This is a genomic window from Neobacillus sp. NRS-1170, from assembly GCF_050468025.1.
Genome location: NZ_JBITPF010000038.1, coordinates 1 through 57350 on the forward strand (window position 1 = coordinate 1; position 57350 = coordinate 57350).

General features: G+C 38.3%; 64 protein-coding genes and 1 other annotated feature (1 of these 65 running past the window's edge). Of the genes, 8 read left to right on the forward strand and 56 right to left on the reverse strand.

The annotated features are described in order from the left end of the window. Nucleotides 1-86: 86 nt before the first annotated feature. The 18 genes from ACIFOT_RS16865 to ACIFOT_RS16950 all read right to left on the reverse strand — a co-directional run bounded on the left by ACIFOT_RS16865 (nucleotide 87) and on the right by ACIFOT_RS16950 (nucleotide 15813). On the reverse strand, nucleotides 87-1634 hold the full coding sequence (locus ACIFOT_RS16865) for a rhomboid family intramembrane serine protease (RefSeq protein ID WP_430066497.1): 1548 nt from the start codon (nucleotides 1632-1634) through the stop codon (nucleotides 87-89). 88 nt (nucleotides 1635-1722) lie between these two features. Then, a complete protein-coding gene (locus tag ACIFOT_RS16870) occupies nucleotides 1723-1920 on the reverse strand; it encodes a hypothetical protein (RefSeq protein ID WP_430066499.1) in 198 nt (65 codons plus the stop codon). A gap of 60 nt (nucleotides 1921-1980) precedes the next feature. Beyond that, nucleotides 1981-2934, reverse strand: coding sequence for an L-lactate dehydrogenase (locus tag ACIFOT_RS16875; RefSeq protein WP_430066500.1), 954 nt, complete (start codon nucleotides 2932-2934; stop codon nucleotides 1981-1983). 126 nt (nucleotides 2935-3060) lie between these two features. Next, nucleotides 3061-3822 carry a DUF92 domain-containing protein gene (locus tag ACIFOT_RS16880; RefSeq protein WP_430066501.1) on the reverse strand — a complete coding sequence of 254 codons (762 nt, stop codon included), beginning with the start codon at nucleotides 3820-3822 and terminating at the stop codon, nucleotides 3061-3063. Nucleotides 3823-3845: 23 nt separating this feature from the next. After that, on the reverse strand, nucleotides 3846-4412 hold the full coding sequence (locus tag ACIFOT_RS16885) for a 5-formyltetrahydrofolate cyclo-ligase (RefSeq protein ID WP_430066502.1): 567 nt from the start codon (nucleotides 4410-4412) through the stop codon (nucleotides 3846-3848). 54 nt (nucleotides 4413-4466) lie between these two features. Next, nucleotides 4467-4616, reverse strand: coding sequence for a 50S ribosomal protein L33 (gene rpmG / locus ACIFOT_RS16890; protein WP_015594975.1), 150 nt, complete (start codon nucleotides 4614-4616; stop codon nucleotides 4467-4469). Nucleotides 4617-4670: 54 nt separating this feature from the next. Beyond that, nucleotides 4671-5303, reverse strand: coding sequence for a hypothetical protein (locus ACIFOT_RS16895; RefSeq protein WP_430066503.1), 633 nt, complete (start codon nucleotides 5301-5303; stop codon nucleotides 4671-4673). Nucleotides 5304-5432: 129 nt separating this feature from the next. Continuing rightward, complete coding sequence (locus tag ACIFOT_RS16900) at nucleotides 5433-5609, reverse strand: hypothetical protein (RefSeq protein WP_430066504.1); 177 nt, start codon at nucleotides 5607-5609, stop codon at nucleotides 5433-5435. Then, nucleotides 5602-6162, reverse strand: a complete 561-nt coding sequence (locus ACIFOT_RS16905) for a DUF4912 domain-containing protein (RefSeq protein WP_430066506.1) — start codon at nucleotides 6160-6162, stop codon at nucleotides 5602-5604. Before ACIFOT_RS16905 ends, ACIFOT_RS16900 begins: the two co-directional genes overlap by 8 nt. A gap of 161 nt (nucleotides 6163-6323) precedes the next feature. Further along, nucleotides 6324-6983, reverse strand: a complete 660-nt coding sequence (gene phoU, locus ACIFOT_RS16910) for a phosphate signaling complex protein PhoU (protein ID WP_430066507.1) — start codon at nucleotides 6981-6983, stop codon at nucleotides 6324-6326. Between the two features lie 13 nt (nucleotides 6984-6996). Next, complete coding sequence (pstB, locus tag ACIFOT_RS16915) at nucleotides 6997-7770, reverse strand: phosphate ABC transporter ATP-binding protein PstB (RefSeq protein ID WP_430066508.1); 774 nt, start codon at nucleotides 7768-7770, stop codon at nucleotides 6997-6999. A 12-nt stretch (nucleotides 7771-7782) separates the two neighbouring features. Further along, nucleotides 7783-8598: a phosphate ABC transporter ATP-binding protein PstB gene (gene pstB, locus ACIFOT_RS16920; RefSeq protein WP_430066653.1), complete on the reverse strand. Its 816-nt coding sequence runs from the start codon at nucleotides 8596-8598 to the stop codon at nucleotides 7783-7785. Nucleotides 8599-8613: 15 nt separating this feature from the next. Next, a complete protein-coding gene (gene pstA / locus ACIFOT_RS16925; protein WP_430066509.1) occupies nucleotides 8614-9501 on the reverse strand; it encodes a phosphate ABC transporter permease PstA in 888 nt (295 codons plus the stop codon). Continuing rightward, nucleotides 9501-10355, reverse strand: coding sequence for a phosphate ABC transporter permease subunit PstC (gene pstC / locus ACIFOT_RS16930; protein ID WP_430066654.1), 855 nt, complete (start codon nucleotides 10353-10355; stop codon nucleotides 9501-9503). Before pstC ends, pstA begins: the two co-directional genes overlap by 1 nt. A gap of 149 nt (nucleotides 10356-10504) precedes the next feature. Next, complete coding sequence (locus ACIFOT_RS16935; protein ID WP_430066510.1) at nucleotides 10505-11428, reverse strand: phosphate ABC transporter substrate-binding protein; 924 nt, start codon at nucleotides 11426-11428, stop codon at nucleotides 10505-10507. A 199-nt stretch (nucleotides 11429-11627) separates the two neighbouring features. After that, the gene (locus tag ACIFOT_RS16940; RefSeq protein ID WP_430066511.1) at nucleotides 11628-13730 is read right to left on the reverse strand and encodes a peptidoglycan D,D-transpeptidase FtsI family protein; all 2103 of its coding nucleotides are present in this window, start codon (nucleotides 13728-13730) and stop codon (nucleotides 11628-11630) included. Between the two features lie 142 nt (nucleotides 13731-13872). Further along, complete coding sequence (locus ACIFOT_RS16945; protein WP_430066513.1) at nucleotides 13873-15090, reverse strand: MFS transporter; 1218 nt, start codon at nucleotides 15088-15090, stop codon at nucleotides 13873-13875. Between the two features lie 114 nt (nucleotides 15091-15204). Continuing rightward, nucleotides 15205-15813, reverse strand: a complete 609-nt coding sequence (locus ACIFOT_RS16950; protein WP_430066515.1) for a superoxide dismutase — start codon at nucleotides 15811-15813, stop codon at nucleotides 15205-15207. A 346-nt stretch (nucleotides 15814-16159) separates the two neighbouring features. On the opposite strand from ACIFOT_RS16950, the gene ACIFOT_RS16955 reads away from it, so the two are divergent. The 4 genes from ACIFOT_RS16955 to ispG all read left to right on the forward strand — a co-directional run bounded on the left by ACIFOT_RS16955 (nucleotide 16160) and on the right by ispG (nucleotide 20012). After that, complete coding sequence (locus tag ACIFOT_RS16955) at nucleotides 16160-16855, forward strand: Crp/Fnr family transcriptional regulator (protein WP_430066517.1); 696 nt, start codon at nucleotides 16160-16162, stop codon at nucleotides 16853-16855. A gap of 104 nt (nucleotides 16856-16959) precedes the next feature. Further along, nucleotides 16960-17727 (forward strand): DUF1189 domain-containing protein, encoded by a 768-nt coding sequence (locus ACIFOT_RS16960; RefSeq protein ID WP_430066518.1) that lies wholly within the window; start codon nucleotides 16960-16962, stop codon nucleotides 17725-17727. Nucleotides 17728-18463: 736 nt separating this feature from the next. Next, on the forward strand, nucleotides 18464-18793 hold the full coding sequence (locus ACIFOT_RS16965; RefSeq protein WP_430066519.1) for a hypothetical protein: 330 nt from the start codon (nucleotides 18464-18466) through the stop codon (nucleotides 18791-18793). A 118-nt stretch (nucleotides 18794-18911) separates the two neighbouring features. Then, a complete protein-coding gene (ispG, locus tag ACIFOT_RS16970) occupies nucleotides 18912-20012 on the forward strand; it encodes a flavodoxin-dependent (E)-4-hydroxy-3-methylbut-2-enyl-diphosphate synthase (RefSeq protein WP_223591652.1) in 1101 nt (366 codons plus the stop codon). Nucleotides 20013-20072: 60 nt separating this feature from the next. Here the strand turns inward: ispG and ACIFOT_RS16975 are convergent, their stop codons facing one another. Next, nucleotides 20073-20510 (reverse strand): hypothetical protein, encoded by a 438-nt coding sequence (locus ACIFOT_RS16975; RefSeq protein ID WP_430066521.1) that lies wholly within the window; start codon nucleotides 20508-20510, stop codon nucleotides 20073-20075. 196 nt (nucleotides 20511-20706) lie between these two features. On the opposite strand from ACIFOT_RS16975, the gene ACIFOT_RS16980 reads away from it, so the two are divergent. Beyond that, nucleotides 20707-21309, forward strand: coding sequence for a 5' nucleotidase, NT5C type (locus ACIFOT_RS16980; RefSeq protein WP_430066522.1), 603 nt, complete (start codon nucleotides 20707-20709; stop codon nucleotides 21307-21309). A gap of 37 nt (nucleotides 21310-21346) precedes the next feature. Here the strand turns inward: ACIFOT_RS16980 and ACIFOT_RS16985 are convergent, their stop codons facing one another. Genes ACIFOT_RS16985 through ACIFOT_RS16995 form a run of 3 tightly spaced genes read right to left on the reverse strand, consistent with a single transcriptional unit; the run spans nucleotide 21347 to nucleotide 23389 of the window. Further along, nucleotides 21347-21760 carry a Fur family transcriptional regulator gene (locus tag ACIFOT_RS16985; RefSeq protein WP_430066524.1) on the reverse strand — a complete coding sequence of 138 codons (414 nt, stop codon included), beginning with the start codon at nucleotides 21758-21760 and terminating at the stop codon, nucleotides 21347-21349. Continuing rightward, nucleotides 21750-22619 carry a metal ABC transporter permease gene (locus ACIFOT_RS16990; protein ID WP_430066526.1) on the reverse strand — a complete coding sequence of 290 codons (870 nt, stop codon included), beginning with the start codon at nucleotides 22617-22619 and terminating at the stop codon, nucleotides 21750-21752. Before ACIFOT_RS16990 ends, ACIFOT_RS16985 begins: the two co-directional genes overlap by 11 nt. After that, nucleotides 22616-23389 carry a metal ABC transporter ATP-binding protein gene (locus ACIFOT_RS16995; protein ID WP_430066528.1) on the reverse strand — a complete coding sequence of 258 codons (774 nt, stop codon included), beginning with the start codon at nucleotides 23387-23389 and terminating at the stop codon, nucleotides 22616-22618. The genes ACIFOT_RS16990 and ACIFOT_RS16995 overlap by 4 nt, the downstream gene beginning before the upstream one ends. A 135-nt stretch (nucleotides 23390-23524) precedes the next feature. On the opposite strand from ACIFOT_RS16995, the gene ACIFOT_RS17000 reads away from it, so the two are divergent. After that, nucleotides 23525-23779, forward strand: coding sequence for a DUF2624 domain-containing protein (locus ACIFOT_RS17000; RefSeq protein ID WP_430066529.1), 255 nt, complete (start codon nucleotides 23525-23527; stop codon nucleotides 23777-23779). A gap of 44 nt (nucleotides 23780-23823) precedes the next feature. On the opposite strand, the gene ACIFOT_RS17005 is transcribed toward ACIFOT_RS17000, so the two are convergent. Together ACIFOT_RS17005 and ACIFOT_RS17010 are read right to left on the reverse strand one after the other, a co-directional pair. Then, nucleotides 23824-24717, reverse strand: coding sequence for a deoxyribonuclease IV (locus ACIFOT_RS17005; RefSeq protein WP_430066530.1), 894 nt, complete (start codon nucleotides 24715-24717; stop codon nucleotides 23824-23826). A 22-nt stretch (nucleotides 24718-24739) separates the two neighbouring features. Then, nucleotides 24740-26056: a DEAD/DEAH box helicase gene (locus ACIFOT_RS17010; protein WP_430066531.1), complete on the reverse strand. Its 1317-nt coding sequence runs from the start codon at nucleotides 26054-26056 to the stop codon at nucleotides 24740-24742. Between the two features lie 450 nt (nucleotides 26057-26506). On the opposite strand from ACIFOT_RS17010, the gene vrrA reads away from it, so the two are divergent. Then, nucleotides 26507-27259 (forward strand): VrrA/YqfQ family protein, encoded by a 753-nt coding sequence (vrrA, locus tag ACIFOT_RS17015; RefSeq protein ID WP_430066532.1) that lies wholly within the window; start codon nucleotides 26507-26509, stop codon nucleotides 27257-27259. A 113-nt stretch (nucleotides 27260-27372) separates the two neighbouring features. Here vrrA and ACIFOT_RS17020 read toward each other — a convergent pair whose 3' ends face one another. The 26 genes from ACIFOT_RS17020 to rpsU form a co-directional block, all read right to left on the reverse strand. Continuing rightward, on the reverse strand, nucleotides 27373-28317 hold the full coding sequence (locus ACIFOT_RS17020) for a 4-hydroxy-3-methylbut-2-enyl diphosphate reductase (protein WP_430066533.1): 945 nt from the start codon (nucleotides 28315-28317) through the stop codon (nucleotides 27373-27375). A gap of 169 nt (nucleotides 28318-28486) precedes the next feature. Further along, entirely contained in the window at nucleotides 28487-29602 is a 1116-nt protein-coding gene (locus ACIFOT_RS17025) for a Nif3-like dinuclear metal center hexameric protein (RefSeq protein ID WP_430066534.1), read from the reverse strand. Next, nucleotides 29599-30309, reverse strand: coding sequence for a tRNA (adenine(22)-N(1))-methyltransferase (locus tag ACIFOT_RS17030; protein ID WP_430066536.1), 711 nt, complete (start codon nucleotides 30307-30309; stop codon nucleotides 29599-29601). The genes ACIFOT_RS17025 and ACIFOT_RS17030 overlap by 4 nt, the downstream gene beginning before the upstream one ends. Nucleotides 30310-30398: 89 nt before the next feature. Then, a complete protein-coding gene (cccA, locus tag ACIFOT_RS17035; protein ID WP_223591342.1) occupies nucleotides 30399-30767 on the reverse strand; it encodes a cytochrome c550 in 369 nt (122 codons plus the stop codon). Between the two features lie 196 nt (nucleotides 30768-30963). Continuing rightward, on the reverse strand, nucleotides 30964-32103 hold the full coding sequence (locus ACIFOT_RS17040) for an acyl-CoA dehydrogenase family protein (RefSeq protein ID WP_430066537.1): 1140 nt from the start codon (nucleotides 32101-32103) through the stop codon (nucleotides 30964-30966). Nucleotides 32104-32464: 361 nt separating this feature from the next. Continuing rightward, nucleotides 32465-33595, reverse strand: coding sequence for an RNA polymerase sigma factor RpoD (rpoD, locus tag ACIFOT_RS17045; protein WP_289988034.1), 1131 nt, complete (start codon nucleotides 33593-33595; stop codon nucleotides 32465-32467). A gap of 43 nt (nucleotides 33596-33638) precedes the next feature. Next, on the reverse strand, nucleotides 33639-35447 hold the full coding sequence (dnaG, locus tag ACIFOT_RS17050; RefSeq protein WP_430066539.1) for a DNA primase: 1809 nt from the start codon (nucleotides 35445-35447) through the stop codon (nucleotides 33639-33641). A gap of 591 nt (nucleotides 35448-36038) precedes the next feature. Next, nucleotides 36039-36848 (reverse strand): pyruvate, water dikinase regulatory protein, encoded by an 810-nt coding sequence (locus ACIFOT_RS17055; protein WP_430066540.1) that lies wholly within the window; start codon nucleotides 36846-36848, stop codon nucleotides 36039-36041. A 22-nt stretch (nucleotides 36849-36870) separates the two neighbouring features. Next, nucleotides 36871-37503, reverse strand: coding sequence for a helix-turn-helix transcriptional regulator (locus tag ACIFOT_RS17060; protein ID WP_430066655.1), 633 nt, complete (start codon nucleotides 37501-37503; stop codon nucleotides 36871-36873). A 153-nt stretch (nucleotides 37504-37656) separates the two neighbouring features. Then, nucleotides 37657-39039: a glycine--tRNA ligase gene (locus ACIFOT_RS17065; RefSeq protein WP_430066541.1), complete on the reverse strand. Its 1383-nt coding sequence runs from the start codon at nucleotides 39037-39039 to the stop codon at nucleotides 37657-37659. A 66-nt stretch (nucleotides 39040-39105) separates the two neighbouring features. Then, nucleotides 39106-39291: a binding site (T-box leader), on the reverse strand. 49 nt (nucleotides 39292-39340) lie between these two features. Beyond that, nucleotides 39341-40093, reverse strand: coding sequence for a DNA repair protein RecO (recO, locus tag ACIFOT_RS17070; RefSeq protein WP_430066542.1), 753 nt, complete (start codon nucleotides 40091-40093; stop codon nucleotides 39341-39343). Nucleotides 40094-40127: 34 nt separating this feature from the next. After that, nucleotides 40128-40271: a YqzL family protein gene (locus ACIFOT_RS17075; protein WP_430066543.1), complete on the reverse strand. Its 144-nt coding sequence runs from the start codon at nucleotides 40269-40271 to the stop codon at nucleotides 40128-40130. 160 nt (nucleotides 40272-40431) lie between these two features. Next, a complete protein-coding gene (gene era, locus ACIFOT_RS17080) occupies nucleotides 40432-41355 on the reverse strand; it encodes a GTPase Era (protein ID WP_430066545.1) in 924 nt (307 codons plus the stop codon). Then, nucleotides 41345-41746, reverse strand: coding sequence for a cytidine deaminase (locus ACIFOT_RS17085; RefSeq protein WP_430066546.1), 402 nt, complete (start codon nucleotides 41744-41746; stop codon nucleotides 41345-41347). Before ACIFOT_RS17085 ends, era begins: the two co-directional genes overlap by 11 nt. A 202-nt stretch (nucleotides 41747-41948) precedes the next feature. Continuing rightward, nucleotides 41949-42335 carry a diacylglycerol kinase family protein gene (locus ACIFOT_RS17090; protein WP_430066548.1) on the reverse strand — a complete coding sequence of 129 codons (387 nt, stop codon included), beginning with the start codon at nucleotides 42333-42335 and terminating at the stop codon, nucleotides 41949-41951. Next, nucleotides 42313-42783 (reverse strand): rRNA maturation RNase YbeY, encoded by a 471-nt coding sequence (gene ybeY / locus ACIFOT_RS17095; RefSeq protein WP_430066549.1) that lies wholly within the window; start codon nucleotides 42781-42783, stop codon nucleotides 42313-42315. The genes ACIFOT_RS17090 and ybeY overlap by 23 nt, the downstream gene beginning before the upstream one ends. Next, a complete protein-coding gene (locus ACIFOT_RS17100) occupies nucleotides 42780-44951 on the reverse strand; it encodes an HD family phosphohydrolase (RefSeq protein ID WP_430066551.1) in 2172 nt (723 codons plus the stop codon). The genes ybeY and ACIFOT_RS17100 overlap by 4 nt, the downstream gene beginning before the upstream one ends. A gap of 174 nt (nucleotides 44952-45125) precedes the next feature. Beyond that, on the reverse strand, nucleotides 45126-46094 hold the full coding sequence (locus ACIFOT_RS17105) for a PhoH family protein (RefSeq protein WP_430066552.1): 969 nt from the start codon (nucleotides 46092-46094) through the stop codon (nucleotides 45126-45128). After that, entirely contained in the window at nucleotides 46091-47287 is a 1197-nt protein-coding gene (gene yqfD, locus ACIFOT_RS17110; RefSeq protein ID WP_430066553.1) for a sporulation protein YqfD, read from the reverse strand. The genes ACIFOT_RS17105 and yqfD overlap by 4 nt, the downstream gene beginning before the upstream one ends. Continuing rightward, nucleotides 47284-47586 (reverse strand): sporulation protein YqfC, encoded by a 303-nt coding sequence (gene yqfC, locus ACIFOT_RS17115; protein WP_223591321.1) that lies wholly within the window; start codon nucleotides 47584-47586, stop codon nucleotides 47284-47286. Before yqfC ends, yqfD begins: the two co-directional genes overlap by 4 nt. An 81-nt stretch (nucleotides 47587-47667) precedes the next feature. Continuing rightward, the gene (locus ACIFOT_RS17120) at nucleotides 47668-48132 is read right to left on the reverse strand and encodes a hypothetical protein (RefSeq protein ID WP_430066554.1); all 465 of its coding nucleotides are present in this window, start codon (nucleotides 48130-48132) and stop codon (nucleotides 47668-47670) included. A gap of 20 nt (nucleotides 48133-48152) precedes the next feature. Continuing rightward, on the reverse strand, nucleotides 48153-49142 hold the full coding sequence (gene floA, locus ACIFOT_RS17125; RefSeq protein WP_430066555.1) for a flotillin-like protein FloA: 990 nt from the start codon (nucleotides 49140-49142) through the stop codon (nucleotides 48153-48155). 16 nt (nucleotides 49143-49158) lie between these two features. After that, nucleotides 49159-49794, reverse strand: a complete 636-nt coding sequence (locus ACIFOT_RS17130; RefSeq protein ID WP_430066556.1) for an NfeD family protein — start codon at nucleotides 49792-49794, stop codon at nucleotides 49159-49161. Nucleotides 49795-49865: 71 nt separating this feature from the next. Then, nucleotides 49866-50054, reverse strand: coding sequence for a hypothetical protein (locus ACIFOT_RS17135; RefSeq protein ID WP_430066557.1), 189 nt, complete (start codon nucleotides 50052-50054; stop codon nucleotides 49866-49868). A 116-nt stretch (nucleotides 50055-50170) separates the two neighbouring features. After that, nucleotides 50171-50617: a GatB/YqeY domain-containing protein gene (locus ACIFOT_RS17140; protein WP_430066558.1), complete on the reverse strand. Its 447-nt coding sequence runs from the start codon at nucleotides 50615-50617 to the stop codon at nucleotides 50171-50173. Nucleotides 50618-50631: 14 nt separating this feature from the next. Next, a complete protein-coding gene (gene rpsU / locus ACIFOT_RS17145; RefSeq protein WP_007087607.1) occupies nucleotides 50632-50805 on the reverse strand; it encodes a 30S ribosomal protein S21 in 174 nt (57 codons plus the stop codon). Between the two features lie 226 nt (nucleotides 50806-51031). On the opposite strand from rpsU, the gene ACIFOT_RS17150 reads away from it, so the two are divergent. Continuing rightward, nucleotides 51032-51964 carry a Na/Pi symporter gene (locus tag ACIFOT_RS17150; protein ID WP_430066561.1) on the forward strand — a complete coding sequence of 311 codons (933 nt, stop codon included), beginning with the start codon at nucleotides 51032-51034 and terminating at the stop codon, nucleotides 51962-51964. Between the two features lie 25 nt (nucleotides 51965-51989). On the opposite strand, the gene deoC is transcribed toward ACIFOT_RS17150, so the two are convergent. From deoC to dnaK, 6 genes are all read right to left on the reverse strand, one after another. After that, complete coding sequence (deoC, locus tag ACIFOT_RS17155; protein ID WP_430066562.1) at nucleotides 51990-52661, reverse strand: deoxyribose-phosphate aldolase; 672 nt, start codon at nucleotides 52659-52661, stop codon at nucleotides 51990-51992. Between the two features lie 92 nt (nucleotides 52662-52753). After that, on the reverse strand, nucleotides 52754-54127 hold the full coding sequence (gene mtaB / locus ACIFOT_RS17160) for a tRNA (N(6)-L-threonylcarbamoyladenosine(37)-C(2))-methylthiotransferase MtaB (RefSeq protein WP_430066563.1): 1374 nt from the start codon (nucleotides 54125-54127) through the stop codon (nucleotides 52754-52756). Between the two features lie 7 nt (nucleotides 54128-54134). Beyond that, a complete protein-coding gene (locus ACIFOT_RS17165) occupies nucleotides 54135-54884 on the reverse strand; it encodes a 16S rRNA (uracil(1498)-N(3))-methyltransferase (protein WP_430066565.1) in 750 nt (249 codons plus the stop codon). Between the two features lie 98 nt (nucleotides 54885-54982). Next, a complete protein-coding gene (gene prmA / locus ACIFOT_RS17170; RefSeq protein ID WP_430066566.1) occupies nucleotides 54983-55924 on the reverse strand; it encodes a 50S ribosomal protein L11 methyltransferase in 942 nt (313 codons plus the stop codon). Nucleotides 55925-55941: 17 nt separating this feature from the next. Next, a complete protein-coding gene (gene dnaJ / locus ACIFOT_RS17175; RefSeq protein ID WP_430066567.1) occupies nucleotides 55942-57084 on the reverse strand; it encodes a molecular chaperone DnaJ in 1143 nt (380 codons plus the stop codon). Nucleotides 57085-57204: 120 nt separating this feature from the next. After that, nucleotides 57205-57350: the 3' portion of a molecular chaperone DnaK gene (gene dnaK / locus ACIFOT_RS17180; protein WP_430066568.1), read on the reverse strand. It continues 1690 nt past the right edge of the window; 146 of the gene's 1836 nt are visible here — the last part of the coding sequence; the start codon falls outside the window, past its right edge — the gene reads right to left on this strand; the stop codon is at nucleotides 57205-57207.

The window sequence follows — 57350 nt, forward strand, 5'->3', positions numbered from 1 at the left end:
CTCCCGCAGGAGTCTTCGCGCCCTCCGCTCCAATCAACAATGTTTAAAAATCAATAATTGGCTTTATCACAGCCTAAATATAAGCCTTACTGTCCTCCATTTGCTTGAATAAACTGGACCAGTTTTGCAAAATCTTGATTATCTGGTTCTAATTTTAGTGCCTTTTCTGCATTGATTTTGGCTTCCTTAATATCATTTTCATTTAAGTTTACCAATGCCAGATAATAATAGGCTGCAGCTGTATTTGGTTGTAGTTTTATCACCGTTTGCAAATGATTTTTTGCATCCGGATACAACTTTTCCTTATATTCAATAAAGGATAAGATTAAATATAATTTTTCTGAAGGATTGGCTGCCGTCTCTTCGAAATTCTTCAATGTATCATATGCCTGATCATACTTTTCTTGATGAATATACTCCTGTGCCATCGAAATGGCAGATTTTTCACCAATGGCCTTTGATGAATTACTAAATCCATAATATAACGAACCCCATAAAACAATAGCTGAAATAATGAAAATGAATATTTGCAATCCTAGCTTCCGTTTTTTAGGGAAATGTACAATCCCTGCAGCCAGGAATCCTCCGAACAGACCACCTAAATGCCCGGCATTATCAATTCCCGAGGAAGAGAATCCAAACATGAGATTGATTGCCAGTACAAAAATTATATTAAATCCCATGGTCCGGAAGAATAATTTAGGATAGATTACCCCGAAATAAAGCAATGCCCCAAAACAGCCAAAAATAGCACCACTTGCCCCTGCTGATAAATTATAACTGAATATAAAACTGGCAATAACACCAGTAACTCCAGCAAACAAATAAATTAATAAAAAACGAACATTGCCAAATATTCGTTCCACTGTCGTTCCAAGAAAATACAATGCAAGAGAATTCATGGCCAAATGAACAAATCCAATATGAAGAAATACTGGAGTAATAAACCTCCACCATTCCCCTTCGTATATTAGCTGGTTCATTTTTGCTCCATATTTAATTAGAGTTGCAGTATTTGTACTTCCACCATGCAGTTGAAGCCAGAGAAAAGCCGCAATTTGCATAATAAGTAAAATATAAGTAAGAAATGGCTTCCCGTGCATGAAAAGTGCCTTTTCTGAATTCACCTTTTGAACGGCAAGCCCCAAAGCTGTTTTCTTAAGCGCTTCAACTTCTATTTCAGTTATTTCATTTTTAATTGGAAATTGAACGTCTTTTTGCAGCAGAGCGGAAATTTGCCGGAACCCTGAGTCATATTCATCCTTTGCTAATAATATCGAACGAACTGTTGTTTTATTGGCTTCTGAATTCACATATGGAGTTGAAAGGCGGTATTGATAATCATCTACAGGTGGATATTGACTGACATAAATGTTTACAACAAGTAATTCATGACGACCAATTTGCTTTCGGACTCTTTCCCCATTCGCTGCAGTGAACTCGATATCTCTTTGCATCGCATTGCTCCAATCTAAATCATGTAGGAGCATTCTAATAATAGGGGCATGTTTATTTTCTAATTTTTCAAGCCATAGCTCTTTTTGATTCTCAAATAATTGAATAATTCTATATCCATGATCTGCTATTAACGCATAGGCCAACTCCCAGAATATGTAACCTTCTTTATTATTCATTTCTCACCAACTTTCTATTAACCTCTTTTTCTTCATTATAAACGAAATGAACACGGTCCATTAATATAAAAAAAACCATCTGTGGTTTTCACCATTCAGATGGTCCTCCTCCTAATACCGATTGCATCATTTTTCGTTTCACACCTGGCAAACTCATTATGGAACCAACCGCAATTCTCCGCATCCAGCTAGAACCTAGCAAGACATTAATCAAACGATAACGGTAACGAAATACAAAATAACCAATTGACCCTATCATTAAAATAGATGTTAACATTCGAGACATTATCATCCCTCCTGCTATTATTCTGTGAAGATGATAACTTTTTTATCCAATTCTAAACCATTAAATATTTTTAAAAACAGGCTCCATTGTTTTCTTTAATACATTTACAGAATGTGTAAATTTCTCTTTTTCATCATCATTTAAATCAAGCTGGACAATCTGTCTAATTCCGTTACGGTTTACCACAGCTGGTACTCCAATGTATATATCCTTTTGACCATACTCACCATCTAAATATGCGGAAACAGTTAGAACAGAATTTTCATTTTGTAATATTGCCTTCGTCAATCTTACTAAGCCCATGGCAATACCATAATAGGTAGCCCCTTTTCGCTCAATGATATGATAGGCTGCATCCCGGACATTTAAAAAGATTTTATCAATCTCTTCTTGATTGAATCCTTCTTTATTTTTTGTCCATTCAGAGATTGAAGTACCTGCAATATCGGCGTGACTCCAAACTGGCAGCTCTGTATCACCGTGCTCTCCAATAATATAAGCGTGGACATTTCTTGTATCAACGTCAAAATAATCTCCAAGTAAAAAGCGAAAACGTGCTGTATCTAAGATCGTACCTGAGCCAATCACCCGTTCTTTCGGAAGCCCGGAAAACTTCCAAACAGCATAAGTTAAAATATCCACCGGATTGGTTGCCACTAGAAAAATACCATCAAAGCCCGAAGACATAATTTCTTCGACAATCCCCTTAAAAATTCTTGTATTTTTCTCAACCAGGTCAAGCCGTGTTTCCCCTGGCTTTTGATTAGCACCTGCAGTGATGACTACTAGATCTGCCTGCCCGCAATCTTCATAGCTGCCGTACCAGATTTTTGTTCGAGAAGGTGCAAAGGGTAAGCCATGATTTAAATCCATTGCATCTCCTTCTGCCTTATTTTTATTTAAGTCGATTAAAACAAGCTCTTCAGTAATGCCTTGATTTAATAAAGCAAATGCGTAACTTGAGCCGACAAACCCAGTCCCAATAAGAGCCACTCTATTTACACGATTTAACATAAAAATTCCTCCTTACAAATCGGTTCGGATATTTTGTTTATACTTAGATTGTATATCATTTCACAATCTTTTTTTACTGTAAAAATAAAATGAAACCGTTATCTCTTTAACAATTTTGTTAACCAATTATAAAGAAAGATGGATGACCCAAATCGCTAAAATTGCGGCTATTAAACCGGAAAGAAAATTAACCATATCATTATCCACAAATGGTACCCCTTTTACGCGGTTAGTTGGCTTACCACAGTGGACCATTTTTTCAGTATGAATTCCACAGTTAACACATCTATATTCTTGTTGATAATAGGCACCAACTAAAGTATCAATTACATTCCCTAAATATCCAAACAAAAATATAATCAAACTCTCGTAGACAGGCATATGAAATAACATCATAGTAAAGAGAGCAATCAAAAGTGCCCCGCTAATTGCTGCTGCACTTCCTAATAAACTGATTGCCCCAGAGGTCCCCTTTTCAATTCGCTTAAAGGTCCGTATGTATATTGGATTATTTCGGCTTAAACTTCCGATCTCAGAAGCCCACGTATCCGAATTAGCACTTGCAAGAGCGACACTAAAACCAATTAACCAAAGACTATCACTTTGGAAATAATAAATGATACTAAAAATGGCGGCGGCCCCTCCATTTGCTGCAACCTGACGCCAATCCCTCGTCGCACCTTTTGCTAATTTTTCTTCAATGGAAACTTTAGCTGCACTTTTATACTTTGACCAAAGGCTTGAAGTGGTGAAAAATGTCCCTAACAGGAACAGCCCCTTTACACCAAAACCAATATAAACAGCAAGTCCAGTCAAAATAGCCCCAATCGCTCCTGACTTGGTTAAGGAATTAAGTAAATATCCCGATGTACCGGTAATAAGGATCACCCCCAAAATCTATAACGTAGCCATCATGTTATTTTAATGACTTTTTCGACAGTAACAATTTTCGAAACAGGAATATCATGCTCCTCGACATGAAATTGATGAATCATTTGCTCATTAAAGGCAAGTGAAAAAGTTTTACCATTAAATTTTGTTAAAAAGCGATCATAGTAGCCGCCGCCAAAGCCCAAGCGGAACCCTTCTATTGTGAAAGCTAAACCAGGAACAATTAAAAGATCAATATCGGCAGGATTCACCTCGGCTGTTAATTCCACAATGGGTTCGTATAAGCCATAAAACACGGATTCCAACTGTGAAAATTGAGTTAAGGTTCGAAATGATAACCTTTTTTCCTTCGGGTAGCACTTTGGAACTACAACAGTCTTTCCTTCTTCCCAAGCTTTTCGAATAATTTGATATGTATCGACCTCTGGCCGTTTTGAAACGGTGATTCCAACCACTTTTGCTTGTTTCCAATCGTCCTCATTATATAACCTGCTGGCAATTTTATAAGAATAATCCTCGTAAATGGGTTTTGAAAGCTTTGAGAGAGTTTCTTTCATTTGATTACGAAGGGAGTTTTTATCATTCATCAATATTAACCTCCATTTTTGGACAACAAAAAAAGCAGCAGGAAGCCCTACTGCTTATTTTGTTTCACGGTGTGCTGTTGTGCGCTTTTCTCTTGGGCAATATTTCTTAAGCTCAAGACGATCTGGGTTGTTACGTTTATTTTTTGTTGAAATATAGTTACGGTCTCCACACTCAGTGCAAGCTAACGTAATATTAACACGCATGTTATTTCCCTCCAAACGATTAAGCTAGTTCGTTCATACGACTTTTCTATAATATCATTTTTCAAAAGGAAATGCTAGTGTGTTTTTTAAAAGTCCTTGCTCCATTGAAATCAATTCATTTTTGCTCGTTCCGGAAATTGTCCAAGTACTCATTTTTTTCGTCTCATGCTGTTCCAATGACATTTTAATGGCGAAAATACTAGCAGCAGGTCCACCAGCCATCGGCTGATATTTTAAGCTGCCTTTATGCAATGAACTCCAAATTTGGTCCGTATACGCTGACCATTGTGGGATGGTAGTATATTCTTTCATACCAACTCCCTCGAATTTAGAGTTAACCAAAAAAACACCATTATCTGCAACATGAAAAATTCTATTATCCGTCGGCGACACAAAAGTTAAATTGTCTTGTTTGATATTTGCATAATGGTGCATTGCTAAGACTTTGATCTCTTTTTTATGATTACTGTGATTACTTACATATACACTTGAAAAACGAATTTTCGAATGAATTGGTTCATTTTTTACTTTTACAATCAATTCTTCATCAAAAATTACCTTTTCTGCACAATTATGAAACCAATAATATTTTCCATTTACCCAAATTCCGGGAATAAACTGAAGAAATTCAATGGAAGCTTGACGTTCAAGAGACGGTTTATTTTTTTGTGAATCTGTTAAGTTCATATCGCATACACCTTTTATAAATTATTTGGTGGTACTAATTAATTTTGTTCATTAACCCGTTTGTTTAATAACATATCTTCCATGACTCTGCTTGTTTCGGAAGCGATTCTTTTCAAGCCATACAGGCTTTTAACAACCTGCCTGCCTTCCTTTCCGTCCAATTTCAACAGCATTTTGAGGGTTACTTTTAAGAAAATCAATTTGCTCGAGTAAGCTCTCTGCATTTCCAGGAACCATCAGCATTCCAGTTTGCAGATGTTTAACAATCCCCTTAATTCCTCCTATTTTTAATTGCTGCTCAGGCATTATTGTCCTCCAAGTTTTTTGCATCCATATAATAACTATAGGTACTTACATAATCCATCCATTTCGGTGAACTTTCTTCATATCGGTGAAACTGTAATAAGTCGTAATTAAGCCCATTATCGCCTGACATTTCAAGGACGGGAGTTTGCAGACAGTTTGACCTGAATAGTGGGAAAAAACCTGTATCAGACATTTGAATACCTAATTCAGCAACATAGTGGCGATTGGCAGCCAATCCTTTAACAAACCAATGACCATTTTGATAAGGAACAGTAATTTCAAAATAGTGGTGAGCATTTTTTCCATTAAAGTTTAAATCTGTAACATCATAAATTCTAATAACAGTGACATGTTCCTCAAACCTGCAGTTAAAAAATAATTCAATGACTCTTTTGGCTACAGTAGAAACATCCCAGAAGAGAAATAGTTTTCGAGGTGTGACAAGCTTTGCTTTTAATTCACCTGTTTGAGGAATATAAGTCTGTGGCATATGGTTATTTGAGGAGTTTTCATCCTTTGTGGTTCGTTTATTTTTGATTATTTCATTAATCATGATTTCCTCCATTCTGCAAACATACATTTTATGCGAAAAAAAACAAAATATTCAATAATTGATAATTTAATCGTAACACCTCATTGGCAAGGAGACAATAAACGCAAATTGTCGCATTTTGCTTGTACTTCGACAAAAAAGGTGAAGCATTATGCTTCACCTTAGGCATTCAAATCAACACGTTGACCTGTTACAAGATAAATGACGTTCTCAGCAATATTAGTAGAGTGATCGGCAATTCTTTCTAAAAATCTACATACAAACGCTAATTGGATAATTTGGTTCGTTGAGTTAGGATTTTGTGGAATGTAACCCAAAAGCTCTTGGATCAACCTTCCAAACATTTTATCAACTTCATCATCTTTTTCTGCACACTTTTTAGCAATCGTAATATCTTCCGAATAATAAGCAGTTATCGACTCAGCAACCATATCTAATGCCTTTTCCATCATATTAGGAATATCAACAAGTTCTTTAATATGCTTTTCTTCGCCAATATGCACAGCAGATTTGGCAATATTTACAGCCATATCTGCCATTCGCTCCACTTCAGACGATACTTTCAAAGCAACATTAATTTTCCTTAGGTCCGATGCAACAGGAGACTCTCTAGCAATTAGTAATAATGCTTTATCATTTATTTCGTGTTCCAAATCATTTATTTCATTATCACCATTAATTACAAGCTTGGCCTTCTCGATATCCTGATTAATTAGAGCAATCATTGCTTCTTTAATTGCATGCTCCGATTTTTCAGCCATTTTTAAAAGCAATTCTTTTAACTGTTTCAAATTATTATCAAAATTTGCTCTCGTACTCATATTCGCCACCTCATCATCCGAATCTTCCAGTAATATAGCCTTCTGTGCGTGAATCTTTAGGATTTGAAAAAATTGTTGAAGTAGAATCTAATTCTATTAATTCGCCCATTAAAAAGAATGCAGTCTTATCGGAAACTCTGGATGCTTGCTGCATGTTATGGGTAACAATCACAATCGTATATTTCTCTTTTAATTCTAAAATCAATTCCTCGATTTTTAAGGTAGAAATTGGGTCCAAGGCGGAGGTCGGTTCATCCATTAACAGTACATCTGGTTTTGTTGCAAGGGCTCTCGCAATACAAAGCCGTTGCTGCTGGCCGCCAGATAACCCTAACGCAGGGGCGTGTAAGCGATCCTTAACCTCATCCCATAAAGCTACATCCATTAATGACTTGGTGACAATTTCGTCTAAATGGACTTTCCTCTTAATTCCATGGATCCTAGGGCCATACGCAATATTATCATAAATAGACTGAGGGAACGGATTTCCCTTCTGAAAGACCATGCCAACGTGTTTACGTAATTCTACAAGGTCTACCTTCCTGTCTAAAATGTTTTGACCATCAATATTGATTTCTCCGGTCATTTTTACATTCGGAACCATATTAATCATCAAGTTTAGCGTTTTAATAAATGTAGACTTGCCACAGCCGGAAGGACCAATGATAGCCGTAACCTCTTTTTTGTTAATCGGAAAGTTAATGTTCTTTAAAGCATGATGTTCACCATACCATAAATTAAGGTCCTTTATATCAAATATTTGTCTGGTTAATGTCGATGTTGCCACATCTTTTCCCCCTTATCCGAACCTTCCAGAGATATATTCTTCTGTCTTTTTTACTGTTGGATTGGTAAAGATCTTTTCAGTTTTATCGTATTCTATCAAATCACCGTTTAAAAAGAAGGCCGTCTTATCGGAAATACGTGATGCCTGCTGCATATTATGGGTAACAATGATAATAGAATAATCCTTTTTCAGCTCAACAATCAGATCCTCAACTTTAGCATTTGAAATCGGATCGAGTGCCGAGGAAGGCTCATCAAGAAGCATGACTGTCGGTTTCATTGCAATCGTTCTAGCAATACAAAGACGCTGCTGCTGACCGCCTGAAAGTGATAGTGCAGATTTATGAAGCCGATCTTTTACTTCGTCCCATAATGCTGCTTTTTTCAGACTCTCTTCAACTACTTCATCAAGCTTGCTTTTCTTTTTGAATCCAGCAAACTTAAGGGCATGTGTAATATTTTCATAAATTGATTTAGGAAAAGGATTTGGCTTTTGAAATACCATGCCAATTTCCTTTCGTAACGCTACAACATTTATTTGATCTGATAAAATATTAAGATCCTCATAAATAATTTCTCCCTGCGCCCTTGCTCCAGGAATCAGGTCGTTCATTCGGTTAATACTTCTTAAAAAAGTAGATTTTCCACAGCCTGATGGACCTATGAGAGCTGTAACGGAGTTTTTTTCAATATCCATTGAAATTCCATTTACAGCACGTTTTTCTCCATAGAATATTTCTAAATCATTGACTTTTAAAATTAGTTCATTTTGGCTGTTTGATTGAACAGCTTGTTCCACTGCTTCTTTTTCCTTAAAAGCTGTAACCATCATATCTCCCGCCCTTTATTTAGTTGCTGTCATTTTCTTATGAATCATGCTTCCAATCCATCTAGCCAATAAGTTGAATATTAAAACTGAGAGAACCAAAACAGCTGCAGCACCATTTGATACTTCCTCAACGTCTGGAATTAAACCTTGTGTATTTACAGACCAAATGTGAACCGCCAGCGTTTCAGCGGGACGAAAAATATTTAGTGGCGATTGTGGAGAAAATGGATTCCAGTTTGCATAATCGAGTCTTGGTGTTGATAGACCTGCAGTAAATAATAGAGCAGCAGCTTCACCAAACACACGGCCTGCAGCAAGAATTGCCCCTGTTAATATAGATGGAAAAGCACTTGGTAAAAGTACTGTTTTAATCGTATGCCAATGAGTAATCCCTAAAGCAAGACTAGCCTCTTTTAAATCACGAGGGACTGCTCGAATAGCATCTTCACTTACACGGACTATGACAGGCAAGTTAAATACTGTTAATGCTAAGGCTCCCCCTAAAATGGTATAACCCCATCCAGTTATATTAACAAACATTAATAAACCAAACATTCCAATGACAATAGACGGCAGTGATGCTAGAACTTCAATACAAGAACGGATAATATCTGTTACTTTTCCCGGTTTTGCATATTCAGCCATATAAATTCCCCCACCAACACCAAGAGGAACGGCAATTAACATCGTAATAACTAAAATATAAAACGAATTAAACAATTGGTCGCGAATTCCACCGCCAGCACGAACATTGCTAGAAGGTGTGGTTAAAAATTCAAGAGAAATATGTTTTAACCCATTGACCAAAATATAATAAAATAGCCCTGCTAGTATTGAAACAATAATGATTGCAATGGCAATAAAGACGGCAGTTGCAATTCGATCTGCGGTTTTACTTTTCATTACATTTTCCTCCTTGAAGAAAGATAACGGATAAGGAGAATAAACGCGAACGACATGATTAATAAAATTAATCCCATTGACCATAGTGTATTATTTTCCACACTTCCATAGGTTGTATGGCCCATGTTTAGCGTAATTATTGTCGTTAAGGTTGCTGACGCGTCTAAAATACTTGTCGGTAAGTCTCTAACGTTTCCGATTACCATTTGAACGGCAAGTGCTTCCCCAAATGCTCGTGCCATCCCAAGCACGATGGCAGTTAAGAGCGTTGGCATGGCAGCGGGTACCAGCACTTTTCTAATCGTCTGCCAGCGTGTTGCACCTAGAGCATAAGATCCTTCACGCAGATTCTTTGGCAATGAGCTCATTGCATCCGTAGCAATAGTTGTAACTGTTGGCAAAATCATAATGGATAATACAACCATTCCAGATAGCAAGCTAAACCCAAGGCCGCCAACATGCTCCCTAATAAATGGTACTAATACTGTAAGCCCGATAAATCCATAAACAACAGATGGAATTCCGACTAAAAGCTCTATAACAGGCTGTAAGATTTTTCTACCCCATGATGGTGCAATCTCCGTCATAAAAATCGCCCCGCCAATCCCTAATGGTGCTGCAATAAGTGCTGAAAGAAAGGTTACTGCAAACGATCCAAATATAAAAGGTAAAGCTCCATATTGCGGGCTGGCTTGATTTGTAGGATTCCAGTGCATACTAGTTATGAACTCAATAAGACTTACACCATTTTTAATAAAGGATTGTAACCCCTTTGTACCTAAGAAAATGGTAATTGAGATTGTGGCGGAAATCATGATTACGGCACACAACAGAACAATTACTTTGCCACGCATTTCACCATTCAAATAATTTTTTTTAGATTTCAACAACCTGTCTTTTGCAGGAGCCAACTTTTCCATAATTCGACAATCACTCCTAAACTACGTCATAACAGGGTAAATGCAATCGTGCATTTACCCTGTTCATTATTTTGAACCCTTAATTATTTATTTTTTTGATTTCCTTTTGCGTCACGTTCTACTTCCATTTTTGTTACAGGAAGATATCCTTGTTCTTTTAATAAAGTGTTTTGAATATCATCTGACATCATATAGTCAAGGAACGCTTTAGCAAGGTCTGTAGCCTCACCCTTTGTATAAGAGTGTTGATACGCCCAAACTGGGAATTTACCAGATTGTACATTTTCAGCAGTCGGTTCTACACCATCGATTGCAAGTGGTGTTACAGAGTCATCAGTGAAATATGAGAATGCAAGGTAACCAATTGCACCGTCAGTTTCATTAATAATCTTTTTAACCGTGTTTGAAGAATCTTCTGTGATTCCTTCAGCAGGAGTTGCCCCATCAAGTGCGAATTTATTGAATACTGCACGTGTACCAGAAGAGTCAGGACGATTTACAAGAACGATCTTTTGATCTTTTCCGCCAAGTTCTTTCCAGTTCGTGATTTTACCAGTGAAAACTTTAATTAAATCTTCTTTTTTAATATCTTTAATGCCGACTTTAGGGTTAACAGCGGCAGTCATACCAACAACTGCTACTTTATGGTCCACAAGCTGATCAGCTGGGATGCCTTCTTTTTCTTCAGCGAATACGTCTGAGTTACCAATTTGAACAGATCCTTCAGCTACTTGAGATAATCCTGTACCAGAACCGCCGGCATTTACTTGAATATCTACATTTGGATTTTCAGCCATGAACTCTTCAGCAGCCGCTGCCACTAATGGCTGCATTGCTGATGAACCAGAAACGACTAATGAACCAGAAAGTTCTTTCTTCTCTTCTGTTTTTGTAGTTTTATCAGTTCCTTCAGAATTGTTCTTGGAAGCCCCGCCTCCACATGCAGCCATAAATACCATTAACGCTGCAAATATTGTAAGTAAGCTTAATTTTTTCAGGTTTTTCATTACTTTAATTCCCCCTAAGAGATTTGGTGTTTTTTTATGTTTGTCTGCCTTACAAGAATAATAATAAAGGTTAACTGTTAAGTGAGTTTTAATGAATTGTAAAGGGTTTGTAAATTTAAATTTTGTGCTTTGTAAATCTATATATCTTTTACTAAGCAAAAAAACACCTGTCTCTCTCGGAGACAGGTGTTAATAAATATTAATGACTTTCTTGATTAGTATCAGTGCTTTCAGTAGCTTGCCCTGTTTTCTTTAAGTTAAAATAAGCATCCAATACTCTTCTGCCAATTAAGTTATTTATGCTCGGTCCAGAATTCCCTTGATAGGCCCAGGGAACCAATACGGCAATAGCCACTTCAGGATTATCTGACGGAGCAAAGCTGACAAGACTTAAATTCATTACAGGTGTTCCCCATTTGCTTCTATCCTTCCCGTAATAAAAGGCCTGTGCGGTTCCCGTTTTTCCCGCTGGATGATACGGGGCACTTTTAAAGTAACTTACTGCCGTACCATCTCCAACCTGCATAACCATTCTAAACCCTTCTTGAACTCGCTTAATCCATTGATCCTTCATATCAATATGATTTAATACTTTTGGCTGGATGTCTTCGATAATTGGACCCAATTCATTATTTTCCATAACGGGTTCACGAATTTGTTTGACGATATGCGGCTGTATTCGATTTCCCCCATTCGCAATGGTGGACACATACTGTGCAAGCTGTAATGGTGTATACATATCATATTGCCCGATTGCTAAGTCCATCAATAAACCAGGCTTTTTTTCAGTGCCAGTTACCCCAGGTGTTTCACCAGGGAGGTCAATTCCTGTTCTTGAACCAAGGCCAAATTGGCTAAAGGATCTGCGCATCGTTTCAAAGGCAGAATAATCTAAATCTATCGGTTGATTGTACTTATAATGCCCTCCTGCAATGGCAATGGCCGTTTTGAACATATAGACGTTTGATGAAACTTGAAGTGCTCTTAAATCATTGATGGAACCAAAGGTTTTCCAGGATTTTTTAACTTGTGTACCCTTTATTTTTACTGGTTCATCCACCAGAATGGTTCCGGGGTTAATCGCACCAGTTTTATATCCTGTTAATACTGTTGCACCTTTGACAGCTGATCCAACATTATAGGAGGAGGTAAAGTTACCTAGAGCATAATCCTGCATCTCCGTTTTACCTGTTTTTTTATTTTTTCCAATTTGTTTTCCGGCCATGGTTAAGATTTCACCTGTATGTGGATCCATGACGACCACAAAGGCTCGATCTAATAAGCCAGTATTCGGTTTTTGCTTGGCGCTCCACATTTCTTCTTCAATAATTTTTTCAGTTTGAAGCTGGAGATCCATATTGACGGTTAGAACAAGGTCATTTCCTCGTTTCCCTTCGGAAACCACTTCTGTTGATAATATATTGCCCGACTTATCAGTTACGTTTTTTATTTTGGCTTTTTGACCATGGAGAACATCCTCGTATTTTTTTTCGAGATAACTTGTCCCTACCCTGTCATTCCTGCTATAATCGCGGGCAAGATATTTATCTAAAAGCTCTTTCGGCAACCCTGACTGGGAGGAAGAAACATCCCCTAGGATTGATTTCAACGTATCTTCAAAAGCATATTTGCGATCCCAGTCGGTTGTAGTATCAACACCTGGGAGGCTCTCTAGGTTTTCGCTGACAATCGCAAATTCCTCCGGCGTTACATCTTTATTCTTCACAATATGCGGAGTCAAGGCATAGCCGCTATTAAATTGTCTATAGATGGCCAGGGTTTCAAGTTCCTCGCCTTTAATACTATTTATTTCATCATCAGTTACTCGATCAAGCTGCTTTTGATAAATTTGTTTATCGTCTAATTTTTTTTCTTTAAATAAATCCCATTCTTTTTTAGTTATTTTTGCTTTGGCTTCTTTAGGGTGCTTTAAAATCCAAAAGTCCTTTTTATCGCGGATCGGAACTTTGGAAGTATCCATGGTTATTAATTTTGCTAATTTCTTCGCTGTATCAATCATTTCCGTTTGGGTTGATTTCTGGGTTTTAGTATAAGTAATCGCATTTAATGGGGTATTATCCACGATAACTTTTCCATTCCGGTCAAACATTTTTCCGCGTGGTACCGGGTTATTAACAGTTACATCTTCGGTCCGCTGAATTTCACGTTTAAAATCATCACCAAATACTATTTGTAATTCTCCAAGACGCAGAATGAGAACGGAGAAGAGCAGAAACACAACAAAGAATAACATGTTCAATCGGAACGGGACATGCGTCTTCTTTTTCTTTTTATTGTTCAAGGTCTACATACACTTCCTTTTTTCAACGCTAACATAACTTTCTCTATTTTATTAGATAATGCTCCTTTTTTCTATGAATAACCCTTACCAATTTTTAATCCTCTACAAAAATGCGATGAGTATTGTAAAAATACTCATCGCACTAAGCAACTGGCAGATGTACTCTTTTAATGAAAAAATAAATCAATGTATGACCTGCACCCAATAACAATAACAAAATTGGAATGCTTCTTTCCGCGTTAAACCAAGTCACCGCCGCTAAAAAAGCTAAAATAGAAACGATTCTTCCTAAATTCAAGAAAATTTCTCTAACAACAATATATTCAATTCTCATTTCTGCCGCTTTCCAACCTATTCCAATTACATCATAGGTCGTTGACATATATGGGACAAGTAATAAGGGATAAGCAATGGCAATTATTCCTGCATAAACTAACAATTTTGCATAGCTTAAGTCCCAGACAATAAGAATGACAGCCGCATAAAGCAAAAGTCCGCCAATCAAAATTGCCTTTTTTCGGTAGCTTTTTTTAATCATTCGAGAGGCTAAAAAATAGGCAATAAAGGATATCCCTGAATTTAGAAGGCCGAAGGTACCCAGCGCCATTTCACTTCCGGTTGATAAATAAACGAAGACTGAAATAACAAATAAAAACGTCCCTTCTCTTAGACCCTGAAAAAAGTGGGCATTCGTAATGAGACGCCAATTATCATTCAATTTTCTTTCCTCTAAAATCCTTTTAAAACAATATCTCCCTTTAGCCGGACGTGGTTTTAAGGAAAAACTCATTAAGACTGCCAGAGCAAATAAACCTAAAGATAATCCAAATACGATGGTATAGCCTGTGAATTTTTCAAATCGGGTGATAATAATTCCTGAAGCAATTGGACCAATCATTCCACCTATGGATGATAAAATCCCTAAAAATCCATTAAAAAAATCTCTTGTCTCAGGTTCAGTAATCTCAAAGGTTAACACATTATAGGCGAGCCAATAGAAGCCATAGCCTACTCCCAAAAGACTACCTAATAAAAGCAAAAAAGTGGAAGCTTTTGTTCCTGTTATTAAAACCATTAAGTAAAAAAGAGACAAAAAGATGACCCCAATTCTTAGTACTATTACCCGATCGATTTTTTTAGCCCATCGCCCAGCTAAAATAAACGTTAAGGGCTGCAATACGACAATTGAGAGGTTATAAAGGGCAATATCCGAATACTTTCCTGTTTGTTTCCACAGATAAATATTTACAAACGTATTGGATAAAGCAACACTTAGTGAATACAAACCGCCAATAATCAACAACAGTGATAAATCCTTCGTTAATTCTACATCACCTAAAAGCTTAAATCTTTTTGCCATAAAAAACTCCCCTTTATCTTAAGGGTAGTCTTTAACAAGGCGGTTGTTATTATTCAATTTTTTAGGCAAACAAAAAGGCAGCTAAGTTAGCTGCCTCTTTTAAATTATCTCAAATTACTTTGCTTCGTTATAACGCTTTGCTACTTCGTCCCAGTTTACTACATTCCAGAAGGAACCGATATAATCAGGGCGTTTGTTTTGGAATTTTAGATAGTAAGCATGCTCCCATACATCAAGGCCAAGGATTGGTGTTTTACCTTCCATTAAAGGAGAATCCTGGTTTGGAGTGCTTGATACTTCTAATTCGCCATTTGATACAGACAACCATGCCCAGCCAGAGCCAAAGCGAGTAGTTGCAGCTTTTGCAAACTCTTCTTTGAAGCTTTCGAAGCTGCCAAATTTATTGCTGATTGCATCAGCTAATTCACCAGTTGGGGCACCGCCGCCATTTGGAGAAAGGATTTGCCAGAATAATGAGTGATTTGCATGGCCGCCGCCATTGTTTCGTACTGCTGTACGAGCAGCTTCAGGAACAGTATCTAAATTTGCAATTACTTCTTCAACAGATTTAGAAAGTAATTCTTCATTACCTTGTAATGCTGCATTTAAATTTGTCACATATGTGTTGTGATGTCTAGTGTGGTGAATATTCATTGTTTCTTTGTCAATGTGTGGCTCAAGTGCATCTTCTGCATAAGGTAATTTTGGTAATTCAAATGCCATGATAAATTCCTCCTATGTATCCATGATATTATTGGCTTTAGCCATATTTAGAATATTTCTAAAGCTTTGTTCTTAACATACCAAAGTTGTGTCATCGTTTCAAATAAAATGCTTACATTCCACCATATATACGATACCCATTTGACCAACTTTTATTCTGAGTCTGAAAAGAAAAACAATCATGAATCAAACTTTCGAAAAGTTGTCATATTTAGCCAATCAGCATGCTGTCAACGATTTTTATCATATCCGACTTTAGTCACTCAAACTACATATAAATGCTTCATTGACATGTTACTAATAAAGGATTTAAATCAGATTGAAGGGGAAAAAGGAGTGAAAAAATATGCAAAATAACAGCTTTTCTATATATAGTTTGATGGAGCAGTTTTTTCAAAAAAGCCAACCAGTTCAAAAAATAAAAGCCGGTATAATTCTTTTTCAAGAAAAGGATCCGGTAGAAAATGTCTATTTATTGATTAAAGGAAGCTTTGCGCTTGGAAGGGTACATTTACGTGGGAAGGATTTTATTTTGAAAATCCTAAACGAGCGGGAATTAATTGTTGAGTATCAATTATTTAAAGCAAATCCCCGTTATCAATTTTACGCTAAGGCGTTGACAGACTGCGAGATCCTTTCCATTAAAAGAGAGCATTTCGAAGACTTTATTTTAACGGATTCCAAGGCTATGAATGCTCTTGCCGCTTGGCTAAGTACTGGTTATTTAAAGTCACAAATGAAGTGTCAGGATTTAATTATGAATGGAAAGAAGGGCGGATTGTATTCCATCCTTATCCGTCTTTGTAATTCATATGGTGTAATGACTGAAAAGGGATTTCAGATTGATTTACCATTAACACATCAAGAATTGGCTAATTTAACCTTTGGAACAAGAGAGGTCATTCAAAGGGCCTTAAAAGAATTGCGTGAAAAGGGTATCATTACATATGAAAATCAAAAGTTCACCATAAATAACATCCACTACTTAAAAGAGGGAGTCGATTGTCAAAATTGTTCCTACGAGATTTGTGGAATAAATTAATTTTAACCCCGTCCAATTCTAAAGGGCACCGTAATAGGTCATTCTTGTATATAAGGTTTACAAAAGCTACAATAGAATGGTGAATCTATATTAAGGTGGTCATTATGAATATTTTTATGCAATTTATAAAAAGCATCTATTCTCCTAAGGATATTGCTTTATTTCGTTTTCAAGGAATTGGAAAAACTATATTATATGTCTTTTTCCTAACCCTTATCTCCGTTTTACCGTCAATAATTTATTTGAGTACAGCACTCTCTACAGGAATAGATTCGGCTCGATCTATCATTAAAGACGAATTTCCTGCCTTTTCTATTAATAACGGACAGTTATCTGCACAAACAAAAGTACCTGTTACGATTAATAAAGAAGATTTTACTGTTATTTTAGATCCAACAGGAACAATTGAAGCGGCAGATGTAGAAGAGGAAGGAAATGCGTTTGCCTTATTAAAGGATGAATTTGTATTTTCGTCTGCCGGGCAGAGTGAAAGTTATCAATACACGATGCTGAAGAAAATGACTAAAGATGACCTGCTTAATTTTATTGATACAATCCGCGGACTGAAAGGTATAATCATCCCTGTACTCTCAGTATTTATGTATTTGTTTTCAAGTGCCGCAAGTTTCATTGAAGTATCAATCCTAGCATTGATTGGATTAGCATTAAAGAATCTCGCTGGAAGGAAGTTAACCTATCGTCATTTATGGCGGATGGCAGCCTATAGCGAAACATTACCAACCTTATTTTTTACTGTTATGGCCGCGATTAAAACAACTGTACCAAACAGCTTTTTTATAAATTGGTTTGTTGCAATTATCGTATTATTTTTAGCCATTAATGAAATACCAAAACCTAAAAAAGCCAATTAAATCATGAATCTGATGCTCAGGCTGTCGAATAACTTTCGATAGCCTTTTAATTCATTTATTTTCTTTAATAATTATTAAAGTAGTCTGTTGATTTCCACTCCAGGCGCTTCGCGCACTTTAGGGCGTGCCGGGGAGTCTCCTCGTCGCTTCGCTCCTGCGGGGTCTCCCCTGCCCCGTACTCCCGCAGGAGTCTTCGCGCCTTCCGCTCCAATCAACAGAGTGTTTATAACAGAGACCTTCTACTGACTTAATAAATAATATGAATTTGTGTCTATTGATGAATTAATTCAAGAAGACAACCTTCTTGGCTTGATTGATAAATATATTGATTTTTTATTTCCGGACTTCGCAACTGCCGGTTAAGAGTAATATAAAATATAAGCGAACATGCCTTCTTGACTGCAGCATGCCAAAATTATGATAAAATTGCAAAGCATTTAGCCAGGTTGGAAAAGGTGTGTAGCGGGACCTTTGGTTGATCTACCTCCCTGTTGATTGGAGCGGAGGGCACCGACTCCTGCGGGATTTAGAGGTCTCTCGAGACCCCGCGGAAAGCGAGTGCCCGGAGAGGAAATCAACAGGCCAGGTAGCAAAGACAATCAATTCATAAAAATCATAATTTAGATTCTTTCGTCAATCTATGCATCCTAATCGGATGCTTTTTTGTTTAATTTAGTTCTATTTAAATGTGGACAAGCATACCAATGTACAAACTTTCCATTTGGGGGCTTGTCCGATGAAAAAATTATTTGGATTCCTATTAACCGTACTTATCATTTATGTTATTTATTTAGATTTGACCGTCGGAACCTTGACTCCCTCACCTGTAAAGCAGGTAGATGCAAAAGTGGAGACTGTTATGAAGAAGGCAACGGGACTTCCTTCTTTTGAAGCAAAAGTTAAACCAGGTGAAACTGTCATTTCGATTGTAGAGCATAGATTAGAAAAACCTCTTCCGGTAGCGATTACCGATTTAATAGAAGACTTTAAAAAATTAAACCAGGGGCACAATCCAGAAAAAATTCAAATTGGATCTACATATCATTTTCCTGATTACTCAAAATAATGAAGATACCACCCTTATTCTTGTCAAAAATAGAAGTAGACTGATAAAATAAAGTCGAATTGATTTTATCGTTTTTATTCGAATTCCATTTTAAAGGAGCGAATTCCACGTGAGTGAAATTATACATCGCACAAAAACCCGGCCTGTAAAGGTTGGAAATTTAACCATCGGGGGTAATAACGAATTAATTATTCAAAGTATGACGACAACAAAAACCCACGATGTTGAAGCAACAGTTGCCGAAATTAAACGGCTTGAAGAGGCTGGCTGTCAGATTGTCCGTGTTGCATGCCCGGATGAGCGTGCAGCAAATGCCATCGCTGAAATCAAAAAGAGAATCAATATCCCTCTAGTAGTAGATATCCACTTTGATTATAAATTAGCTTTAAAAGCGATTGAAGGCGGCGCGGATAAAATCAGAATCAATCCAGGTAACATCGGAAAGCGTGAAAAAGTTGAGGCTGTCGTAAAAGCAGCAAAAGAGCGCGGAATTCCAATCCGGATTGGAGTCAACGCCGGTTCCCTGGAGAAAAAGATTTTAGAAAAATACGGGTATCCAACAGCAGATGGTATGGTTGAAAGCGCCCTCCATCATATTAAAATTCTTGAGGATTTGGATTTCCATGACATTATTGTTTCGATGAAGGCATCTGATGTAAATCTTGCGATTGAAGCCTATGAAAAAGCGGCCCGTGCTTTCGATTATCCCTTGCATTTAGGAATTACTGAATCTGGAACTCTTTTTTCCGGGACAGTAAAAAGTGCCGCAGGATTAGGAGCGATTATCAGCAAAGGAATCGGCAACACACTTCGGATTTCCTTAAGTGCAGATCCAGTTGAAGAGGTAAAAGTTGCACGTGAGCTATTGAAGGTGTTTGGTCTTTCCTCCAATGCTGCAACGTTAATTTCCTGTCCAACCTGCGGAAGAATTGAAATTGATCTTATTAGCATCGCGAATGAAGTCGAGGAATATATCCAAAAAATTAAAGCTCCGATTAAAGTATCCGTTCTTGGATGTGCCGTCAACGGGCCGGGTGAGGCTCGTGAGGCGGACATTGGGATTGCCGGGGCACGCGGTGAAGGATTACTATTCCGCAAAGGTGAAATAGTAAGGAAGGTTCCAGAAGCGCAAATGGTCGAAGAATTGAAAAAAGAAATCGACCAAGTGGCCGAAGAGTATTTTCAGAAAAAAGCAGCTGAAGAAGCTGCCGCTAAATAACATAGGTAAAACCCGGCAGGTATCCCGCCGGGTTTCTTTTTGCCCCTATGCAGCTATATGTTAAAAGAACGGGAGAATAAAGATACCGATAATAATCGATACAGCACCAATCCCAATTGCCCAGGCACCGAGTCCTTGTGCACCTCTCCGCCTAGCAACAAAACCTAACACAATTCCTGCAGCACCAAAAAGAATAGGTAATACAAACAGAGATAAAATCGATAGTGCTAAAGCTACTGTGCCAATCCCGGCACCACCCTCTGCTCTTTCTCTAACAGCTCCACGATCCCTTCCTCGTATAACCGGAACAGGTGCCGCAATTTCTGCCGCTGTCTCTTCCCTATACTCAGTATGTCTAATAGGGACAGATGCACCAATTTCCGGCGCAATTTCTGAAGCTGTTTCTTCTCTAAATTCTGAAGGGTAATTTGGGATATCTTGTCCAATATTAGCACTTTGAAGAGCTTCTTGCACTTTCGTGTCTCTTTCATCTGCCATTCGAATCCCTCACTTTCAGTAATAGGAGCATTATTATTGTTTACCTTAAGCCTCTTTTTACTATGTCAATGTTTGTCTTAAATAGGTTTTTATTTCAAATCCCGAAAAATATTACATAAAATTATTTACTTTATAAAACACGCTTCTTTGGTAAAATAGAATGAGATACGCAAATGCAATTTGAAGGTGAGCACAAATGAGAAAACGATTTGGAATTGATATCGACGGTACGGTTACGTGCCCAACTTCAATTTTACCTTATATCAACAAAGCTTTTGGACTAAACATTGTGTATGAGGATGTTAATCAATATGAATTGACCCCGTTTGTAAATGTTTCAGAAAAAGAATTTGCCAAATGGTTTCACGAAAATGAACCGAACATCTATGAAGGTTCACCGCTGGCACAAGGAGCCAAAAGCGTCCTAAAAAAATGGGAAAATCAACACGAGTTGTATTTTATCAGTGCCAGAGGGCAGCATCTCTTTGATGTAACAGAAAAATGGTTTACCGCTAATGAGCTGCTTTACCACCATATTGAATTAATTGGAACCCATAATAAAATTGAATCTGTGAAAAAGCATCAAATCGATATCTTTTTTGAAGATAAACACGATAATGCTGTTACCATTCACGAAGAGTGTCACATTCCCGTCATTTTATTTGATACCCCCTACAACCAAGATCCAATTCCTAAAGGGGTCATTCGCGTTTATGACTGGGCAGAGGCCTATGATTGGGTAGAGCATTGGTTGAGACAGCAAAAAAACAACCGTGAAATGGTTAGCTCACTCATTTAAAAAAACAGCTTGCGGTCTTTCCGCAAGCTGTTTTTTCTTAGTTTACACATTCAGGACATCTTCCATAGATTTCAAATTTGTGCCCGGAAATATCGTATCCTTTTAAATTTTCACTTAATCCATCCATCGGACAGGTTTCAATTTCCTTTGTTTTTCCACAATCCAAACAAATAAAATGATGATGGTGATTATGTCTCGAACACGTAAAGCGGAAATGCTTTTCACCTGATAATTCTGTCATTTCTAAAATCCCCATGTTAACAAACAGAGAGAGATTTCGATAAATCGTATCAAAACTCAGGCCGGGATAATCATCTTTCAATCGATCTAAAACATCCTTAGCCGTTAAATACTTGTCGCTGTCAGCGAATAGTTGAAGCATATCTTCTCTTTTTCCTGTCTGTTTAAAGCCGTTTTCTTTTAGATATTGAATAGCTTCATTAACGTTCACTTGACTCTACCTCCGAAAGCACATGCTTATTAATCATTAATTTCTTATAAAAGATTGTTATTATTAGTATTAGGACCGCAAGCATCACGATCGTTCCGCCAGGGGCCAAATCTAAATAATATGCTGTAAAAAGTCCTCCAAGGACAGAAATTTCACCAAATAAAACTGACAAGAAAATCGTTTGTTTAAAGCCTTTGGCAATACGAATACTTGCCGCAACCGGCAGTGTCATTAACGATGAAACTAACAAAATTCCAACAATTCTCATCGATGCTGCAATCACTAATGCCACCATTACAATGAAAATGAAATGAATACTCTTTGCGGCAATGCCTGAAGCTTTCGCATGTTCTTCGTCGAACGATAATAAAAACAATTCTTTATAAAATAAAATGATAACGGCGACTACAAGAATGCTTATGATAAAAATGACGAGTAAATCCGTTCTGCTTACTGCTGATACACTGCCAAATAAATAACTGAATAAATCGGTATTAAACCCATTTGCCAGAGAAATAAATATGACCCCTAGCCCAATTCCACTTGAAAGAATAATGGGAATGGCCAGCTCTTGATAGTGCTTATACACTCCTCTTAACTTTTCAATAAACAAGGAGCCTCCTACAGAGAATACCATCCCTAAATAAAGAGGATTTAAACCAGCTAACGCTGCAACATATCGTTCAAGCAAAAGGCTTGCCGCAATTCCTGCAAGTGTCACATGGCTAAGGGCATCCGCAATTAACGATAATCTTCTAACGACAATAAAAACGCCTAATAATGGCGCAAGAATTCCAATCAAGATTCCTGTTAAAAAGGCATTTTGTAAAAATTCATAATGAAATATTCCTTGAATCATTTTAAAACGCCTCCGTGATCATGATTATGGGCAATCAGATGGACATCATGACCATAAACTTTGGACATATCTTCTTTTTTTAGCTGCTCAAATTCGCTAGTTTCCCCGTGAAAATGCATATTTTTATTTAAGCAGGCAACATGTGTTACCTTGTCTGAAATCGTTCCGATGTCATGGGTAACTAAAAGAAGTGTGATTCCTCGATTTTTATTTAAATCATCAAGCATTTGATAAAAAGCATTAACATTTTCTGCATCGACTCCGACCGTTGGCTCATCTAGGATTAACAGCTTTGGTTCACTGACAAGGGCTCGTGCAATAAAAACTCGCTGTTGCTGCCCTCCGGAAAGTTCACCAATATTTCGGTTATGAAACTTCTTCATTCCAACGGCATCCAATGCATCTAAAACAATTCGTGAATGCTCTTTTTTAAAAACCTTAAACATCCCAAGCTTTTTTGTCAGCCCGCTTGCGACTACCTCAAATACGGTCGCAGGAAAGCCCGTATTGAAAGAATTAGCCTTTTGTGAAACATAGCCGATTTGCTGCCAAGCTTTAAATTTGCTTATCTCCTGGCCAAATAAAAAAATCTCCCCTTTTTGCGGTTTTAACAATCCTAAAATTAATTTCAGAAGGGTTGATTTCCCAGAGCCATTTGGACCGACTATGGCTAAAAAAGAACCATCAGGAATGGATAGGTTAATATTTTCAAGGACAGTGTCCTTTTCATAACGATAATATAAATGATTAATTTCAATAATTGATTGCATACAGCACTCTCACCTTTTAATTATAAGAATCATTCCGATTTACTTCAAAAAGTATACAATAGTGCTTTCAGATTGTAAAGCCAGTTGTCACACTCTTGCCGCATCTTCATACATTAGGAGGGAGGAGTGGTGAGGGTGAAAATTTTTGAAAACATCATTAATCATAAAATAAATACAATTACTGCAGACGAATTATTGAAATATGCAGATCAATTTAATATTGTAATTAATCGACAGCAGGCAGCCAAAATTTCCGCATACTTAAGAGGTAAAAATATCAATATTTTTGATAATACGCAACGGACTCAAATCGTTAGAGAAATCGCAAAAGTGGCTGGTCCTGAAACAGCACGCGAGGTTAATAAATTATTTATGTCATTCACAAAATAAACAAAACAAGCTGTGCAGAGTGCACAGCTTGTTTTGTATTATGATTAGGATTGCATGATTTTATCTAATAGGTCTTCATCGAACTTTTGCTCACGGAGCATCGCGATTTCGAGTTTATATGGTGCTTTTTTATTATTTTTATCTTCCCCTACAAATGGTGTTTCTAAGATTTTTGGTATATCCATCAGCTGCGGATGATTAACAATATAATTGAGTGCCTTAAAGCCAATATGACCGAACCCGATATTTTCGTGGCGGTCCTTCCGCATTCCTACAGCATTCTTGCTATCGTTAATATGAAGTACCTTTAATTTTTCAATTCCAATAATCTTGTCAAACTCATTTAAAACACCATCAAAATCTTCAACAATATTATAACCGGCATCATGAGTGTGGCATGTATCAAAACAAACGGACAGTTTATCACTATAGTTAACCCCATCCATAATCATCGCAATTTCCTCAAAGGATTTTCCACATTCTGAACCTTTTCCAGCCATGGTTTCCAAGGCAATTTGAAGCTGTTCTTTCCCAGTCAGAACTTCATTCAAACCCTCAATAATCTTCTTAATTCCTGCTTCTGTCCCAGCACCGACATGTGCTCCTGGATGAAGTACGATTTGCTTGGCACCTATCGCTTCAGTTCGTTCAATTTCCGAACGAAGAAAGCGGACGCCTAATTCAAACGTATCCGGGTTTTCACTATTACCAATATTGATGATATAGGGAGCATGGACCACAATTTCCGAAATCCCATTTGCCTCCATATGTCTTCTGCCCGCTTCAATATTCAAATCCTCAATCTTTTTACGTCTTGTATTTTGCGGTGCCCCCGTATATATCATAAACGTATTGGCACCGTAAGAAACAGCTTCTTGGCTTGCAGCAAGCAACATATCTTTTCCGCTCATCGAGACGTGTGATCCGATTTTTAACATCGCTTTCCTCTCCATTTCTTAATTATTTCTTTTTCTGATTTATTCTTCGCTGCCGTTTTTTAATTTTATCCATTTCCCATTGCATTTTCTTTTTATAGCCTGGTTTTACTTTTTGCGGCTTTTTAACAATGGATTTGGCAAGTTTGTCGGCCTCATCTTCCTGCCTTACCCGAGTTTTTCGTTTATTCCGTTCATCCGATTCCACAAATCCTTCTTTTTTCAAATCAACATACTTAAACTGAATACCCATTTTTTCTAACCGATTTAAAGCATCTTCATCAGATAATTCATAAATGGTCAAAGCAACTCCTGTATTTCCTGCTCTAGCCGTTCTACCGACCCGATGAATATAAAAATCTAAATCTGAAGGCAATTCATAATTTATGACATGACTAATCCCTTCGATGTCAATTCCCCTTGAAGCAAGATCGGTTGCTACGATGTATTGATACTCCAAATCCTGAATTTGCTTCATCATTTTTTTCCGTTCACGCGGATTCAAATCTCCGTGAACCCGTCCTACTTTTAAGCCTTTTTCATTTAAAAACCTGGCTACTTCTTCCGCCATTTTTTTTGTATTCGTAAAGACGATTGCTAAATAAGGATTGTACGCAAGCAGAGCGTCATGAACCAGCTGCTTTTTATTGCGATGTCTTGAAGGTAATAAAAAGTGCTCTAAATTTTGCGCTGCCTTTTGTTTTGCTTCAATTTGGATGGTTTTTGGATTTTCCATATATTTTTTAAGGAAGGGCTTTAACTTTTCCGGAATGGTAGCTGAAAATACTAGCATTTGCAGGTTCTCAGGCATCCTAGCCGCCACACGATCTAAATCTTCGATAAACCCCATGTCTAACATCATATCCGCTTCGTCCACGACGAGAATTCCTGCTGTATGAACAAAAAGGGCTTGATCTGCAATGAGGTCATTGATTCTGCCTGGAGTCCCCACAACAATATGTGGTTGTACCTTTAATTTTTCGATAGTGCGCTGCTTGTCCGTTCCGCCAATATAACATCTTGTCATGATTGGCTGTTCCGGATTACAATGTTCGGTGATTTTCAGGATTTGATGATAGATTTGCGATGCCAGTTCCCTAGTCGGTGCTGTAATTACTGCCTGGACCTCCTGCCGCTGAGGGTTGATTTTTTCGAGGATTGGCAGCACAAAAGCAAGTGTCTTTCCCGTACCAGTCTGAGATTGACCAATAGCACTTTCTTCTTTTAATACTAATGGAATCATCCGTTCCTGGATTTCTGTCGGCTCGTAAAATCCAAAATGATTAATGGCTTCTATAATAAACGGTTGAAACTTAAAACGATCAAAACGATTTTCTTTCATGTAATTGCTCCTTAATATAAAAATAATCTAATGACTATGGAGTAGTTTTCTTTGTTTAGCAAGAGCTTCCACTTTAATATCCATCATGCAATTATATTAAAGATTCCTGCAAAACACCAGTATCTTTCCTATTAGTATCATTTTTTACCTATTGGGAACTTTTAAACAACTAAATTTGTTTTTGTCCTGTGTATTATACCTAAACCAATTTATTATAAATGCATACCTTAATTTATAAGGGTTATTAGAAAAGCGGAAGCGCCTTGACCAGGGAAAAAATGAACTGCTTTTTTCCTAGGGGCGACAAGCATAAGACGAGCCGGCGGAAAGGTTGCTTTATCCCTTTCCGATGGCTTGGCTTATGACCAGAGAACCCTAGGCGCTGGAGCTGGACAATTCTCAAAGTCGAATGAAAAATATCCTGATAATATCAGAAAGGAGGCTAAAAAAATGCAGCCAAGACCAAGATTCCCCATGCAGGGAGGAATGGTTCCGCAAATGATGCAAGGTCCGTTCGGCAGCGGTGGTCCAATGATGGGGGCAGGTCCTAACCCCTTTGGTGGGAGCGTCCCGATGATGGGACCATCTGCAAATCCTTTTGGCGGAAGAAATCCCATGATGGGTGGAGCACAAATGAATAGGGGTGGTGGCGGCCTACTTTCGAATCTTCTCGGAGGAGGAAATCAAGCTCGCGGAATGATGGGAATGCAAGGAGCTGGACGTGGAGCTTCAGGAGGCGGCGGTGGCGGCCTACTTTCGAGACTTCTCGGAGGAGGAAATCAAGCTCGCGGAATGATGGGAATGCAAGGAGCTGGACGTGCGGCTTCAGGAGGCGGCGGTGGCTTACTCCAATCATTAAGTAACCCTGGTGGGCTTACAAACATTCTCAACAATACCCAGCAGGTTTTGAAAACAGCGCAAACCCTTGGTCCAATGGTTCAACAATATGGGCCATTAGTGAAAAATCTTCCGGCCATGTGGAAACTGTATAGAGGACTAAAAAATTCTTCAAAAAGCACGGATGAATCAACTGATAATAAGGATACAACCACTGAAGCAGCAATGGAAGAGTCATCAAGCACGGAATCAAGTGAATTGGAGACTTCTAAAAAGAATACGACACGAAAAAAGAATCAACAGCCAAAAACGAATAGCAACAGGCAGCAGAAAAAAGGAGCCTCTGTTCCAAAATTGTATATTTAATAAAAAAGCACATAAGATTTCAATTACTGAAATCCCATGTGCTTTTCTTTTTGGCACTGTTACACTAGTTGTTGATTTCAACAACTGCCTTTAACATAGCCTTTTTTTTAAAGTTATTTTTCTTTTTTCACTTTAGGTAAAATTTTGCTTAATGGTACATTTCTGCGTCGTTCCCATGTAGCTGGATTATTGGGATCAAATTGTTCAAGGAAGGTGATGACTTCCTTTGTAATCGGGGTTGGCGTTGAGGCCCCAGAAGTTACGGCAACGTTTTTAGCATCTATTATCCAGTCAATTTCCAGTTCCGTTATATCAGCAATACGGTATGCTTTAGTTCCTGCAATTTCTTCAGAAACCTGTGCCAACCGGTTCGAATTATTACTTTTCGGATCACCGACCACAATTGTAACATCTGCCACAATTGCCTGTTCTGCTACAGCCTCTTGACGCACTTGAGTGGCAAGACAGATTTCTTTATAAGCCTCAGCATGCGGAAATTTTTCCTGAACCTTCTTCATAGTATCAGCAACATCCCATTGGCTCATCGTGGTTTGGTTCGTAACAATTAGTTTGTCACAATCAAGATTCAATGCTTCCACATCGCTTGGAGATTCAACAAGGTGGACTTGTCCAGGTGCTACGCCAACAGCGCCTTCCGGTTCAGGATGTCCTTTTTTACCAATATAAATGACTTGGTAGCCCTGTTTTGTTTTTTCTTCAATCAAATCATGGGTTTTTGTTACATCCGGGCACGTTGCATCAATTGTGACAAGCCCTTTCTGTTTAGCCATCTCTCGGACTTCTGGAGAGATTCCATGAGCTGTAAAAATGACAGTCCCTTTATCTACTTTTTCTAAAATATCTTTTCGGTTTTTCCCGTCAAGTGTTATGATGCCTTCTTCTTCAAATGCATCCGTAACATGCTTATTATGAACAATCATTCCCAATATGTAGATTGGGCGAGGTAATGATTTATCTAAAGCGGCATTTCTTGCAATAACCATTGCATCAACAACACCGTAGCAGTAACCGCGTGGCGATATCTTAATTATCTGCATATTAAAAAGTCCTCCTAAAAGACTATGATTCATAAACTATGTATTTATTATATAAAACTAATAGAGATAATACAAAGATACATATTTCCTGTGCATCTTTTTAAAGCGGCTTCAGTTGCATAAAAATGTCCTTCATCAAGTAGATAAAGGACAACTTTATTAGTGGACTTTAGATAAATTGGAAAGGGTCTGTGTTTTCTTCTGAAGGGAAAATTTCGACTTCATAGCCTGCCTCTTGGCACCGTTTCTGTAATGTATCCGTAAGCCCTTTTTTCATAATTTTTTCGACATTATGTCCAGGGTCTATCATGTTTAAGCCCTGCATCATAGCGTCATGTGCCGTATGGTAATAGATGTCTCCTGTTACGTACACATCTGCCCCTTTGAATTTTGCATGACTAAAATATTTGTTGCCGTCCCCGCCTAATACTGCCACCTTTTTTACTTTCGAGCTTAAATCACCAACCACACGCACTGTTTCTACCTCAAGCGCTGATTTTACCCGTTCTGCAAACTCAGCTAAAGTCATTTCAGCAATTTTCCCGATTCTTCCAAGGCCAAGAACTTCACCTTTATTTTCCAATGGATAGACATCATAGGCAACCTCTTCATATGGATGAGCTTTAATCATGGCCGTGATGGTCTTCTTTAACAGTGGTTCAGGAACAATCGTCTCTATTCGAACCTCATTAACAGCTTCAAGCTGACCAGTTTGCCCGATATAAGGATTAGTGTTTACCTCAGGCATAAATCGTCCTGTTCCATCTGCGGAAAAAGAGCAATGGCTATAATTCCCGATATTTCCTGCACCAGCAACGCCTAGTGCTTCTCTAATGGCATCAGCATGTGTTACTGGAACAAAAACGACTAACTTCTTAAGCGGAGTATCCTGGGTGGGAACCAACACTTCAGCTTCCTGCAAACCTAAAGCTGATGCCAGCAAATCATTCACGCCGCCTTTTGCCACATCCAAATTTGTATGTGCCGCATACACGGCAATATCATGTTTTAATAATTTTTCAATCATCCGTCCTTGAACTGTGTCAGTATTGATATTTTTTAAAGGGCGAAAAATCGGAGGATGATGGGCAATAATTAATTGGACATTTTTTTCAATCGCCTCATCAATGACATTTTCGAGTACATCAAGTGCAATCATAACTCGTTCAATCTTTTTATTTAAACGGCCGATTTGCAAACCTATCTTATCGCCTTCCATCGCCAGGCCTTTCGGTGAAAATTGTTCAAAAAGCTGAATAAGTTCATGACCATTTGGAGTTTTCATCGAGCAAAAACCTCCTCAACCATTTTAATTTTATTTAATAGCTCTTCTTTTTTTTCAATTGTCTCCTGTGTTTGGGCTGCATTTTCAAGCTGTTTGTAAATTTTCAGCCAATTGTTTTTTTCAGCCTCCCACTTTTTCCAAAAAGCTTCGTTCTGGTTTTGGAGAAGGAATGGACCCATTAATAATCCTAAATCCAGGTTTGACGAATAAGACTTTAAAGGATTACCTTGTTCAGCCACAAGCACCTCATAAATCTTCCCATCTTCCTCCAAAATTTCTTCAGCAATTAGCTGCCAATTGTTTTCAAGAAACCACTTTCGAATAGAATTTGCACTAATGTTCGGCTGCAGTACAAGACGCTTAACGGTGCTAAGCTTATCTTTTCCATTTTCTAAAATACTTGCGATTAATGCACCGCCCATTCCAGCAATAGTAATGCAATCAACTTCTTCAGGACGGATGACCTCAAGGCCATTTCCCAACCTAACGGATATGACTTCCGTGAGCCCCTCTGACATTACGTTATTTTTAGCAGACTTAAACGGCCCTTCCACTACTTCACCGGCAATCGCGAAGGGTATACTTGTGTTTTTTGCTAAAAAACAGGGCAAATAGGCATGGTCGGATCCAATATCTGCCATCCTTGCGCCTTCAGGTACATATTTTGCTACAGCTGCCAAACGAACTGATAATTTATCTGTATTCATAAATTCCACCACTTTTATCTGTATGTATTTCATTTAGTATATAAAAAAGTCCTTTACAGATGCAAAGGACTTTTTTATATGTAACTTGATTACTTAATCTTTGATACCCAATCTGCCATTGCAGCAGCTTGCTCTTCTGGAACTAGGCCAGGAGGCATATTTCCTTTACCTTTTGTAATGACAGTCATAATTTCTTCCTTAGATATTTTGCTGCCAATACCTTTTAATGATGGCCCTACAACCCCTTGATATTGGTCGCCGTGGCAGCCTATGCATGTTTGTTTATAAATGTCTTCTGGATTAGTTGCAGCCACTTCCGTTTTCTCATTGCCGCCGCCTTCGCCTTTATCCTTAGCGACTTCTTTCATATCACCAAGACCTTTGAAAGACAATAGAAACATTAGTCCGATACCAAAAACCATGATGATAATAAAAGGAATAACCGGATTTTTCTTCAAGATAATAACCTCCCTTATGTACGAATACCTTGTAAATAATAAAATGTCTACAAACAACTATTATTTTACTTGAAAATGAACAGAAGGAAAAGCCCTAAACTTATTTTATCACTATAATCTTTGTAAAAAAGAGAAAAGAGACTAAAAACAATTAAATCTTCTGTTCAGTCTCTTTTTATATTCCCCTATTTATTTGTTAACAACCAATTAATCTTGAAATAACCATTCTTTGTACTTCAGAGGTTCCTTCACCAATTTCAAGAAGCTTGGCATCACGCATCATGCGTTCAACTTGATACTCCTTCATATAGCCATACCCGCCATGAATTTGTACGGCCTGATTCGTTACCTCCATACAAATTTCAGAGGCATATAACTTACACATTGCTGCTTCTTTAGCAAAAGGTCTTCCTTGATCCTTTAACCATGCCGCTTTGTGAACCATATTACGCGCCAACTCAATTTTCATAGCCATATCTGCTAATTTAAATTGAATTGCTTGGAAAGAAGAAATGGATTTACCGAATTGTTTTCTTTCCTTAGCATAAGCGAGCGCCTTCTCAAAAGCCCCCTGAGCGATCCCTACAGCCATTGCTCCAATACCAATCCTGCCGCCATCAAGAGTAATTAAAAATTGCTTAAAGCCTTCTCCACGTTTCCCCAAAAGATTTTCGACTGGAACCCTTACATCCTCGAGAACAAGCTCCGTTGTATTTGATGCATTCAAACCCATTTTTTCATAGTTATCAATTACGGAAAAACCAGGTGCATTCGTCGGAACGATAATCGCGCTTATCTCTTTTTTTCCGCCAGATTCACCAGTAATTCCCGTTAAAGCTAAATGGTTTGCATAGCTAGCATTGGTAATAAAACACTTATTACCGTTAATGATAAATTCACCATTTTCCTCTTTAGCTGAAGTTCTAGTGCCTCCTGCATCTGAGCCAGCGTTCGGTTCAGTTAGACCAAAAGCTCCAAATGACTCGCCCGTACAAATGGGGGTCAAATATTTTTGTTTTTGCTCTTCGGTTCCAAATAAGTATAGCGGTGCCCCGCCTAAGGAAATGTGCGCAGAATAGGTAATACCAGTTGACGCGCAAACCCGGCTTAACTCCTCCGTAACGATGGCAAAGCTAACAGTGTCGGCACCGCCTCCGCCATATTTTTCAGGAAAAGGAAGTCCCATAATTCCCATATCAGCCAATTTTTTAAATATTTCTACTGGAAATTGTTTTGTTCGATCACGCTCTATCGCTCCAGGTGCTACTTCCTCATCAGCAAACTGGCGAATCATCCGTTTTATCATTTCTTGTTCAGATGTTAAATCGAAATTCATGTCCATCCCCCTAAAACAAACTTTTGTAATCGCTTTCTTTATTATTATACGGGGATTCATTTGAATTTCTCAACAATTAAAAATTTTTTAAAATATTATATTATCCGAATATAATGAAGCAAAAAGGCTGTTTTTTATAAAAACTGGGGTTTATTTGTACTATTTTCATCATAAAAACAAAATTAATCTCTTTCTCACGAAAACAAAATCAAATTTTTCCCAGCAACAATTTCATATGCCTATTTGCAAAATGAGAGACAATTCAGTAAAATAAATGAAAACAGAGTAAGTGCTTACATTTCCTTTTGTTTAAAAAAAATAGTTTACTTCCGTTAAGAAGTAAACTATTTAAAAGTATATTTTATTCTAAAAAGTCCTTTAACCGTTTGCTGCGGCTAGGATGACGTAATTTTCTTAAAGCTTTTGCTTCAATTTGACGGATACGCTCACGGGTTACGCCAAAAACCTTGCCAACCTCTTCAAGTGTACGAGTTCGGCCATCATCTAACCCAAAGCGAAGGCGAAGAACATTTTCTTCTCGATCCGTTAATGTATCAAGTACATCTTCAAGCTGCTCTTTTAAAAGCTCATATGCTGCATGTTCTGACGGTGAAGTAGCATCCTGATCTTCAATAAAATCGCCAAGATGAGAATCATCCTCTTCACCAATCGGTGTTTCTAAGGAAACAGGTTCTTGGGCAATTTTTAGAATTTCCCTTACTTTATCCGGCGTTAAATCCATGTCTTCACCAATTTCTTCTGGTGTTGGTTCGCGGCCAAGGTCCTGAAGTAATTGACGCTGCACTCTAATTAGCTTATTAATCGTCTCTACCATATGAACTGGGATACGAATCGTTCTTGCTTGGTCCGCAATCGCACGCGTAATCGCCTGACGAATCCACCAGGTAGCATAGGTACTGAACTTAAACCCTTTTTGATAATCAAATTTTTCTACAGCCTTAATTAATCCCATATTGCCTTCCTGAATTAGATCAAGGAATAACATCCCACGGCCTACATACCGTTTGGCGATGCTGACAACAAGTCTTAGATTAGCCTCTGCAAGGCGTCGTTTGGCTTCCTCGTCACCTTGCTCAATACGAAGCGCCAACTCTTTTTCCTCGTTAGCGGAAAGTAGATCAACCCGGCCAATTTCCTTTAAATACATGCGGACTGGGTCATTGATTTTTACTCCTGGAGGAACACTTAAATCGTTTAAATCAAATTCTTCATCATCTTCCTTGGACAGATCCTTTATATTAGGGTCTTCCTCGTCACTTTCACCGACTAATTCTATTCCCTGATCACCTAGAAAATCATAAAATTCATGCATTTGATCAGATTCTAATTCAAAATTAGCCATTTTTTCGGCTATATCATCATAGGCCAGGACGCCGACTTTTTTGCCCATTTCTGTTAATTGATCTTTCACTTGTTCAAGAGTTAATTCATTCTCGGCCTCTTTTGAACGGGCTGATTTTTCTGCAGCCATAAGGGGGTCCCTCCTTCCAAAATCAAAGACACATAAAAATTATTTAAAGCGATTTACGCAATTGGTTAATTTCAATTGCAATGACAGCAGCTCTGCTAAAATCACTTTGTCTTTCAGCTTCTTTTAGTTCTAATTCTTTTTCTTTTATTTTTAACAATTTTTGATAATTCAACACCTGTTTGATATAATCAGTTAATTCTTGGTTGCTTAACTCATCATTTATTGACATCATTTCAATATTAGCAACCATTCTCCTAAGATTTTCATCTTGAATATAGGTTAAAAATGCGCTCGAATCAGGTTCTGACTGATTTTCATAAAATCCCAATAGATATGTTATTATTGCCTGATGTTCATCAATATTAAACGTGTTCCCTTGTAATAATTCCTGAACCTTGTAAGCAACATCACGATCCTTTAGCATATGGGCAATTAAGCGCCTTTCTGCAGTGTAATAAGCAGGCTTTATTTCATCGACTGGCCTTTTTATTACGATCGTCTTACTAATATTTTGATTTTTCCCGGTTGACTTTCTTTTCTCTGAAAAGAAAATCTGCTTTTGCTGTTCTCTTAGCGCATCTAAAGAAAGCGAAAATTCAGCCGCAAGCTGCCGTAAATAATGATCCCTTTCAACAGCCTTCGTTAATTTGCTAATTTCTTTGATTATTTCTTCGATATAGGCAAGTCTATCTCCTTCAAGCTGAAGATTTTTTCCCCTTCGAAAGTAATTAAACTTAAAAGCCATCCAGGTTAAGCTGGCACCGATAACTTCTTTTTGAAATTTTTCAGGACCAAACTTTTTAATATATTCATCCGGGTCCATACCATCAGACATCATGGCTACTTTTATTTGAAAGCCAGCTTCGTTAAGGTGAATACCCGCACGGTAGGCAGCCTCAATACCAGCCTTATCGGAATCGTAACAAATGGTTACGGACTGGACACTTTGCCTTAAGAGGGCAATATGATCATCTGTTAGGGAAGTCCCCATGGTGGCGATGCCATTTTCCACACCAGACCGATCTGCAGCAATTACATCAGCGAATCCCTCAAAAAGGACAGCTTGCTGAATTTTTTTTAGACTTGGTTTTGCTTGATGATAATTGTATAATATTTTGCTTTTATTAAAGATTGCCGTTTCAGGACTGTTTAAATATTTAGGCTCATCAGGTCCCAGTGATCTTCCAGAAAAGGCAATCGGATTTCCATTCCGATCAAAGATTGGAAACATAATCCGATCTCTAAAACGATCAAAATACGTCCCATCCCGTTCACGTTTGATAATCAAACCGGCCCTTTCCATCCATTCGGGTAAAAAATCCCGCTTTGATAGGAATTTCGTAACGAAATCCCAAGAATTTAAGGAATAACCAATTTGGAACTTATCAATCGATTCACGGGTAAATCCTCTGCCTAACAAGTATTCCAATGCATGCTGGCCTTCCTTTGTATTTACCAGCAAGTGATGGTAGAATTTAGTTAACAGCTCATGAGCATCAAGCATTGCTTGCAAATCTTTTGCAACTTTTCTCTCGCCGCGAGCTCCTGCAAGATTTATATCAAGATCGATATTTCCTTTGCCAGCGAGCTTAATGGCAGCTTCTTGAAATGTGATTCCTTCAAGCTCCATTAAAAAAGAAAAAACATTTCCGCCAGCACCACATCCAAAGCAATGAAAAATTTGTTTGTCGGGTGATACTGAAAATGATGGTGTGCTTTCACCATGGAAAGGACATAGTCCGAAGTAATTTCGACCTTGTTTTTTCAGTTGTACATAATCGCTGATGATTTCAACTATATCAACTGTCTGACGAATTTGATCAATTTTTTCTTCGGCAATACGCTCCGCCATGGAAAACAACCTCATTTGTTCTTACATAAATTCTGCGTTGATTAACTAAATTCCTGCAAATTTCGACAAATTTTTCGTTAATTCCATCATGAATTATCCTGAGTAATGACTATGTCCCCATTTTTGAATGGTTCATAATGAATAAATCCGCAGCTTCCTTTCCAGAATCAACATATTTCCAAGTTGCGTATGTAATCTTATTATTAACAGGTGACATAGGAAGCAACAAAAAGAACTTGTGCAGGAAATTTAGAAGCTATTTCGACAATCTCCTCTTTTACCGGGCAGGAATCTGCAACGACAAAAACAGTTGAAATGCCTTTTATATTAGTATTAATTCTACATTACTCCGCATATTCCTTCTTTAGCTATTAATTTTATAAAAAAGGATTTATGTCGAATTTTTTCAGGAGATTTTACAGGGACCTACTTGACATCTAACAATAAATAGTTTATTCGTTCACATGCAAGTCTAAACCTAAAAAGTATATTTTTATCACAATTTTTTATTATAGTACAATTAATATCATTTTGCCATAACTTTTTTATTTTCTTTTTTCAATAAAAAACACATAATCTTATGACTATGTGTCAGGGTCTGCCTTTTTGAATATAATTTAAAATAATATTGGCAGTTTCTTCAACAGCTTTATTGGTAACATCGATGACAGGACAATTGATTTTTTTCAAGACCGAGTCAAAAAAGGTCAATTCCTCTTTAATCCGATCAATATTTGCGTAGCTTGCCTTATCGTTTAGTCCCAATGAAATCAATCGTTCTCTTCTTATATTGTTTAATTTTTCCGGGCTGATTTTTAAGCCAAAGCATTTTTCAACTGGTACCCTGTAAAGCTCTTCTGGCGGGTCTACTTCTGGTACAAGAGGCACGTTGGCCACTTTTAAACGCTTATGGGCTAAGTACTGTGATAGAGGAGTTTTAGAAGTTCTCGAAACACCAATTAAAACGATATCCGCTTTAAGGATGCCCCTTGGGTCACGCCCATCATCATACTTTACTGCAAATTCAATTGCTTCTACCTTTTTAAAATAATCCTCATCAAGTTTCCTAACAAGACCTGGTTCACACAGCGGAGTCTTTCCGCTAAAGGATTGAATTTGATCCATAATTGGGCCAATTAAATCAACAGCAATTATCCCTTCCGCAGAAGCCCTTTCTGTTATATATGTACGCATTTCTGGTTTGACTAGAGTAAAAGCAACCATTCCTTTATCAAGAGAAACAAGTGAGAGCACCTCATCGATATGTTCCTTGTCTTCAACATATGGGAACCTCTTTAATGTCATTCCGGACCCATTAAACTGGCTAATTGCCGCTTTCGTCACTAGTTCCGCTGTTTCCCCGACGGAATCAGAAACCACGTAAATGATTGGCATACTCATTCTTCCAAATCCACCCCTCTTTTTATTCATCACCTAATGTAACAAAGGCCTTCGTTATGTTTGTTTTCGTAATTCGCCCGATTACTTCAAAACCTTTATCTGTTTTTCTTACTACTGGTAAGGCATCAATTTGTTTTTCAATTAATTTTTTGGCAATATCAATTAAAAGATCATCACGTTCACACATGGTAATATTCGGCATTCTAGTCATGATGATATTGACTGGGATGGTGGAAAGCTCTTGTTTTCCGATACTTGCCCTAAGCAAATCTTTTCTCGATAATACCCCAACTAATGCCGAGTTATGGTCCACTACAAATAATGTACCCACATCTTCAAGGAACATTGTGCAAATAGCATCATAGACGGAAACATTTTCGCTCACCACAACTGGAATGGACTGATAATCCTTAACATAAATTTTTTGCAGATTTTCAGTCAGCAGCTGTGCTCCAGATTTCCCAGTATAAAAATAACCGACTCGCGGCCTGGCATCTAAATAGCCAGCCATCGTTAAAATGGCAAGGTCAGGTCTTAATGTCGCTCTTGTCAGGCTTAATTGGTCGGCGATATGTTCACCTGTTATCGGTCCTTTTTCCTTAACTATTTGCAGAATATGTTCCTGTCGCTTGGTCAGTTCGATTGTGCTCACCACCTTATACAAAATCGTTATACTTTTATACCAATATTATATACCAGTTAATTTTCTTTTGAAATTAATACAGTCGTTAAAATATACATTAAAGGTGCGGCAGCCCGCACCTTTTTCATTGTCCAGCTACAGCGCCTAAACGCTTACGCTGTTCTTTTAGAACACCATTTTCTCTTGTAAGAAGCTAACAAGCTCTGAAATCGGAATACGTGTTTGCTCCATTGTGTCGCGATCTCGAACTGTTACCATTTGATCTTCTTTGGAATCAAAGTCATAAGTGATACAGAACGGTGTACCAATTTCATCATGACGGCGATAACGTTTACCAATTGATCCTGCTTCATCGTAATCCACTGAAAAATGCTTAGATAGTGCAGCAAAAACCTCTCTAGCCTCATCCGATAATTTTTTCGATAACGGTAATACTGCTGCCTTAAAGGGAGCTAATGCCGGATGAAAATGCATGACTGTTCTTGTTGTGCCGTCCTCAAGCTGTTCTTCATCATAAGCATCGATTAAGAAAGCTAAAGTAACACGGTCAGCACCTAAAGATGGCTCAATACAGAACGGAATATATCTTTCATTTGTTTCAGGATCGATATAGTTGAAATCTTCTCCTGAGAATTCCATATGCTGTTTCAAATCATAATCAGTTCTTGAAGCCACACCCCATAATTCTCCCCATCCAAACGGGAATTTAAATTCAAAATCGGTTGTAGCATTACTGTAATGAGAAAGTTCGTCTTCAGAGTGATCTCTAAGTCTTAAATTTTCTTTATTAAGCCCCAATGAAAGCAGCCATTGTTCAGCAAATTGCTTCCAATAGTTAAACCATGTTAATTCCTCACCAGGTTTACAGAAAAACTCAAGCTCCATTTGTTCGAATTCTCTTGTACGGAAAGTAAAATTACCTGGTGTAATCTCATTCCGGAAGCTTTTCCCGATTTGTGCGATACCAAATGGCAGCTTCTTTCTCATTGTCCGTTGCACATTCTTAAAGTTAACAAAAATACCTTGTGCAGTCTCTGGGCGTAAGAAAATTTCATTCGTGCTTGATTCGGTCACACCTTGGAAGGTTTTAAACATAAGATTGAATTGACGGATTCCAGTAAAGTCATGGCTTCCGCAGTCCGGGCAGGCGATATTATGCTCTTTAACCAACTCTTCCATTTTTGCAAATGGCAAGCCGTCTACAACCATTTCAATACCTTTTTCTTCAAGGGCGTTTTCAATTAATTTATCTGCCCGGTGACGGGCTTTACAATTTTTACAGTCAATCATCGGATCATTAAAGTTACCGATGTGTCCAGATGCTTCCCAAGTCCGAGGGTTCATCAAGATACTTGCATCCAAACCGACGTTATATGGTGACTCTTGTACAAACTTTTTCCACCAGGCCTGTTTGATATTGTTTTTAAATTCAACGCCTAATGGGCCGTAATCCCAAGTGTTTGCTAGTCCGCCGTAGATTTCTGATCCCGGAAAAATAAAGCCTCTGTGTTTTGCATGCGATACAATTTGCTCCATTGTTACCTTCATTTTAAAAGCTCCTTTAATAGTTTTTTCTGCAAAATAAAAAACTCTCGCCCCTATGCTTACGATAAGCATAGGGACGAGAGTTACCCGCGGTTCCACCCTATTTGCTGCTAAATTAGCAGCCTCTTTAAAATGTGTTCATTAACACAAGATTGCTTAGGAACGCCTTCGTTAGTGCCCTATACCCTAGCTTCCACTGTCCTAGGTTCGCTTTTATAGAGTTTACTAATTACTACTCTCCGTCAACGCAATTATTAATTTTAAAGAAAATATTAACTAAAAGTAGAAAAAATGTCAACAGTAACTATAATAAATTGCGAAATTGTGCCATTGAATTGAGAAACTTCTTGGTTTTAAGATGCAAACCAGAATATTCTTCATAATAAGCGGTAATAACATTTTTTAATTCTACTTTCGTTTCTTCTTTTACAGAGATATTCCCTAACCTTGAAAGATCAAAATAATAAAATAGCCGTAATAATTTCACTGCCGCTGGTGATAATTTAAAATGGTACGGATCTTTTTCAAGGCATCTGTGACAAATAAATCCGCCTTCACGAATGGAAAAAGAAAAATGCCCGTCTGTACTGCCGCAAACGGAACATTGATTTAACACTGGATACAATCCAAGAACATTTAACATTTTCATTTCATAAATATTCATAAGAATATCCGGATCATAACCTTCATTCATATAATTGAGTGTTTGATAAAGCAATTCAAAATGAAAAGGATTGGGCTTCTTTTCCTCTGTACATTTATCAGTTAATTCGACAATATAACTTGCATGAGCAGTTAAGAAAATATCCTCGCCAATGGAACGCATGGAAGAAATCATTTCACCCTGCTGCATGCTGCCTAAACCCGATCCTTTTTGAACCAAAAAATAACCATGAGTGAAAAGCTGGGTAATGGAAGAAAGGCGGCTATTTGGCTTCTTGGCACCCCTAGCCATAACACCAACCTTTCCCCATTCCCTTGTATATATTGTTACAATTTTATTGGTTTCACCATAATCTGTTGTTCTAATGACGATGCCTTCACACTTCTGAAGCATAAATGTCACCTTCTAAAGAGCGCGAAAGACTTGCTTATGAAACGGGAAAATCAATATGTGCTAGCTCTTCATCAAGATTACCGGGTATTTCTTGGTTTTCCTTCTCAAGCTCTTTAAAGAGAAGATATGTGTCAATATTCCCTGTCTGGGTAAATACTTTCCACGTAAAATCCATCATCGAAAACCCCACCTTTCATTATTTAGACTAGCCTAAAATGCAATCCCAAACCTTACAATTATCATAGCCTGCCTGCGCAAAAATCATAAGACGAAAAAATTGTTAATGTTGTCCATGCATAATCTTGTCAATTGTATAATATTTTAGTTAGGGTTATTCATCAGTATTCATCTTCATTAAAGCCATAATCACGAAGCTGGGACATCTTATTGCGCCAGTCTTTCTGGACCTTAACCCATAATTCTAAAAACACCTTAGACCCTAGAAGATTTTCAATATCTGCGCGGGCCCGCTTTCCGATTTCCTTTAACATGCTGCCTTTTTTTCCAATGATAATACCTTTTTGTGAATCCCTTTCCACAATGACTGTTGCCATGACATGAATAATATCTTTACCTTCTTTACGCTCCATTTTGTCTAATACAACTGCTAAGGAGTGTGGTATTTCTTCTCTAGTCAGGTGAAGTGCTTTTTCCCTGATTAATTCGGTAATAATAAATCGTTCCGGATGATCTGTAACTTGGTCAGCTGGATAGTATTGCGGCCCTTCTGGTAAAAAGGATTTAATTTGCGTAAGCAAACGCTCCACATTATTACCTTCTAGTGCAGATATCGGCACTATCTCTTCAAAGTTGTATTTTTCCTTATACGATTCAATAATCGGCAATAAATCATCAGGATGAATTTGATCAATTTTATTTATTACAAGAAAGATTGGAGTGCTAACTGTTTGAAACTTTTCAAGGATAAATTCTTCACCACGGCCAAATCCCTCTTCAGCATTTACCATAAAAAGAATTAAATCAACTTCTTTTAATGTATTTTGTGCAACCTTCATCATAAAATCGCCCAATTTGTGCTTTGGTTTATGAATACCTGGTGTATCAATAAAAACCATTTGGGAATCTGAAAGTGTAAGGACGCCTTGTATTTTGTTGCGGGTTGTCTGCGGCTTATCGCTCATAATAGCAATTTTTTGACCAATCACCCGATTGAGAAACGTTGATTTTCCGACATTAGGTCGGCCGATAATCGAAATAAATCCAGATTTATAGCCTTTATTTGTAATGATATTATTTTGCATGCAGATCCTCCGGTGAAAAAGCGCCAGGCAATAAATCTTCGACGGTCATTTCTTGAATATCGCCTTTTAGATTTGTTAAAACAACTTTCATCTCTTTTGGACATAATTCCGAAATAACCTGCCTGCATGCCCCGCATGGTGAACAAGGCCGCTCTGTATCGGCAACAACAGCCAGCATTTGAAAATTCCGATCCCCTTCTGAAAGCGCTTTAAAAAGGGCAGTTCGTTCTGCGCAGTTACACATACTGTAGGCAGCATTCTCTATATTACAGCCTTTATATACTTTTCCATCTGTTGTTAATAATGCTGCTCCTACTCCAAACTTCGAATAAGGAACATAGGCTTTTTCTCTTGCATTTTTTGCTTCGTCAATTAGTTGAACGATGTTCAATAGTTTTCTTCCTTTCCAGCAGAAACCTGCTGTGTCTTTATTTTACATTAAAAATCAGAGAAAATCATTAGTTGTAAATAAAAAGTAATAAAAAATTTTAAAAAGTTAGAATTTTCTCATAAATGTATTTGTCTTAAAATTTTCTTGGTGATAAGTCATTTTACCGAAATAAACTCCCCTTTTCAAATCCGTCCCTCGATTGTTAGAAAAGGCTAAAGAAATACGGTAAAAAGATTACCATCCCAATTATGACCGAAAGTATAGCATACACAAAAACTGCTCCTGCTGCCAAATCTTTAGCTTGTTTCGCAAGTGGGTGGTAATCTAGAGTTGCCAAGTCAACAACCCTTTCAATTGCGGTATTCATTAGTTCAAGCGCAAACATTCCGCCAATCGCAATAAGAATAAACAACCACTCTATCTTTGTAATGGAAAAGAAATACGATGCGAATAAAACGAATATGGAGCTGAAAGCATGAATCCGCATATTGCGTTCATTCTTAAGGGCATTCAAGATACCCGCAATTGCAAAGCTAAATGAATGGATTAGTGGAAAAATCTTTTTCTTATCTTGTGAGTCCATATTCATTTAAAATATCCTTTTGCAGCGTGAACATTTCTTTTTCTTCTTCCTCCGTCATATGGTCATAACCCAAAAGGTGCAAGAATCCATGAACAGCTAAAAAACCAAGCTCGCGCAAAAAATCGTGTCCATATTCTTCTGCCTGCTCTCTTGCTTTTGGAACGGAGATAATAATATCCCCTAATATACGAGGCATATCAGCCCCAATTAGAGCAACTTCACCCTCTCCGATCTCCTCCATCGCGAAAGATATAACATCCGTTGGAGCATCCTTATCCCGATATTCGCGGTTAATCTCCTGAATACGCTCATTTGAAACAAAAGTGACGGATACCTCACTATGGTTTTCAATGTTTTGTTTATTGGCCGCAAAATTTATTAGTCTCTCTATTTCTAGCATTTGCTCGTCTGATAATTCATTCGTTTCATCAACACTATCAATTAGTAATGTCATGCTTGCTTCACCTTCTTATTCATTTCTGGATATTCGATCCTGGAATGGAAAATTCCCTTCAACGTTTCACAAAGAGTATGGGAAACGATTTCAATTTCCTTCATTGTGATATCGCATTCGTTTAACTGACCATCCTGCAGACGGTCCGAAACAATTTTTTTTACTAATGACTCAATTAATTCAGGAGTAGGTTGTGATAAAGAGCGGACAGCCGCTTCTACGCTGTCGGCAATTCCAACTACAGCAGATTCTTTTGTCTGTGCTTTAGGACCAGGATAACGAAATTCCCCTTCCTTTATCTCTTCACCATTTTGATTCGCCTTATGATAAAAAAATTTCAAAAGCGTTGTACCATGATGCTGCTCGGCGATATCAATAATTTCTTTTGGCATATGATATTTCCTCAAAATATTTGAACCATCAATGACATGAGCAATAATGATTTGTGCACTTTTTTCCGGCGGCAGACGATCATGGGGATTGTCATGATGGATTTGGTTTTCTATAAAGAAGTTTGGCCTTTTGGTTTTTCCAATATCATGATAATAGCTTCCGACTCTGGCTAATAGCCCATTTGCTCCAATTGCTTCACAGGCAGATTCCGATAAGTTAGCGACCATCACACTATGATGATATGTACCTGGTGCCTCCATTAAAATCTTTCTTAGGAGTGGATGATTAGGATTAGATAGTTCAATTAACCGCATAGTGGACAAAATTCCAAAACTAGCTTCAAAGAACGGAAGTAATCCAATTGTTAGTACGGCAGAACCAATTCCTGAAATTAGGGCCGTAATAAAATAGTACCCATATTCCAGTCCTGTAAATTGACCATTGGGTAAATACATTAAAGCCAAAATAGTCAATAAATTGACAATTGCTGCAAATGAACCAGCTTGGAGAATTTTCGAGCGCTGATTTTGATTTGTCAAAAACAGGATTCCAGCTAAAGCACTAAAGAGGATATAAATTCCCACTGAAAAATTTAGTGAGCCAGTTACACCTTCATTAAATAAAATACTTCCGCAAACAGCAAAAATAATCGCCATCAGGATAGCTAGCTTCTCATCAATTAATATTTTTATAAGCATCCCCCCCATGGCAGCAGGGAATAGATAGCCCATCCAAGAATAATTATATACTTGGAGCATACTAATGATTTTCAAAATAAAAATCGAAAGAGTGAAAATCATGCCATACAATAACAAATAGGTTTGCCTTTTATCTGGCGCAATTTTCATTTGGTAAAAATAATAATAGATGGCAGAGAGAATAATCCCAATCAATACCATTAGACCTATGTAAGGTTTAAAGGATTCTTCATTATTAATTAAACCCACTAGCTTTAATTGCCGATAGATATCCTGGTTTATTAGTTCTCCTTCTTCCACAATAATTTGGCCCTGAAGAATTTTTACAGGTTCTACACTTTCCGCTGCCTGCTGTCTTAGCTCCTCTGTCGCAACGGGATCATAAAATTCGTTTTGAATGACAGCATATCTCCCCAATTCGATAGCAGCAAGCCGTAAATTATCATTTAAGGTTGAAAATTTTAATTCCTCTTCCACTCTTTTTTTTGCATTCTCCACATCGTCAGCAGAAATTCTTTTGGTCATCACATTATTAATTGCTGTTACGGTTAAATCCTTTGCAATCGACAACTCATCATGCCCCGCTTGTACTAAAGCAGAAAAAACCTGATCAGAAAGATCCTTAGTCACATTAGGTGTTAATTTCCCTTTTAATCGTGTTACTTTTTCTTCAACACTAGGTTCAGAAACTGCAGGCTGCTCATCAGTGGCTGCCGCTTCTTGTTTCTTCATTTCATCTTTTACTTCATCATCTACTTCAATTGCGGATTGGAAGATAGAAGTAATTAAATCAACTCGGTTTTGCGTATATTCCTTTTTTAAGGCATATACATCCTGAACTTGATCAAGAGCATCTTTTCGCTTGTTTTCTGTAGATTTCTTGTCTTCAACGGTTCCTGGGGAACGAATTGTTTTTTCAGCAACAGAAAACAGGCTTAAATCCACTTTTTCAGGTTTTACATTACTAAACATGGCGGCATATAACACAGCCCCTAAAACCAGAAAAAATAAAACTCGAAAAAAGGTTATATCGAGCAGCTTCCGGATCCGTATAAAATATTGCTGCAGTTTATCCACCCAAATCCCTCCAACCACGGCCAATGAAAATTCTGATCCAATGAGTTTTCAACTGAATTTAATTGAAAGTACACGTTATGTAAAATGATAACAGTTTTTCTGTCAAGTTTCACCTTTTTATAAAAATCAAAAAGGGATAAACCATTATCAGGTGCATCCCTTTAACGAATTGGATTAGTTTTGTTTTGCCTTTTTTTCATAGGCATCGATGATTTTTGCAACCAGTGGATGACGGACAACATCACTTTGCTCTAAAAAGACAAAGGAAAGTCCCTTTACATTTTGGAGGATCTCTTCGGCCATAATTAAGCCGGATTTTGCTCCTTTAGGCAAATCAATTTGTGTTTGATCACCTGTAATGACCATTTTTGATCCAAAGCCCAATCTGGTTAAAAACATTTTCATTTGAGCGTGGGTGGTATTTTGGGCCTCATCTAAAATTACAAACGCATCATCCAGTGTACGCCCTCTCATATAGGCTAAAGGAGCAATTTCGATGGTTCCCCGCTCAATTAACCGTTGTGTATGTTCTGCGCCTAATATGTCATGTAAGGCATCATACAGAGGCCTTAAGTAAGGGTCGACCTTTTCTTTTAAATCTCCTGGAAGGAATCCTAGGCTTTCCCCTGCTTCAACAGCTGGCCTTGTTAAGATAATTTTATTTACTTGTCCATTCTTAAGGGCATTCACTGCCATCACGACGGCAAGGTATGTTTTCCCTGTTCCTGCTGGTCCAATCCCAAACACCAAGTCATTTTTCTTAATGGCAGTAACGTACTGCCTCTGTCCCAGCGTTTTAATTCTTATCGTTTTTCCTTTTACGTTTTTGGCAATTTCTTCATCATATAAATTTACAAAATAATCGAGCGTTCCCTTATTTGCCATTTCAATGGCATAGATAACATCCCGCTGGCTGATGTTAATTCCCTTTCGGATGACAAACATTAAGCGATCTAGAATTTGTCCGGCTAAGGAAACCTTGTCCTCGTCACCTGACAAACTAACGGATTCACCTCTTGTGATGATCGAAACGCCAAGCTCCTGCTCAATGATTTTTAAATTTTGATCAGAATTTCCTAGCAGCGTAATCGCCTCTGCTGGATTTTCAAGCTGTACTTTGATCGTTGTTAATTTTTCTGTCATTCATGAGTCTCCTTGGAAATCGGTGCCCCGACTGCAATGTTTTCTATTATCTTAAAATGGATATCTAGTATTACCTTACCATTTTTAATCGCTTTGTGTAAAATTTTTTCATCTTTGATGATAGCATCTTCATCTAATTGGCTTTTTATTTCTTTTTTAGCCAGCTCCAGTGCATTTTGTTCCGCTTCTTCATTCGTGTAGGTCCGTGTGAATTCTTCTCGTTCCCGAATTGTTTTATGAATATAGGAAATTGGAAGCTCCCATTTTAAGAAATGAATTTTATGAACAATCTTTTCCGTTTCGAACTTTTTAAAGCCATGCTCTCCAAAACCCCAAATTGGGACTTCTAACTTCCCAAATGAAAGATAATACTTTTGTTTTTCTTTCCCATTAAAAACGTTAAAATCCGTATTAAAAGGGAGTTCTACATGGCTTTTATACCAGGTTTCTCCCCAAACCTCACCTTGAGCAGAAACTAATTCCGGTTTTAGACCATCTTCACCGATTATTCCGGATACTAATAGTTGTCCAGCCTCCACATGATCATTCTTATCCACAACCTTTTGGCCATATTCAATATCCATTTTAACAATGATCGCCTTCTTTTTCGCGATTAGATTCTGGGGTAATAATTGCTTCTGCTTTTTCGGCTCGTTTTTTTCCACCACTTGCAAGTGGTAGGTTGTCCCGTTTAATTCCACACCAACCCATGTAAGGTCGCCCACATTATTCGTTAACCTTCTTTGAATTCCTTCAACGTTGTCGACAAAGAACTGCAGCCTGCCTATTTTAACCCCCATCTTGTCCAACTCTTTTCGAATCTGATACTCAGTGGCCGGTTTTGCTCCTTTGATCTCAATTCCCCATATGACATTGGATAAAAGCAAAAGGATAAACAAAAAAATTCCTGCCCCAATTAAAAATCCGCTGTTTTTTAATAATCTTTTAAAAAGAAAAGGGACGCCGCTTCTTTGCAAAAAGGAAATGGTACACTCACTATGTCTTGCATAGTGCCTGATGTTTTTAGCATCTTCGAGTCTCATTTTAAAGGTAATGGTCTCTGTACCATGCCTCTTAATATTCCAAATTTGCAAACCGTTTCTGGCTAGAATATTTAAAAAACGTTCAACCCCCTTTCCTGAGACTTTTACCGTTACTCTGCCAAATATAAATTCTATCCACTGGTTCTTCATTTTGCTCCTCCTGGATTATCAGTTATATAAATGACCTGATCAATTTTCCCTTCCAGTAACACCTCTTCAGGTAAAAACGTTTTAATAACAAAGGATTTCCCTTTTATCAATAATTGCCCTTGCTTTAAAAGCAGGCGGAGTTCTTTATCTGTGTATGCAAGTAAGCCGCGATGGTTCTCTATATAAATATGAATCTGCCCAATCATTGTGATACGGGGTAAATCCATCATGACATCTTGAGGAAGATCCATTTTTTTAGCCATCCAATTTCGGACTTTCTGGCCCCATTTTTTCGCCATAAAAAAAGAACCCCCTTTCATCTCATATGTATGAAATGAAATAGGGTTCTAGCACAATTTTCTCCAATAAGATGGATTGTTTTATTCGGATTCAGCCTGCCTTTTCCTTGGGAAATATGGTTTCCTTGACCGCGGTTCTCCAAGGATTTCAGACCAGATTATGCCGTTTATTATTGAGTTTGGATTAGGTGTCTCAAACTCTAGTTCACCATCATTATCTAAAGCAGCAAATAAAGGGTCTTTAGGTTTTTCTTTCTTAAGTTGTCCTAGATTAGCTGGATTCGTAAATCCTTTTTGAATGACATCCGAATCCTGTTTAATTTGTAAATATTTTTTTTCAAGATCCTGTTGCTTTGGCTGATGAGAATTCTTTTTCTCTTGAACAGGATGTATTCTTCGTTCTGTTTCATCCTGGAAAAGGTTTCTAAGATCATCTAAAGTATTCATAGAAAATGATTTGCTTTTTATTGGCCGTTTTTTCCCTTTTTTCTTGCCAAATATCGAGGAGAGAATCCCAATTATTATTAAAAAAACTAAAGTTTCCATACTACCGCCTCCTTTATTTTTTAGCGGTCGGCTTTTTTCTCACCTGTAATTTTACCGATTGAGCCCCTCATATCGGTATCAGCCGAAATATTTTTAATGTTCATATAATCCATAACACCAATATTCCCGGATTTAAGGGCTTCTGCCATTGCAAGAGGGACCTCTGCTTCGGCTTCCACTACTTTCGCTCTCATTTCCTGTACTTTTGCCTTCATTTCCTGCTCTTGAGCCACAGCCATTGCCCGGCGCTCCTCTGCTTTTGCTTGAGCTATTTTCTTATCGGCCTCAGCCTGTTCTGTTTGTAATTCTGCTCCAATATTCTTGCCGATATCTACATCCGCGATATCAATTGAAAGGATTTCAAAGGCCGTTCCGGCATCCAGCCCTTTGGAAAGAACCGTTTGAGAAATCAAATCCGGATTTTCTAAAACCTTGCTATGGCTGTCCGATGAACCGATTGTCGATACAACCCCTTCACCTACACGAGCTACAACTGTTTCCTCACCAGCACCGCCAACGAGTCGGTCGATATTAGCTCGAACGGTAATCCTTGCTTTTGCTTTTACTTCAATCCCATTCATCGCTACTCCGGCAATAAATGGCGTTTCGATTACCTTTGGATTAACACTCATTTGCACCGCTTCTAAAACATCACGTCCAGCCAGGTCAATCGCAGCACAGCGTTCGAATGATAATTCAATATTTGCGCGGTGTGCTGCAATAAGAGCATTCACCACTCGGTCTACATTCCCGCCAGCCAGATAATGGCTTTCAAGCTGATTAGTCGTTACATTTAAACCTGCTTTATGGGCTTTGATAAGCGGATTGACCACCTTGCTTGGGGTTACTCTCCTTAAACGCATCCCGACCAACGTAAAAATACTAATCCGGACACCTGCTGCAAGTGCTGATACCCAAAGCATTACCGGTACAAAAGATAATAAAATTCCTAAAAAAATTAACACAACCACAACAAGGGCAATAACAAAGATTGTTCCATTTGTAACCATTTTTCCAACCCCCTATTTATTCAATTTCCCTTACGACAATCCGGGCACCTTCGACCTTAATCACTTTTACGCTGGCATTTTGCTCAATAAACCCGCCTTCACTCACAACATCAATTCGTTCATTTTGAATGATGGCGGTTCCTGCAGGTCGTAATATCGTTAACGCAATGCCCTCCTTACCAATTAGTTCGGTACGATTAATATTCGAAACATACCCATCCTCTTTTCTAGCTGACTCCGACAAAACCATCCTATTAAAAAGGATGAGTTTTTTGCCAAAAACCTTTATCATCAAAAAGAAAATAAGAATAGAAATGAAAATGGCGATTAGGATAGATACTCCCATCTGTAAGGCGTTTTCCCCTGCTAAAAAAAGACTTAAAATTAAAGCTGCGACACCCAAAGTCCCCGAAATGGCTCCTGGCAGGAAAAACTCCAAAAAGATAAGAAGTATACCTCCGGCAAATAAGATCAATGTACCGAATCCGGCATATCCCGCTTGGAAATGTCCATAAAAGAATATTAGCAGCGCCAATACCCCTACTAAGCCCGCCAAACCAAACTTCGCTGAAAAAAGCTCCACAACAATTCCAACGCCCGCAATTGTTAAAAGAACAGTGATCACAATCGGGTTAGTAAGAAACTCAATCATACATGGGCCCCCTTTCTTTCTATTTAGCCGTTATTAATCAATACGTATGTATGAAGGGAAAGTTTCACTTTTCAGTAAATATACTGTGTAATCATACCTGTGATTTGCGTACCAGGCGCTTCGCGCACCTTAGTTCGTGCCTGGGAGCCTCCTCGGCGCTTAAGCGCCTGCGGGGTCTCCCCTGACCCGTACTCCCGCAGGACATTGAATTGCATCCTTGAATCCACCCACGCACGAAGGAAATGCGATAGCATTTTCAAGGAGTCTTCGCGCCTTCCGCTCCAATCAACAGTGTTAAATAGTCAACTCTTTCTTCTAACACGGCAAAATAAAAAGACCACAAGCTCTTGAGCCTGTGGACTTAATGTCAGAATACTTATGAAAGGTGTTGTTGTACAAATTTATTAACAAGTGATCCATCTGCTTTACCCTTAACTTTAGGCATAATCGCAGACATCACTTTTCCCATATCCGCTTTTGATTTTGCGCCGACTTCAGAAATAGTTTGTGCTACTATGTCTGACAGCTCCTCTTCAGAAAGCTGCTTCGGTAAATAGAGCTCGACAACTGCAAGTTCTGCACGCAATTTTTCAACTAGGTCTTCACGACCAGCCTTATCAAATTCATGGAGGGAGTCTTTGCGTTGTTTTACTTCGCGAGAAAGGACCGTTAACTCCACATCTTCGGATAGTTCTTTTACTCCAAGCTTAATGGCTTCATTTTGCAATGAAGATTTAACCATCCGAATAACAGAGAGTTTGTCTTTTTCCTTGCTTTTCATCGCTTGTTTCATGTCATTATTTAAACGCTCGAGAAGACTCATGATTACACCCTCTCTTAAAACTTACGTTTTCTTGCTGCTTCAGACTTTTTCTTACGTTTTACACTTGGCTTTTCGTAGAATTCGCGCTTTCTTGCCTCTTGCAAAGTACCAGTTTTTGATACTGTACGTTTGAAGCGACGAAGAGCATCTTCAAGCGATTCGTTTTTACGAACGACGGTTTTAGACATTCTCTTTCCCTCCCTCCGAAACACAACACACTTACATTCAATCCATGTACCTTGCAATTATAATATAACCTTGATACAAGGTCAACTGAAATTCGCAGTGTAAAAAAATGCTTTTTATTTTTTATACATATTTAAAACAAAATTATCATAGCCAGTCTTAATTTTTCCAGCAAGGTGGCATGTCCCTTCACCTGCAGCCATACAATGAAGGGAGGGGGCCTAAGACATGCTATACATATTATTATTTGTCCTTTGTATTTTATTATTTATTTTTGGAATGACCATTATAAGGTTTGGCTTATTTAATTTGTCAGCAAATAAATTGAAAACCTGGCTGATTAAACTAACAAGTTCACCGTTAAAGGGAATGTTGACGGGAACATTTGTAACTGCCCTGCTTCAAAGCAGCTCAGCTGTAATGGTAATCACCATCGGATTAATTTCAGCAAGGATTATGACATTTCCACAGTCGATCGGTATCATTCTCGGTACTAATATTGGGACTACCTTTAAAACAGAGTTAATTACCTTTAAATTGGATGCCATTCTTGTTCCTTTAGCTGTCTGTGGGGCCGTCCTGATTTTATTTAAAAACAAGAAGGCCCGGAGTATCGGTATGCTGACGTTTGGAATCGCCTCGGTCTTTACAGCAATGAAGGGGTTCGAATTACTGGCCCATCCTTTAACCTCGATGGACTTTATTAATAAATTTATTTTGTCCTTAAACGACAATATTTTCTTAAGCTTATTAACCGGGACAATTATTACGGCCATTATTCAATCTAGTACAGCGATGACCGGAATCGCCATGGGTTTTTTAACGGTAGGATCGCTCAAACTGGATGCGGGAATTGCCATTGTGCTTGGAGCAAATATCGGGACTTGTATTACGGCCATTATCGCCTCTATCGGGGGAGGAAAGGAATCCAGATTGGCAGCTTTCGCTCATGTCTGGCTAAATGTATTTGGAGTTTTGTTATTTATTCCATTAATTCCGACTTTAACGGATCATGCACAATTACTTGCTAATCGAAAAGATGTCCAATTAGCACATATCAGTGTGATTTTTAATGTAGTATCCTCATTGCTCATCCTTCCTTTTGCGACTAAATTTGGTGAAATGATATTATTTTTACATGATAGGAAACCAAATAAATAAGACGGCCAAGCCCGGCCGTCTTTCTTTAATAATCAGCAGTCACTTTAAGTCCATTGATAATCGCTACACTTGAACTGGCCCCAATTCTTGTGGCACCAGCCTCGATCATCATCTGGGCATCCTCAGTACTACGAACACCGCCAGAAGCCTTCACACCAATATCTGGACCAACTGTCTTCCTCATTAAGGCAATATCCTCAAAGGTTGCGCCTCCGGTTGAAAATCCAGTGGAAGTTTTCACATAATCAGCACCAGCTTTTACTGACAATTCGCACGCGCGAATTTTTTCATCTTTCGATAAAAGACTTGTTTCAATAATTACCTTCGTTAGCGCTTTGCCTTTCGCTGCATCTACGACAGCAAGGATGTCACTTTCTACTAGTTCATCATTGTGATCCTTTAAAGCACCAATATTAATAACCATATCCACTTCATCCGCGCCATGATCAATCGCGTTTTTTGTTTCAAACGCTTTTGTTTCCGGGGTGGAAGCCCCAAGGGGAAAGCCAATAACAGTACATACCTTCACAGCGCTTCCCTGTAATAGTTCCTTTGCTGTGCTGACCCATGTTGGGTTTACACAAACAGAAAAGAAACTATTCTCCCTAGCCTCCTGGCAAAGCGTTTCGATTTGCTCTCTAGTGGCCTCAGGCTTTAGTAAAGTATGGTCAATCATTGCAGCAACATTATTAGCCATTTTACAAGCTCCCTCCAATTTAGATTAGAAAGAAATTTGCTGCTGAAAATAGTATGCCCTGAACCCAAAGAAAAAAGGACCTATATTGGTCCTTAGATTGCAGCTTCTTCATTTGTAAATATTTCTTTTTTTACTAATTTCGTGTCCTCAACAACAAGGACAAACTGTCCTTCATTGTAAGGGTAGCCTGCTTTAGTAATTTTTACTTTAACGATTTTTCCGATCATATCTTCTGTTGCAGGGAAAACTATCTTCAGATAATTATCTGTATAGCCTACAAATAATCCTGATTTGCCTTCTTCGGTAAATGCCTCTTCCGGAATCACTTCTAATACTTCGCCTTCAAATTTGGACGCGTATTCTTTAGCCAGCTGGTCAGAAAGGGAAATTAAGCGGTGTACGCGGTCATTTTTTACCTCTTCATCCACTTGATCTTCCATCCGGGCAGCGGGAGTACCCGTGCGTTTTGAATATGGAAATACGTGTAGTTCAGAGAATTTGTGTTCATTTATAAAGTTATAAGTCTCCATAAACTCTTCCTCAGTTTCACCAGGGAAGCCGACAATAACATCAGATGTAACTGCAAGGCCGGGGAGTACTTCTTTTAAGCGGTCTAATCTTTCGCCAAAGAACTCCATTGTATACTTACGGCGCATTCTTTTTAAAACCGTATTTGAACCTGATTGCAACGGAATATGCAAATGACGGACAATAATATTGGAATGCTTGATTACCTCAATCACTTCATCAGTAATTTGGCTTGCCTCAATTGATGAAATGCGCAGACGCTCTAAACCTATTACTTCTGCTTCTAAATCACAGAGTAAAGCTGCAAGATTATAATCCTTCATGTCTTCACCGTAGCCGCCAGTATGGATTCCAGTTAAAACGATTTCTTTGTATCCGGCATCCACTAGCTGCTGTGCTTGACGAATGACTTCTTTTGGGTCGCGGGATCTCATTAAGCCGCGTGCCCATGGAATAATACAGAAGGTACAGAAATTATTGCAGCCTTCTTGAATCTTTAATGATGCACGCGTTCTGTCTGTAAACGACGGAACATCAAGCTCCTCATAAACACGATTTTTCATAATATTACCGACACCATTAATCGGCTGGCGTTCAACCTTGTACTGCTCAATATAATCAAGCATTTTAGTACGATCTTGTGTACCAACAACGATATCAACACCAGGGATTGCCATAATTTCCGCTGGAGACGTTTGTGCATAACAGCCCGTTACGCAAATAACGGCATCAGGATTTTTCCTGACAGCTCGTCTAATTACCTGACGGCTTTTTTTATCCCCAGTGTTCGTTACTGTACATGTATTGATAATATATACATCCGAGATTGATTCAAACTCAACTCGATCATAACCCTCCTGCTTAAATAACTGCCAAATTGCTTCAGTTTCATAATGATTTACTTTACATCCAAGTGTATGAAATGCGACTGTTGGCATTGTCTGTTCACCTCATTAATTCAAAATGATAGGAAATCGCCGCAAGCGCATATAACGGCGCAGTTTCCGTTCTCAATATTCGCGGCCCTAATCCACACAAGTTAAAACCATGGTCTTTAAAGGCTTTTACCTCTTCATCTGATAATCCTCCTTCAGGACCAAACACGATCAGGAGGGATTCCCCGCTTTGCATTTTCTGAAGTGTTGCAGAAAAAGTAGACACTTCTCCACTTCTGCTTTCATCTTCAAAGGCTGCTAATTTATATTTAAATTCCTTACTTTTTTCAAGCAAAGCTTTGAAATTCAAAGGATTCAAGACTTGGGGTATAAGATTGCGATGCGATTGTTCTGCAGCTTCTTTAGCAATCTTCTGCCATCGCTCTATTTTCTTAGCTGCTTTTTTCTCATCCCATTTTACAATTGACCGAGCGGCAGAGTATGGGAGGAACTGATGTGCGCCTAATTCTGTTCCTTTTTGAATAATCCACTCAAGCTTGTCCCCTTTAGGAAGCCCACTGGCAATTGTAATTGAAATCGGAAGCTCTGAAATCTCCATTTTCCATTGTACAACGTCTGCAACGACTCTTTCATCGGTAATTTCTGCAATTTTGCAGACAGCGGAATTTCCATCCGGGTCGACACAAATGATTTTTTCACCAATATCCATGCGCATGACCTTAATGATATGATGGCGGTCATCAGCATCAATAAAAAAACGTTCTTCATTTGCTCGGTTTTTAACAAAGTAACGTTGCACACGATGCACCCTCTCTAAAACTTTTTACGCCTTATTTTACTAAATGTAAGTTCATTTTGAAAGCAGAAAAAGGGGTTAATCCCCCTTTCCCTAAATAGTTATTTCCTTTTTGCAATAATGGCAACCCAATCTTCCATCAGAATGGTTTCTGTGATATCAAAGCCTGCACTTACAATTGCTTCTTTAACTAGCTCTTTTTTCTGCTGAATGATTCCCGATGCAATGAATGACCCGCCTGGCTTAACGACCCTCGCAACATCATCTGTAAAGCGCAAAATCACTTCAGCTAAAATATTCGCAACAATGACATCAGCTGAATTTTCCTCAACCCCATCAAGCAGATTGTTTTGGGAAATGTTAACCGTATCACTGACTTTATTTAATTTAATATTTAATTTCGCCTGTGTCACAGCCACTTCATCAAGATCATACGCCCGAACATCCTCAGCACCAAGCTGAGCTGCAGCAATGCTTAAAACACCTGAGCCTGTTCCCACATCTATTACCCGGTCACCTGGAAGGACTGTCCGTTCAAGTGCTTGAATACACATAACCGTTGTCGGGTGTGTTCCAGTCCCAAATGCCATGCCTGGATCCAATTCAATGATTAATTCGTCACTGCTGACAGGCTCGTAAATCTCCCATGTAGGGACAATAGTAAATTTCTCAGAAATTTTAACTGGATTATAATATTTTTTCCAGGCTGTTGCCCATTCTTCTTCATTTACTTCACTGATTGTAACCTTGTTTAAACCTAAATCGATATCATAAATAATTAAATTATTAATCGATTCTTTAATAGCCTCGACCGTTTCACCCAAAAAGCTGTTAACTGGAAGATATGCTTTTACAATTACGCCTTCTTCCGGATAGTCATCAGGATTGAGTTGGTAGATTTCCCCGAATTGATCTACCCTTTCCTTTGTCAATTCGAATGGATCTTCAATCACTACACCGCTCGCCCCAGCTTCATGCAAAATATGTGAAATAGGTTCGATCGCTTCATTTGTTGTGTGGATACTAATTTCTGACCACTTCATTCTACCAACTCCAATCCTTACTCGCCTTTAAAGGCACGTTTTACTTTTGAGAAAAAGCTTTCTTCATGTTCACCTATTGGCGCCGAACCACTCGCCTCAGCATACTCTCGCAAGATCTGTTTTTGCTTGTCGTTGAGCTTGGTTGGGGTTATGATACGCACCTGAATATGTTGGTCCCCAACACCGTATCCACGTACATTCGGAACCCCTTTTCCTTTCAGGCGGAATCTCGTTCCCGTTTGTGTTCCAGCTGGTACCTTCAGCTTCACTTTACCATGCAGGGTTGGAACCTCAATTTCATCACCTAGAGTTGCTTGCACAAATGTGATAGGCATCTCGCAGTAAATATCATCGCCATCTCTTTCAAAAAACTCATGTTGTCGGACATGGAATACAACATAAAGATCTCCGGCTGGTCCACCATTGATGCCAGCTTCACCTTGCCCAGACATTCTTAATTGCTGGCCATCGTCGATTCCTGCTGGAATTTTAACATGGATTTTCTTGCGTTTCTTCTCTTTTCCTGTTCCGCCGCAGGTTGAACATTTATGTTTAATTTCTTTACCTGATCCATTACAGTAATGACATGTGCGACGATTCACAATTCTGCCAAATGGAGTATTTTGCTCAACATTTAATTGTCCTGACCCCTGGCAATGCTTACAGGTTTCGGCTTTAGTTCCAGGTTTAGCTCCGGAACCGCTGCAGGTAACGCATGTTTCTTCGCGTGGAATTTCAATATCAGTCTCTTTTCCAAACGCTGCTTCTTCGAAGGAAATCGTCATTGTATACTGCAGGTCTGCTCCTTGTCTTGGCGCATTCGGATCACGTCTTCTAGAGCCGCCGCCGCCACCGCCAAAAAAGGTGTTAAAAATGTCTTCAAATCCGCCAAAGCCACCGCCGAAATCGCTGCCGCCGCCAAAGCCGCCAAAGCCTTGATTTGGATCGGTATGGCCAAATTGGTCATAATGAGCCTTTTTCTGATCGTCGCTTAAGACTTCATATGCTTCGGCAATTTCTTTAAATTTATCCGCTGCTTCTGGCTCTTTATTAATATCTGGATGATACTTTTTTGATAGTTTACGATATGCCTTTTTTATTTCATCCTTTGAAGCGCCCTTAGCTACGCCTAGCACTTCATAGTAATCCCGTTTACTCATGATTACCACTCCCGAATCTTTCACATAAAGATTATTGTAACACCGTTATTAGTGCTATTGCAATAAAAAAGCCAAAGCAGCTGAACTGACTTTGGCTTTTATCTATATTTTCACAGCCTTTTACTTATCATCCTTAACTTCTTCAAATTCCGCATCAACGACATTGTCGTTCTTGCCTGTAGTGCTTCCACTCTCTTGACCGCCTTGCGTTGCTTGCTGCGCTTGTGCTGCCTGCTCATAAAGCTTAACTGTCAAAGCTTGAACGA

Coding starts and splice junctions, on each gene's coding strand:
- ACIFOT_RS16865 (WP_430066497.1), bottom strand. CDS start 1,634: ATGAATAATAAAGAAGGTTACATATTCTGGGAGTTGGCCTATGCGTTA.
- ACIFOT_RS16870 (WP_430066499.1), bottom strand. CDS start 1,920: ATGTCTCGAATGTTAACATCTATTTTAATGATAGGGTCAATTGGTTAT.
- ACIFOT_RS16875 (WP_430066500.1), bottom strand. CDS start 2,934: ATGTTAAATCGTGTAAATAGAGTGGCTCTTATTGGGACTGGGTTTGTC.
- ACIFOT_RS16885 (WP_430066502.1), bottom strand. CDS start 4,412: ATGAATGATAAAAACTCCCTTCGTAATCAAATGAAAGAAACTCTCTCA.
- rpmG (WP_015594975.1), bottom strand. CDS start 4,616: ATGCGTGTTAATATTACGTTAGCTTGCACTGAGTGTGGAGACCGTAAC.
- ACIFOT_RS16895 (WP_430066503.1), bottom strand. CDS start 5,303: ATGAACTTAACAGATTCACAAAAAAATAAACCGTCTCTTGAACGTCAA.
- ACIFOT_RS16900 (WP_430066504.1), bottom strand. CDS start 5,609: ATGCCTGAGCAGCAATTAAAAATAGGAGGAATTAAGGGGATTGTTAAA.
- ACIFOT_RS16905 (WP_430066506.1), bottom strand. CDS start 6,162: ATGATTAATGAAATAATCAAAAATAAACGAACCACAAAGGATGAAAAC.
- phoU (WP_430066507.1), bottom strand. CDS start 6,983: ATGAGTACGAGAGCAAATTTTGATAATAATTTGAAACAGTTAAAAGAA.
- pstB (WP_430066653.1), bottom strand. CDS start 8,598: ATGGTTACAGCTTTTAAGGAAAAAGAAGCAGTGGAACAAGCTGTTCAA.
- pstA (WP_430066509.1), bottom strand. CDS start 9,501: ATGAAAAGTAAAACCGCAGATCGAATTGCAACTGCCGTCTTTATTGCC.
- pstC (WP_430066654.1), bottom strand. CDS start 10,355: ATGCGTGGCAAAGTAATTGTTCTGTTGTGTGCCGTAATCATGATTTCC.
- ACIFOT_RS16935 (WP_430066510.1), bottom strand. CDS start 11,428: ATGAAAAACCTGAAAAAATTAAGCTTACTTACAATATTTGCAGCGTTA.
- ACIFOT_RS16945 (WP_430066513.1), bottom strand. CDS start 15,090: ATGGCAAAAAGATTTAAGCTTTTAGGTGATGTAGAATTAACGAAGGAT.
- ACIFOT_RS16950 (WP_430066515.1), bottom strand. CDS start 15,813: ATGGCATTTGAATTACCAAAATTACCTTATGCAGAAGATGCACTTGAG.
- ACIFOT_RS16955 (WP_430066517.1), top strand. CDS start 16,160: ATGCAAAATAACAGCTTTTCTATATATAGTTTGATGGAGCAGTTTTTT.
- ACIFOT_RS16960 (WP_430066518.1), top strand. CDS start 16,960: ATGAATATTTTTATGCAATTTATAAAAAGCATCTATTCTCCTAAGGAT.
- ACIFOT_RS16965 (WP_430066519.1), top strand. CDS start 18,464: ATGAAAAAATTATTTGGATTCCTATTAACCGTACTTATCATTTATGTT.
- ACIFOT_RS16975 (WP_430066521.1), bottom strand. CDS start 20,510: ATGGCAGATGAAAGAGACACGAAAGTGCAAGAAGCTCTTCAAAGTGCT.
- ACIFOT_RS16980 (WP_430066522.1), top strand. CDS start 20,707: ATGAGAAAACGATTTGGAATTGATATCGACGGTACGGTTACGTGCCCA.
- ACIFOT_RS16990 (WP_430066526.1), bottom strand. CDS start 22,619: ATGATTCAAGGAATATTTCATTATGAATTTTTACAAAATGCCTTTTTA.
- ACIFOT_RS16995 (WP_430066528.1), bottom strand. CDS start 23,389: ATGCAATCAATTATTGAAATTAATCATTTATATTATCGTTATGAAAAG.
- ACIFOT_RS17005 (WP_430066530.1), bottom strand. CDS start 24,717: ATGTTAAAAATCGGATCACACGTCTCGATGAGCGGAAAAGATATGTTG.
- ACIFOT_RS17010 (WP_430066531.1), bottom strand. CDS start 26,056: ATGAAAGAAAATCGTTTTGATCGTTTTAAGTTTCAACCGTTTATTATA.
- vrrA (WP_430066532.1), top strand. CDS start 26,507: ATGCAGCCAAGACCAAGATTCCCCATGCAGGGAGGAATGGTTCCGCAA.
- ACIFOT_RS17020 (WP_430066533.1), bottom strand. CDS start 28,317: ATGCAGATAATTAAGATATCGCCACGCGGTTACTGCTACGGTGTTGTT.
- ACIFOT_RS17025 (WP_430066534.1), bottom strand. CDS start 29,602: ATGAAAACTCCAAATGGTCATGAACTTATTCAGCTTTTTGAACAATTT.
- ACIFOT_RS17030 (WP_430066536.1), bottom strand. CDS start 30,309: ATGAATACAGATAAATTATCAGTTCGTTTGGCAGCTGTAGCAAAATAT.
- ACIFOT_RS17040 (WP_430066537.1), bottom strand. CDS start 32,103: ATGAATTTCGATTTAACATCTGAACAAGAAATGATAAAACGGATGATT.
- rpoD (WP_289988034.1), bottom strand. CDS start 33,595: ATGGCTGCAGAAAAATCAGCCCGTTCAAAAGAGGCCGAGAATGAATTA.
- dnaG (WP_430066539.1), bottom strand. CDS start 35,447: ATGGCGGAGCGTATTGCCGAAGAAAAAATTGATCAAATTCGTCAGACA.
- ACIFOT_RS17055 (WP_430066540.1), bottom strand. CDS start 36,848: ATGAGTATGCCAATCATTTACGTGGTTTCTGATTCCGTCGGGGAAACA.
- ACIFOT_RS17065 (WP_430066541.1), bottom strand. CDS start 39,039: ATGAAGGTAACAATGGAGCAAATTGTATCGCATGCAAAACACAGAGGC.
- recO (WP_430066542.1), bottom strand. CDS start 40,093: ATGCTTCAGAAGTGTGAAGGCATCGTCATTAGAACAACAGATTATGGT.
- ACIFOT_RS17075 (WP_430066543.1), bottom strand. CDS start 40,271: ATGATGGATTTTACGTGGAAAGTATTTACCCAGACAGGGAATATTGAC.
- era (WP_430066545.1), bottom strand. CDS start 41,355: ATGCAAAATAATATCATTACAAATAAAGGCTATAAATCTGGATTTATT.
- ACIFOT_RS17090 (WP_430066548.1), bottom strand. CDS start 42,335: ATGAATATGGACTCACAAGATAAGAAAAAGATTTTTCCACTAATCCAT.
- ybeY (WP_430066549.1), bottom strand. CDS start 42,783: ATGACATTACTAATTGATAGTGTTGATGAAACGAATGAATTATCAGAC.
- ACIFOT_RS17105 (WP_430066552.1), bottom strand. CDS start 46,094: ATGACAGAAAAATTAACAACGATCAAAGTACAGCTTGAAAATCCAGCA.
- yqfD (WP_430066553.1), bottom strand. CDS start 47,287: ATGAAGAACCAGTGGATAGAATTTATATTTGGCAGAGTAACGGTAAAA.
- yqfC (WP_223591321.1), bottom strand. CDS start 47,586: ATGGCGAAAAAATGGGGCCAGAAAGTCCGAAATTGGATGGCTAAAAAA.
- ACIFOT_RS17120 (WP_430066554.1), bottom strand. CDS start 48,132: ATGGAAACTTTAGTTTTTTTAATAATAATTGGGATTCTCTCCTCGATA.
- floA (WP_430066555.1), bottom strand. CDS start 49,142: ATGGTTACAAATGGAACAATCTTTGTTATTGCCCTTGTTGTGGTTGTG.
- ACIFOT_RS17130 (WP_430066556.1), bottom strand. CDS start 49,794: ATGATTGAGTTTCTTACTAACCCGATTGTGATCACTGTTCTTTTAACA.
- ACIFOT_RS17140 (WP_430066558.1), bottom strand. CDS start 50,617: ATGAGTCTTCTCGAGCGTTTAAATAATGACATGAAACAAGCGATGAAA.
- rpsU (WP_007087607.1), bottom strand. CDS start 50,805: ATGTCTAAAACCGTCGTTCGTAAAAACGAATCGCTTGAAGATGCTCTT.
- ACIFOT_RS17150 (WP_430066561.1), top strand. CDS start 51,032: ATGCTATACATATTATTATTTGTCCTTTGTATTTTATTATTTATTTTT.
- deoC (WP_430066562.1), bottom strand. CDS start 52,661: ATGGCTAATAATGTTGCTGCAATGATTGACCATACTTTACTAAAGCCT.
- mtaB (WP_430066563.1), bottom strand. CDS start 54,127: ATGCCAACAGTCGCATTTCATACACTTGGATGTAAAGTAAATCATTAT.
- prmA (WP_430066566.1), bottom strand. CDS start 55,924: ATGAAGTGGTCAGAAATTAGTATCCACACAACAAATGAAGCGATCGAA.
- dnaJ (WP_430066567.1), bottom strand. CDS start 57,084: ATGAGTAAACGGGATTACTATGAAGTGCTAGGCGTAGCTAAGGGCGCT.